This window comes from Campylobacter sp. BCW_6468, assembly GCF_001762865.1.
Lineage (GTDB): Bacteria > Campylobacterota > Campylobacteria > Campylobacterales > Campylobacteraceae > Campylobacter_D > Campylobacter_D jejuni.
The window spans coordinates 1-56,850 of sequence record NZ_MJXQ01000041.1 but is presented as its reverse complement, the minus strand read 5'-3'; the positions used below and the strand labels follow the sequence as shown (position 1 = coordinate 56,850).

Sequence of the window (56,850 nt, the reverse complement as noted above, 5' to 3'; positions counted from 1 at the left end):
TATTTTAGAAATTGTATATGGATTTTTTTCTATAATCTTAGGGCGTACAGGGAGTGGAATTTTTGCTCTTTTACTTCTACTATTTTCTTTGGTTTTATTGTTTCCAAAATTTGCAAAAGAAATTTTAAAAATAGAATTAGATTTTACTTATTTATTAAAAATAGAGCAAGCTTTTAAATCTTTACTTATGCGTGTATTTGGTGGAGAAAACGAGAAAGAAGATGTAGGTAAATCAGAACCTATAGCTCCAAAATTAAATATTTTGCAAGATAGTATTTATGGAAATTTACAAATAAACAAAAAAGGGGAAACCAATAACTTAGAACAGATAATTAAAGATAGCAATATCAATGCAAGTAAAAATTCAATTACCACGGCCAAGGAAAATTTTGAAAAACTAAAAAATCAAATTTTAGATGAAACCATAGAGATTGATAAACAAAGTTTAAAAGAATCAAGAAGTTTTGTTTATGAGCATTCTCAACAAGTGCGAAATTTCGCACAAAAGGCTAGTAAAATGAGCATTAGTCTTGATGAAGATTTTAATTTTATTTCAGAAGAAGAGGTAGATATGATTCCTGAACGTTTTTTAAAACCTAAAAAACTTGAAGATATAAAGCAAATAGATACAAATAAAAATTTAGATGAGCCAAGTTATAAACGTAAAAATATTGAAATTCCAGTTTCTAATCAAGAAGTTAAACCAAAAATTTTTACAAAAGAGCTTGAACTTAGAGAGAATTTGATAAAAAAAGAAAAACTAGAACAAGAATACAAAGCCTATCAAAATGAAATTTTAGAAAATAAAGTAAAACAAGAAATTAAAAAATTAGAAGAATATGATGCGATAAATTCAAGCGATATTATAGAAGGGAATAAATATAGTTTTAATAGCCCAAAAACAATTAAAACAGAAACAGAAGAATCAGACAAAATAAATGAAAATAAAAATCTAGATAAAGCAGACAATATCTTTGAATTTGCTCCCATTGTAGAAGAGTTAAATCATCCTTATATAGAACCTACTCCTATAAAAAATATAAATGAAATAGTTATAGAAGAAAAAAATACACTCGATTTTATCCAAAATACAGAAACTAAAATCGATAATGAAAAAACAAATGATCAAGAAATTAAACTTCAAAAAGCAGTTTTAGCCAAAGAAATTGCTATTAACCAAGCTTTATTGCGTGAAATAGAGCAGGGCGAAGTAGAAAAACCAAAAGATTTCACCTTGCCGCCATTAGATTTTTTAGCTAATCCAAAAGAACACAAACAAGAAATCAATGAAAGTGAAATAGATAAAAAAATTTATAATCTTCTTGAAAAATTGCGTCGTTTTAAAATAGGCGGCGATGTTATAAGCACTTATGTTGGTCCTGTGGTAACTACTTTTGAATTTCGTCCTAGTGCAGATGTGAAAGTAAGTCGTATTTTAAATTTACAAGATGATTTAACTATGGCTTTAATGGCAAAATCAATCCGTATTCAAGCTCCAATACCAGGAAAAGATGTTGTAGGTATAGAAGTTCCAAATGATGAAATTCAAACCATTTATTTAAGAGAAATTTTACAAAGTGAAGTTTTTAAAAACGCTAAAAGTCCTTTAACCATAGCTTTAGGTAAAGATATAGTAGGCAATGCTTTTGTAACCGATCTTAAAAAACTTCCGCATTTACTCATCGCAGGAACGACAGGTAGTGGTAAAAGTGTGGGGATAAATTCTATGCTTTTAAGTCTTTTATATCGCAACTCTCCAAAAACCTTGCGTTTGATGATGATAGATCCTAAGATGCTTGAATTTAGCATTTATAATGACATTCCTCATCTTTTAACTCCTGTTATCACAGATCCAAAAAAAGCAGTCAATGCGCTTTCAAATATGGTAGCTGAAATGGAAAGACGCTATCGCTTAATGGCTGATGCAAAAACCAAAAATATAGAAAATTACAATGAAAAAATGAAAGAATTAGGCGGAGAAGAACTTCCTTTTATTGTAGTAATTATCGATGAACTTGCTGATTTGATGATGACTGCGGGTAAAGATGTAGAATTTTATATAGGAAGACTTGCGCAAATGGCAAGAGCAAGTGGAATCCACTTGATTGTAGCTACACAACGACCTTCTGTTGATGTTGTAACAGGACTAATTAAAGCGAATTTACCAAGTAGAATTTCTTATAAAGTAGGGCAAAAAATTGACTCTAAAGTTATTTTAGATGCTATGGGTGCTGAAAGTTTACTTGGAAGAGGGGATTGTTTATTTACTCCTCCTGGAACAAGCTCTATAGTGCGTTTGCATGCGCCTTTTGCAAGCGAATTTGAAATAGAAAAAATCGTGGATTTTCTAAAGGATCAACAAAGCGTAGAATATGATGAAAGCTTTTTAAAGGATCAACAAAGCGTAGGTGTTACAACAAATGAAAGCTTTGATGGGGAAGTAGATGAGCTTTATGAAGAAGCTAAAAGAGTAATCTTAGAAGATGGAAAAACAAGCATTTCTTATTTACAACGCCGTTTAAAAATCGGCTATAACCGCTCTGCAAATATTATTGAACAACTTACGCAAAACGGGATTTTAAGCGAACCTGATGCCAAAGGACAAAGGGAAATCTTGTAAGATTTTTCTTGTGTTTTTGATATATAAAACTGATTACAAAAGAAGAAATTTAAAAGGTAAAAGCCCCGTAAAAAGGGCTTAAAAATTATTTATCTCTAAGATTTAATTCAGTAATTAACTTACTATAAGAATTATAATCTTTTCTTTTAAGATAAGATAAAAGTCTTTTTCTTTGACCTACAAGTTTTAGAAGTCCTAATCTTGATGAAAAGTCTTTTTTGTAGATTTTTAAATGTTCTGTAAGTTCTGCAATTCTTGCAGTTAAAAGAGCTACTTGAACTTCTGTTGAACCAGTATCACCTGGTTTTTTAGCGAATTTCGCAACTATTTCTGCTTTTTTGGCCGAATCCAAAGCCATGATAGACCTCCTGATTGGTAAAATAATAAAATTAAAGAACTGTAATTTTATCTTAAAAAGCAAAAAATAAACTGAATTTATCTTTTTTAGAAGGTTTTGTCAAAATTTAAGTCTTTTTCTAAGAATTATTTATTATAATTACAGCTATTTCTGTAGTTATAACAAGGAGAATCTGTGCTATTTACCAAAGCTAGCGAATACGCTTTACTTTCTTTAATTTATATTTCTCAAAAAGAAACACCTCAAGATGTAGATTCTTTAGCTTTAGAGCTTGATATTCCTAAAAGTTTTTTAGCTAAAATTTTACAAACTTTAGCTAAAGATGGCTTGTTAAAATCCTTTAAAGGGGCAAAAGGTGGTTTTGTTTTAATCAAAGAACCAAGTCAATATACTATAAAAGAAATTGTTAATAGTGCTGAAAAAAAGGATATCAGTGTATTTGAATGCAGTGGTGGCACTTGTCCAAATAATAAAGAAGAAAATTGCACCTTAATGCCTATGTTAGTAAATTTACAAAATAAAGTAGATGAATTTTTAGATTCTATTACTTTAGAAGATATTATGAAAAATAATGGCAAAAAATAAAATAGTCGATTTAGTTTTTCCTTTCTTGGGGCCTTTAATCGCTCCTGTTTTAAAAGCTAAAAGCTTGACTATTGTTGGTTTTTTAGTTTGTATTTTAGCTATTATTATAGTTCCTTTACCAAGTCCTATTTTGGACTTTTTCTTGGCTTTAAGTATAGCTTTATCGGTATTAATTATTTTAATTTCTATTTATATACCCAAACCGACAGATTTAACAACTTTTCCAACTTTAATCTTGATTATCACTTTATTTAGGCTTTCATTAAATATAGCTACCACAAGGATGATTTTAAGCGAAGGGCAAAACGGCCCTGAAGCTGTGAGTGAGATTATAGCAGCATTTGGAGAATTTGTTGTTGGTGGAAATATGGTCATTGGCGTGATTGTATTTTGTATTTTAGTATTGATTAATTTCATGGTTGTAACAAAAGGTAGTACAAGGGTTTCTGAAGTACAAGCAAGATTTACACTTGATGCGATGCCGGGTAAACAAATGGCTATTGATGCGGATTTAAATGCAGGACTTATTGATGAACAAACCGCTAGAGCAAGACGTCAAGAAGTTATTGCTGAGGCAAACTTCTATGGTGCAATGGATGGTTCTTCTAAATTTATCAAAGGAGATGCTGTTGCAGGGATTATCATAACTATTATAAATATCATAGGTGGTTTTTTAATAGGATCTTTTCAGCACGATATGGCTTTAAGCGATGCTGCATCTACTTATACTATTTTAACCATAGGTGATGGACTTGTATCTCAAATTCCAGGACTTATTACTTCTACTGCAACCGCTATAATTATCACTCGTGCAAGCAAAGATGAGGAAAATTTTGCAGAAGGAACTTTAACTCAACTTTTAAGCGAATATCGCACGCTTTTAATAGTAGGTTTTGTACTTTTTATCTTTGCGTTAGTGCCTGGTTTGCCAACTTTATCCTTGGGCTTTATGGCTTTAGTATTTTTAAGCCTTGGCTATCTTACCAAGCAGGTTAAGGAAGGTAAAATTGATATAACTACAGTTAAAAAAAGCAAACCAAGTGCCGCAGCTGCATCTCAAAGTGGAGCAGGTGGGACAACGGCAGCGCCTGCTAAGAAAAGCGAAGAAGAAATTCTCAAAGAAGAAGAGCACAAGATTAACGATATACTCAAAGTTGAAATTTTAGAACTTGAACTTGGATACGGACTTATTAAGCTTGCTGAAAACGAACTTACAGAAAGAATTCGCTCAATGAGAAGAAGTATTGCTGAAAGTTTAGGATTTTTAATGCCAAAAATAAGAATAAGAGATAATTTAAGACTTAAACCAAATGAGTATAGTTTTAAACTCAAGGGCGTGTCTATAGCAAGTGCTGAAATTTATCCGGATAAATATTTAGCCATGGATAGTGGTTTTATCACAGAAGAGATAGAAGGGATTGCTACAAAAGAACCCGCTTTTAACTCTGATGCACTTTGGATTGATGCGAATTTAAAAGATGAAGCAACATTAAATGGCTATATAGTAATAGATCCTGCAAGTGTTATTTCAACACATATGAGCGAACTTATCAAAGCGCACGCAAGCGAACTTCTCACACGCCAAGAGGTACAAAATCTTCTTGATAAGGTTAAAAATGATTATCCAATCATCGTAGAAGGTGCTTTAGGTGTTGCATCTGTAAGTCTTATTCAAAAAATTCTCAAAGACTTGCTTAAGCATCACATACCAATTAAAGATATGCTTACTATTTTAGAATCTGTAAGCGATATAGCAGAAGTAAGCAAGAGTTTTGATATGATTATTGAACATGTAAGGGCGTCCTTGGCTAGGATGATTACAAATATGTATTTAGATGATAAAGGAAATTTGGATATTTTTATCTTAGACTCTGCTAGTTCTGCGGTTTTAATGGAAAATGTACAATTTAGAGATGGAAGTTATCACTTGCCTTTAAGTGTAGCTCAAACAGGTACTTTAGTAGATACTCTAAGGGCTGAAGTTGCCGCAGTAGCAAATGGTCGTATCAAGCCTTTTATACTTTGCGTTGAACCGCAGCTTAGAAAATTCATTGCTGATATTTGTTATAATTTTAGCATTAATATAGTAGTGTTAAGTTTTGCAGAAATTGCAGAAAATACAAATTTTAATACCGAGGGTATTATTAGGATAGAACTTTAAGGAATATAATGAAAATTTATCATCTTTCACATACAGATCTTGATGGCTATGCTTGTCAATTTATAGTAAATTTTTATTTTAAAAATGTGAAATTTTATAATTCTAATTATGGCAAAGAAATTAATGAAAATTTTAACTCTATTATAGGCGATATAGAAAAAGATGAAAATTTCGGAAAAGCTATTATTCTAATAACAGATTTAAATTTAAATTTAAATCAATGCGAAGAATTTGAAAAAATTTGCAAAGAGAAAAATACTAAAATTTTTCTTCTTGATCATCATCAAAGTGGCGAAGAATGTGCTCAAAAATATTCTTGGTATTTACTTGATTCTAAAAGATGTGCAACTAAAATCGTTTATGATTTTTTCTCTAAAATCTGTACTCCTGTTTTAGAACTTTCAAAATTTGTTGATGTGGTTAATGCTGTTGATATTTGGCTGAGCGAGGATGAAAATTTTGAACTTGGAAAGGTTTTTTTAGGCTTGATTGCCAATGCAAAAGAAATAAATCGTGTAATGTTTAAAGAATCTCAAATTGATTATATGTTTTTCTTGCTTGATAAGGCTTGGAAATTTATAGGAAAAGAAAATGCAAATATTTTACTCGATAATGCTACTCATTTTATAAAAAAGGATTATTTTGCCAGAAAAAATGATGATACTCTTTCTAATTTAATTTCTTATTTTGTAGTTGAAAAACTAAGTGAGCTAAAAGAAAATTTCAGCATAGAATATGAAGGCCATAAAGGCATCTTAACTTCAAATATAGGCAATACTTCTGTTATTGGAAATGATTTTTTAGTAAAAAATCCTGATTATGACTTTTTTATTGATGTTAGTTCTAGAAAAACCTTAAGTTTTCGTGCAAATGGAAAAATAGATGTAAGTTTAATGGCTAAAAATTTAGTAGGTGGTGGCGGACATAAAAATGCTAGTGGTGGACTTTTTGCGACATTTAAAGATGGAGCAAATTATAATTATATTAAGGCTCAAATTATTGATTTAATTAAAAGCAAAGAACTTAAAAAGGAAAACAATGAATCAAAACAATAATAAAACCTTAAAAAATGAATTAGAAGATTTACAATATGAGCTTAGCATAGTTTTAGAAGCTATGCTTTTATACGCTGGAGTTAAAAGAGAAAAATTAGAAAATGCAATAGAAGCTTATATTGATAATATAGATAATGTACTCGAAAATTCCGACAAAGAAGGGGTTGATGAAATTTTAGAAGTGGTGGAATTTCTAAAAAATAAATACAAAGATTTTTTTCAATGAAAAAGTATATTTTAATTTTTTTTAGTTTATATTCTTTAAGTTTTGCTAATATTTATGAAAAATTAAATGATTTTGCTTATGAAAAAAAACCGAATAAAGATTTTAAGATTCAAGAAGTTAAATTAGTGCAATTTTCACAAGAAAATAAAGATTGCCTTGAACTTTTAATAGAAGCCAGTCAAGTTAGAATTTTAAATAGCTATAATTCTTGTCAAAAATTATCTAAAGATGAAAGTTTTCAAAAATTTCTTAATGAAGATTTTTTAAAACTTTATAAAAATAATGGATATTTGATTAATGAAAATTTACAAAATTTGAAAAATACCATGCAGGATATTATGATATATTATAAACTCCGATATTCTTTTAGTAAAGATGTAAAAGATATGAGTAAAAATAAGAATTTGGATATTTTAAATATAGATGAAAAAGATGGTGGCACTTTACTTTACAAAATCAACAATCAAGCTTGTGTTGGAATAGAACTTACAAGACATGACTCAAGAATGGCTATGAAAATATACGGGATAGAAAATTTGGATAAAGAGTGCAAACTATTTATCCAATCACCTTCTTTTAAAGATCTTTCCTACACAAAAAAGGATTTTAAGTGGTATTATTTAGAATAAATAAATGCTTTAATTTTTAAATAAAAATTTTTAAAAACCACACTTAAAGTAAAAGTATCTTGCCTTCCAAGATTTTGAAAAACGCAGTTGTCTAAGTCTTTTTTTTCTTGAATGCTTAAATTTTTCATTAACCTAACCTTTAAAAATATTGCAAGATTTTATTATAGCGAAAAAACTTTATTTTTGCTTTAAATATATAAGTTCTATTTTAAATATAAACGAATATTATTTTAAGGTTTAAAGCTTTTTTCTTAAAATGTAATTAGGTTTTATTGACTTTTTCTAAATAAAGTCTTATACTGAATTTAAATTACGCAAAATAAGGAGGGAAATTGATGAATAAATTTTCTATAGTTTTAACTTTGTTGTTATGTGGAAGTTGTGCTTTAGCCTTAGATCCAAATTTGGAAAAAACTAAGAGTGCAACAGGTATTGATCTGCCTACTGCCAAATGGAATTTACCTAAGGAATTAAATGAAGATGGCACTATAGATGAAACTAAAATGCCAAAAAAATTCAGAATATAGCAAAATGGTTATTTTGGGAAATAAAATTCTTAATGAAACAAGCAAATATGTGGGTCCACAAGCCAAAGATCCTAAAAAAAAGATTTGCGGGAAATAATCTTTCTTGTTCAAGCTGTCATGCTAATGGTGGAAGTGTGCAAAATCAATCGGGTTTTGTAAGAATTTGGGCAAGATTTCCACAATATAATGCAAGAGGAGATAAAGTAATTACCTTAGCAGATAGGATCAATGGCTGTTTTGAACGCTCTATGAATGGCAAAAGAATGCCTAGTGATACACCTGAAATGAAAGCCATGCTAACTTATATGCAATGGTTATCTCAAGGAGTTCCAGTAGGAGCTAAGATAGAAGGATAGGGACTTAAGAAGATAGATTTCATCTTAAGAGCAGCTGATCCTAAAAAAAGGTAAGGCAATTTATATGGATAAATGTGCCGTTTGTCATCAAGAAAATGGCTTAGGGCTTAAAAATGAGGATAGCACAGGGGCGTATTATCTTTATCCACCACTTTGGGGTGATGATAGTTATAATACAGGAACTGGAATGTATCGTCTTATCAAAGCTGCTTCTTATATTAAAGAAAATATGCCTCAAGGTGCGCCTGACTTAAGTCTTGAAGATGCTTATGATGTAGCAGCTTACATGAATTCACAAGCTCGTCCTATTAAAGCAAATAGAAATAAAGACTTTCCAGATAGAAAGGTTAAGCCTTTAGATATGGATGTAGGACCTTATGATGATAGCTTTTCTACAACCCAACATCGCTATGGACCTTATACAAATATGATCAAAAAATAATTTTTAAGGCAATTTTTATTGCCTTAAAAATTTATTATTTCATATTACTTAATTTTTTAACTAGATCTTCTAAATCTTGCATTGAATTGATTGCGCTTGGGTTAATTTGATATTTTCCATTAACAACAAAAGCAGGGGTACCATAGGTTTTAGCTATATCATTAGCTCTTTGAAACTCGCTTAAAATTTCTTTAGCTTTTGGGGTATTTAAAAAATTTAATACTTCATTTTTATTTACATTCATAGCCTTTAAACCTATGTCGTAAAATTCATCTAAATTTGAAAAATTTCTTTGCTTGTTTAAAAAATAAGAAACAAAATAAACATCAGCAAGTTTATAAGATAAACTATCAGAATAACTCGCATCTTTACCATTTTGCTCATCTTTGTATTGAGCAAAGGCAAAAAGCTCATTCATTTCTTTGGAAAATTCCCCATTCGTTAAACTTACAGGATAGAGTTTAAAATGTAAATTTGGAAAAGCTTCTCTCAGTTTTTCAAGGGTTCCAAATTTATGATGATTATAACAATGTATACATTTATAAGAAAATGCTTCTATTACACTATTTTCAGAGCTAGGTAAACTTGGATTAAGAGTAATAAAACTATTATTTGCTAATGCAAAACTTGAACAAAATACAAGCGTTAAAACAAATTTGCAAAAAAATTTACGCATATTATATCCTTTAGTTAAATAAAATTTTCAAAGATAATTTTATTTAAAAAAAATAAATAAGCCGCCAAAATTTATTTTTTGGTAATTTTTATTGATTAACACTAAAAGGCATTGCTTGATAACCCGTGCCTGAACCGCTGAATTGAATTTGAACCGAAGACTCCTTAGCGCCCCAGTTAAATTCATCAATTTTAGGTTTTGGTTCTCCAAGACTTACACCTTTACTAAGATTAAAAGCCATTCCAGCGTTGCACTATAAACCATAATAGAATCTTTATCTGGTTCATATTAAGTTAAAGAAGTTACAGGATAAAACCATTCATTGCCATTTTTATCTACAGGTTGCAATAAATATTTTTGAAATTCTTTATTCCACCCTTTATATGCGCCCAAACCTGCTATATCTCCAAATTTGTCGCTTTCATCCATTTTGGCAAGCTCTTCATCGCTTAAAGTTTTACCCACTTTACTTGCATCTATATTTAAACACACTGCACCTTGATCTAAAGCTTTGATAATGGTACTTCTATAAGGATCTAAAATCTCATACAATCTCCAATCATCAACAACATTACCATCCTCATCTACTTCTATAATAGTATCACACACTGTGCGTACATGCTTACTATCTTGGACGCAAAGATAATGCCCATTTTTTGCATATTGTCCATAGCATGAGAAAAAATCTATATAGGCAGCAGGTAATTTGCGATTGAAAATTTCTCTTCCCAGACATCGTATTTTACATATCTTTGACCAAATCCCCAAGTTAAAGCTCCATCTTTGTTTTGACGAAAACTTATCATAATTCCACGATTGTAAATATTGCCCCAGTTCATTAGTTTATTGTTATCATAATACCATCTGATTTCACCCTTGGTATCTTATAATAAAGACATTTGAATTTCCATCCCATTCCATAGCACCACCTACAAGATTATTCCATACAGATTATGAGTCTTTGCCAGATTATTTTCCAGGAGCATTATTTACTAAATATAGCCTATCTGAAAATTTTGGATCCATTTTTAATACTTTCACATTTTCAAAAAGAGTTCCTCTTTGATCAGTGCCTTCCACTTGGTTCTATACTAACCCCTGGAGTTGCAATTTTATAAATCTCATGAATGATTTTTTGACTTTTACTATTTGTAGATTTAGCATAACTTACCTTTACTATAAGAAGGATAAAGTCCAAAAATAGGAATTCCACCATAAGTCTTAGCCATTTTAGAATTCACATTATAAGAGATAGTTTGGCCATTTGGTTTAGGAACAATGGTTACTTTTATATCACTTAAAACATAGGCATTATTCATGATAATAGCGGTCAAAGGAGATAATCCATAAGGATTCATTTTAATCATACCCATTTGTCCTTGAATTTGCTAATCTATTTTCACTCCACTAGGATCACCCATGGCCATTAAAGCATTAGGCGCAAGCAGGGTAGAACACGCCAAAAGTGCCATGCAAAGAGTTTTGCTAAGTCTCATGATAAATCCTTTAAAATTATTTAAGCCATCCTAAAATAGCTTAATAAAATTTTAATAATACGCAACAAAAATAATTTGTTGCGTATTTTAAGAGCATCTTAAAACGACTTGATTCAAATAAATTAAACTAACTATATTTTGATTTGGATTTTTTGGTTCGCCTATAAATTTAAGCACTAAAACCAAAATAACAATCACCAATGCAAAAATTTTAGCATTAGGTTTATTTTTATCTAAAACATAGGCTATAAACATTGCAAAAAGCACAATAAAACAACATAAAAATGCTATAAGACAGCAAATTGGCATATTCATAAACTTTAAACTAGGAATCAAATACCAACCATTGCTATAAAGCCCATTTTCAAAATCAGGTAGAGTTCCTATAAAAAATTTTTGAAAAGCATTGAGATGATTATAAGCATTTTTTGGAACTACAGGGGTATCCATCCCACATTCTCCTGTTGGCAAAAACCAACTAGGAGCCCACTCATGCAAAGGTAAATTAAATGGATAAATAGGAATTTCACGACATCCATCTACACCTGCAAAAGGATTTTCAGAATGAACCACTTCATGAATATGATTTAAAGTTAGACAATGCTCCAAGCCAAGCCAAATTCCATAAAAAGCTAAGCTATAAGAAAAAATTTTTATAATATTATTTGCAGGGTTGATTAATGCAATCATACCACCTATAGCCATAACAAGCATATCAAATCTTATATATACACATTGTTCGCAAGGTTCCATAAAAAGATATTCTTGAAATAAAAAATGTGCTATACAAGCAAGTCCTATAGTAACTATAATCAAAATTAACCAAGGTTCACGCGTATCTTGCCATTTAGAAAGTGAAAAATTTCTGCATTTATCTTTCATTTTTATACAACTCATTTTTGCTTGCTAAGTTCTTTAGTAATTTCAATCAAAGCTTCAGGATTTTTACCATTTTCCCATCTTTGTTTTTTCTTAAAATATGCATTAAAATAAGCTTCAGCAACTTTATGAGTTAAGCTATTTTTATCCGTAGGATCAATTTTATTTACACCATCCTTAAATGTCGCAAAAGCAAAAATTTCATTAGCTTGCCTTCCATAATCTCCCATAGAACTTACAGGATAAAATTTATAAGTTAAATTAGGTAATTTTTCTTTAACTTTACCCATGGTATTAAATTTGTGATGATCATAACAATGAGTACAGTGATAAGAAAAAATTTCAATCAATGAATTATCAGCGTTAGCAATAGGATTTTTAAGAATTACATATTCTTTACCTTCACTTAATGCGCTAGCACTTATACCTGCTAAAAAAGCACATACAACAATAGATCTTGCTAATTTTACTGGAAATTTCATTACCCTCTCCTTGAAATTTGGTTTTGATAAAACTTTTTATTAAGTTTTTATGTAATAACTATTATAAAACTATTAAAATAAAAATATTCTTAAAAAATGTTATAACTAAGAATATTTACTTTAACTAAAAATCAAGAATAGGGGATTAAAAAATTTAATGCACAAGTTATCATTTTTATGTATATTTTGATAATAATATAAAATAATTTAATTTTTAAATATTCTTTATAGTTTTCAAGAAAAGTAAAATATAATTTTAATTTACGAAATAAAATTATCAATTTTTTACATTATATTTTATGGATAAGTTTATTTCACTCAAAAGGTAAAATCATAAAAGTATGTAAAAATAGTAGCTTAATCTATATCAAAGTAGAATAATCTAGGTGTATATAAAAAAGTTTGAAAATTACAGTTTTCAATACAAAATTATAAATTTTATATATTTTTACCTTTTATCATATCTTTTTATGATTGATATAAGATTTATTTAATAAAAATATTTCAATCTTTTTGCCTTGCATATAAAAACAAACTTTTTCCTAAAAAAGCTTTTTTTTACTAAGTTAATACTAAAATACCTTTTCTAGTTAAAAAGCTAAAATTTTAGATTTAGGAAAAGTTTTTATGAAATACCCTTTAGATTGTGAAGAAAATTTTGAAAAATCATTCTTATTTTGGTTAGCAAAATATGTAAAATTTAAACTCAACTCACTATCTAACAAAGAGTTAAAAAATCCACAAGCTTTAGCAGAAGTTAATTTTGCTCTTACAAAAGGTGTAAAAAATATTGATGAACTTGACGCTCTAGCAAAAAAAGCAAGAAATGCTGGTTTAAGTGGAGTTAATACTTATTTTAATCCTTTAAAAAAAGTATTTGAATATTTAAATTTTTATAAGCTTTACTCTTTAAAACAGATTGATGAAGAACTCATTGTAGAAGTTTTAGCAAGTATAACAGGTGCTTTATCAGATGCAAGCAAAAAAAATTACCGTATTGCTGTGATTAATTTTTTTGATTTTTTAGACAAGCAAAATGAAGAAGATGAAAAAGCACATATTTTCGATATCAATCTTAAAAACTGGGCAGGTATAGCAGGTTCTAAAGGGGTAAAATTACCTGAATTTATGAGTGAAGAAGAGCTTAAAAAATTTCTTGATGCTATTGAAAATGCAGATTTTAAAAACAATACCATACGCAATAAACTTATTATTAAAATCATCATTTTTACAGGCATACGGGTAAGTGAAGCTATCAATATCAAAATGGGTGATATTAGCGAAGAAAACGATCTTTATATCATAAGAATAAGAGCTAAAGGCAATAAATATCGTGTTGTAATGATAAAAAAAGAACTTATTTACGATTTGCTTAAAAATGTAAGTATTAATTATATGAGTAAAGACGCCCTACTTTTTGTCAATAAAAAAGGCACTCCACTGACTCAATCTTATGTCAGTCGCATAGTAGAACAGCTTTTATTTCGTGCAGGAATTCGCAAACAAAAAAATGGTGCTCATATGTTGCGTCATACTTTTGCCACCCTGCTTTATAAAAAACAAAAAGATTTAGTTTTAGTTCAAGAAGCTTTAGGGCATGCAAGTTTAAATACCTCAAGAATTTACACTCATTTTGATAATGATAAATTAAAACTTGCCGCACAGGTTGCAAAGGAATTAAGTGACTCTTGAAAACTATGCTGTTTTTGGTAAATATTTTTACCATGATTTAAAACACACTTTAAAAGCCTTTAACCACAAAGAAAGTAAAAAATGCTTTAAATTTATAGAAAAATATAAAAATGATTTTTATATTTTAATGCTTGCTGATTATGAGCTATATAGATATTTTCAAGATAAAAATTTCACAAGCAAAAAAGCTTATTTGTCTATATTTGCTTTTAAAAAAAGAAAAAAATTTCAAAAAGAAGATATCGATGAAGAAAAATTTATTCCTGAATTTATAAATTTTTTAGATCAAGATAATTACAAAGAAAATTTCATCAAGGTTAAAGAGGCAATCTCTAAAGGAAGAGTTTATCAAATCAACCTTACTCAAAATTTTAAATTTCATAGCAAAATGGATTCTTTTGAACTTTTTAAACTTTTGCTTTCTAGACAAGATACTGAATTTAAAGCTTTTATAAAAGATGAAACAAGAGAAATTTTATCCTTTTCTCCTGAACTTTTCTTCAAAACCAAAAAAAGAAAAATATTTACAAAACCTATGAAAGGCACAATTAAGCGTGATAAAGATCCTATAAAAGATGAAGAAAATAAAATTTTCTTGCAAAATGATACAAAAAATCTGAGTGAAAATGTTATGATTTGTGATCTTTTACGCAACGATCTTTCAAAAATCATCACAAAAAAAAGCTTAAAAACCAAACTTTTTGAAATTCAAAGTCACCCTACTTTACATCAAATGACTTCAAGCGTACAAGGAAAACTTAAAAAAAATATTTCTTTATATCAAATTTTTAAAGCTCTCTTTCCTTGTGGTTCTATTACAGGTGCTCCAAAGCTTGAAAGCATTAAATTTATTGAAGAATTAGAACAAAGAGATCGTGGTATTTACTGCGGAACTATAGGTTTAATACACAAAAATAAAAATAAATTTAGCGTAGCCATACGCACCTTAGAAAAACAAAATGAAATTTATACTTATAGCACGGGTAGCGGCTTAGTTTGGGACTCAAAATTCAAAGATGAATTTGAAGAATTAAAACTTAAAAGTGCAATCTTAAATCCTTGTGATTTTTATCTTTTTGAAACCATGTATTTTAAAAATTCTCAAATTTTATTTTTAAAAGAACATTTATTAAGGCTTATAAATTCAGCTCTTAAATTTAATTTTAATACTCACAAGCTCTTTAAAGATTTTTATAATGTTTTAAATCAAAAAAGTTCTTATAAAGAATATCAAAATTTTACACTTTTTAAACTCGATGAAAAAATTTTCCACAAAAAACACTCTTTATTTTATAATTTTCCCCTACCCTTTAAAAATCCACATAAAGAAGGAATTTTAAAGCTTATTTTATACAGAGACGGAAGATACGAATTTCAACAAAGTGCCTTAAAACAAAATTCAAACGATATTTTGCTTTTAAGTGATGATAAAATTAACTCAAAAAGTGACAATCTCTATCACAAAAGCTCTTTGCGTACTCTTTATAATCAACACTCATACAAATGGCAGCAAAACTTGTGTTATGACATAGCTTTTTTTAACGAAAAAGATGAACTTTGCGAAGGTTCAAGAACCAATCTCATCTTAGAAAAAAACGCTCAATTTTATACTCCACAAATTCAAAGCGGTATGTTAAATGGCGTATATAGAAATTTCTTAATCAATCTTGGCTTGATAAAAGAAAAAGCATTATTTAAACAAGATTTATTTGAAGCAGAAAATATTTATTGCATTAATTCCGTGCGTGGTTTAAAAAAGGTAAAATTACAATGAAGAAAATTTTATTTATAGATAATTATGATTCTTTTAGTTATACCATCATCTATTATCTTAAAGAACTTGGTTTTGAATGTAAAGTGATAAAAAATGATGCCTTTAAAAAAGCTAAAGAATTAGAAAAATTTGATTTTACTCATCTTATCATCTCTCCTGGGCCTCATTCTCCTAAGGAATCTAAATTAAGCTTAAAAGCAATCAAATATTTTAAAAAAAATAAAAAAATTTTAGGTATATGTTTAGGGCATCAGTGTATAGCTGAAGTTTTTGGCGGTAGGGTTTCTAAAATACAAAATCCCATGCATGGTAAAATTTCTCAACTTTATTTTAAAAAAGATCCTATTTTTAAGGGTATTAAAAAAGAAATTGAAATTTGTTTATATCATTCTTTACATATCAGTTTTATGCCTAAAAAATGCAAAATTTTAGCTCATAATTCAGAAAATATCATTATGGCAATTAAACATAAAAAATATCCCATTTATGGATTACAATTTCACCCTGAAGCGGTTTTAACTCAAAAAGGTAAAAAAATACTTAAAAACTTTATGAAACTTTAGTTTTTTTGCGTTTAAAATATAAATATAAAAATCTAAAGCAAAATATCCTTAAAATAACTATCATTAATATAAATTTATAAATAAAAAAACCGATAACAATATAAATTAATTTAAAAAGATTTAAGATGAAAATAGATACTTTGACAAAAAATTTTAGCAATTATCAAACACAAATAAACAAAGACAATGATTTGGTAAGTAATGTTCATAGCGACAATGTGATTAAAATTCAAATTTCAGATGAAGCAAGAAGTTTAAGTCAAACAAATTCAAAAAATGAAAAAGAATATGAAATCAAAGTAAGTCAAGAAAAAATAGAAAACCACAAAGACCAAAATTCCATTCAAAATAGCAAAGGTGGCGTAAATCCCGCATTAGAGGCTTTAATAGCAAAATTAGCTGAAATTTTAGCTAAAATTGCAGAACTTACTCAAAAAATGACAAACGCTAACGAACAAATGAAAACGACATTTCAAAAACAAATTGATGTGCTAAAATCTCAAGCAGATGTAATTCAAGCTCAAATTCAAGAACTCCAAAGCCAACAAGCTTGATTATATTTTTTCAAAAGTTTAAGAATGCTATAATGATGCATTTTTAAACTTTTTCAAGGAAAAATATGACTTATCTAGAAATCGAAGGCACAAATCATCTAAGCGGAAATGTTACAATAAGCGGAGCAAAAAATGCTGCCCTACCCTTGATCGTTTCAAGCATACTTGCTAAAAATGAAGTAAAAATCAACAATGTTCCTAATGTTGCTGATATAAAAACTCTTATATCTTTGCTAGAAAATTTAGGAGCTAAGGTCAATTTTCAAAACAATAGTGCTTTATTAAACACAAACACTCTTAATCAAACCATAGCTAAATATGACATTGTGCGTAAAATGCGTGCTTCCATACTTACTCTAGGACCTTTACTTGCTCGTTTTGGGCATTGTGAAGTATCTTTGCCTGGTGGATGTGCCATAGGACAAAGACCTATTGATTTACATCTTTTAGCCTTGGAAAAAATGGGGGCAAATATACAAATTAAACAAGGCTATGTCGTAGCTAGTGGAAATTTAAAAGGCAATGAAATTCTTTTTGATAAAATCACGGTTACAGGTAGTGAAAACATCATCATGGCAGCAGCTTTAGCCAAAGGTAAAACCAAGCTCTTAAATGTTGCAAAAGAACCCGAAGTAGTTCAACTTTGCGAAGTTTTAAAAGGCGCAGGACTTGAAATCAAAGGCATAGGTACAGATGAACTTGAAATTTATGGTAGTGATGGAGAACTTTTAGAATTTAAAGAATTTAGCGTTATACCTGATAGAATTGAGGCAGGAACTTATCTTTGTGCAGGGGCTATTACAAATTCTAAAATTACTTTAGATAAAGTTAACGCCACTCATCTTAGTGCAGTTTTAGCAAAACTTCATCAAATGGGTTTTGAAGCTTTGATTGCAGAAGATAGTATCACCCTACTTCCTGCTAAAGAAATTAAACCTGTAGAAATCATGACAAGTGAATATCCAGGCTTTCCAACCGATATGCAAGCGCAGTTTATGGCACTAGCTTTAAAAGCTAATGGAACTAGTATTATTGATGAAAGACTATTTGAAAATCGTTTCATGCATGTAAGTGAACTTTTAAGAATGGGTGCGGATATTAAACTCAATGGTCATATTGCTACCATAGTAGGCGGAAAAGAACTTAACGCTGCCGATGTCATGGCTACAGATTTGCGCGCTTCTTCAGCCCTTATCTTAGCAGCTCTTGCAGCTAAAGGTACAAGCAAAGTCCATAGAATTTACCATCTTGATAGGGGTTATGAAAATTTAGAAGAAAAATTTAAAGATTTGGGTGTGAAAATCACAAGGCTTGAAGAATGAAAAATATCTTTGAAACCTTAAAAGACTTAGAAAATCAAATTTCATGTTTAGATGAAAGTGAGCTTATTAGCCTTGAAAAAGCAAAGGATAGAATTTTAGCTAAAGATTTATACGCTAGAAAAAATCTACCTAGTTTTGACAATGCTGCTCTTGATGGCTATGCTTTTAATTATACTGATATCAATGAAGCTTTGGAGATTAAAGGGACTATTTTTGCAGGAGATAAAAATTTTTATACAGTTGCTAAAAATGAATGCTATAAAATCATGACAGGGGCTAAAATGCCCAAAAATGCTGATACTATCTTAATGCTAGAAGATGAGTATATAGAAGAAAATAAACTCATCATTAAAAAAGCTCCTAAACAATACAATGCCTATCGCTATAAAGGTGAAGAATTAAAAAAAAGTGAAATTTTACTTCAAAAAGGTACCAAACTTAATGATAAACATATCGCCCTGCTTGCTTCTCAAGGGCTTTATAAAATAGAAGTCATAAGAAAAATTCGCATAGGTATTTTTTCAAGTGGAAATGAACTTAAAGAACCCTGGCAAGAATGCGATGAAGAAAGTATTTATAATGCCAATGCTTTACCTTTGCTAACCATGTTTCAAAATGCTTCTTATTTAGGTATTATCAAAGATAATTTTAAAAGCACTAAAGAGGCTTTAGAAAATACAAATTTTGATCTTTTAATCACTTCAGGAGGTGCAAGCGTTGGCGAGGCTGATTTTATGGAAAAAGCTTTAGATGAATTAGGCTTTACTCCACTTTTTAAAGGTTTAAAAGCACGCCCTGCAAGACCTACTAAGCTTTATAGAAAAGGTGAAAATTTCGTATTGATTTTACCAGGAAATCCTATGGCAGCTTATCTTTCTTGTTTTATTTTTGCTAAAAAAATCATTAATTTATTAAGTGGAAACCTAAACAATCCTTTAACATTTTATGGCAAAATGGGTATGGATTTAAAGCTTAAAAGCGGAAGAAATAATCTCATCTTAGGAAATTTAGAAAAAGATATTTTTACACCATTTAATGAAAATAAATTTGGCTCTGGTATGATACTTCCACTTATTAAAAGTGAATTTTTACTTATAAGTGAAGAAAATATAAGCGAATTAAAAAAAGGTGATGAAATCACGCTTTTAAAAATATAATGTTTGTGTTTTTCGCAAACATTAGCTTAATTTATCCTCATCATCATGATCATGGATATATTGTTCATCATTTTCCAAGGTATCAACAAAACGCCCTATCCTTTCCCAGCGAACATTTTTATCTTTATCCCAAGAGAAATATACAAACCAAGGTTTGCCTACTATCAACTTATAAGGAACAGAACCCCAAAAACGACTATCATAAGAATAATCACGATTATCACCCATCATGAAATACTCATTTTCAGGCACATCAAAAACATAAGCATTTCCGCCACTAAAACCTATATGATTTCCAAGTTCTTTAATATAAGTTGGAGACATAGCAAAATCACCTATGCTAAGAAAGCGTAAAATATCACTTTCTATATCTTTTTTTGGATCATAATGAATACCTTTTTGTTTATAAGGTTCTTTTACATAAATTTGCCCTCCAAGAGTAACAAGATCATTCGGATAATGTTCTCTCATAAAATCATCACCCTCATGCATTCTTACATAAAGTGTTTTATTTGCATAAACTATCCTATCTCCTCCTGTGCCTACACAACGCTTTACAAAGTGTTCTTTTTCATTTCTAGGATTTCTAAAAACAACTATATCTCCTCTTTGTGACCCTTGTGCTTTTATCAAATGCCCATCTTTATTAAAATCCGGCAAAACAGGAATTTCCAACCAAGGAATATGAGGAGTTGGGATACCATAGCTAAATTTTTTAACAAATAAAAAATCCCCTACCAATAAGGTGTTTTTCATAGAACCAGAAGGAATAACAAAAGCTTGTATAAAGAAAAAAATCACCAAAAGAACAATAACTACAGTTCCAGTCCAAGACTGTGAAAATTTATATAATTTCTTTAAAATTTCCATAGATTTTCCCTAATTAAGTCTATTTTTAGCAGATTTAACTGTGTTTTCTAAAAGCATGGCTATAGTCATAGGACCTACTCCACCTGGAACAGGAGTTATATAACTAGATTTTTTAGATACCTCTTCAAAATCTACATCTCCTACTATCTTTCCACTTTCAAGACGATTGATTCCAACATCAACAACAATCACTCCTTCTTTTACCATATCCGATCGAAGTAAATTCACACAACCTGCTGCTACTATAATCAAATCAGCTTGCCTAGTATAAAGGCTCAAATCTTTGGTTTTAATATGACAAACGCTTACTGTAGCTCCAGCGTTTAAAAGCATAGTAGCCATAGGACGACCTACTATATTTGAAGCACCTATAATAACAGCGTCTTTTCCTTCTAAATCAATTTCATAAGCCTTCAAAAGCTTCATAACTCCAAGTGGAGTACAAGGCAAAAACCCGCTTTCTAAGCCTAAATTTAAATATCCTACATTAATAGGATGAAAACCATCAACATCTTTACTACTTATAATACTTTCAAGTATTAAATCTTTACAAATATGATCAGGTAAGGGAAGCTGAACCAAAATTCCATGAACACTATCATCGTGATTTAAGGTATTAATCAATGCCAAAAGTTCATTTTGTGTAGTATTTTCATTAAGATGATAAACTAAAGATTTAATTCCACATTCTTCACAGGCTTTAGCCTTAGATTTTACATAAGTTTGACTTGCAGGATCATCTCCAACCAAGATAACAGCTAAACAGCTTTCAATCCCTTTGCTTTTCAAAAATTGATTTTTTTCTTTTAATTCTTCTTTGATTTTTGCGCTTAAAGCTTTACCATCAAGCAAAGTCATTATTTTCCTTCTATAAATTTAATCACTTTTTTAAAGTAAAAATTGTATCATATTAAAACTTCATTAACAAGGTGAAACTTTGAAAATTGTCTTAATGTCTTTTTTATTTAGTATCAGTCTTTTTGGTGCTGATTTTATCACTCTTAAAGAATACTCTAAAATGCTTTATGAAAATCCAAGGGGCATTAGTTGTAAAGAATGTCATGGAGCAAATGGAAGCGAACAAATTTTAGGATATTATATGAAAAATGGTATTAAAACAGCTTATAAAGTTCCAAGTATACAAAATCTTAGTTTTGAGAATTTTAAAAATTCTCTTAATCAGAGTAAAGACGCAAAATCAATCATGCCAAATTACTCTTTAACAAATGATGAAATTGTAACTTTATATAATTACATCAAGCAATTTAGCAAGGAAGAAAAATGACAAACAAAAAAGCTTTTAAAGAAGCGTGTAAATTCATCGCAGGTGGTGTAAATTCTCCAGTTCGTGCTTTTGCAAATGTTCAAAGTGAGCCAAAATTTATTTCTCATGGAAAAGGTGCTTATATTTTCGATATAGATGGAAATTCTTATATAGACTATGTTCAAAGCTGGGGGCCTTTACTTTTTGGACATTGCGATAAAGATATACAAAAAGCTTGTCAAAAAGCACTTCATAAAGGTTCAAGTTTTGGAGCTCCAACTTTATTAGAAACTGAACTTGCCAAGCTTGTTTTATCTGATTTTCCTCATTTAGAAAAGATCCGCTTTGTAAGCAGTGGAACAGAAGCAACCATGAGTGCTATTCGTCTTGCCCGTGGTTTTACTAAAAAAGATAAAATTTTAAAATTTGAAGGATGTTATCACGGGCATTCTGATTCATTATTAGTGAGTGCAGGAAGTGGTGCTGCTACTTTTAACTCTCCTAGTTCTTTGGGTGTTTTAGAAGATGTAGCTAAACACACTTTAGTAGCTAAATATAATGATATAAATAGCGTTAAAGAGCTTTTTGAAAAAAATAAAGATATTGCATGTGTTATCATTGAGCCTATTGCTGGAAATATGGGGTTAGTTCCAGCTAAACAAGATTTTTTAGAAGAACTTGCTAAGATCTGTAAAAACAATCAAACTCTGCTGATTTTTGATGAAGTAATGAGTGGATATAGAGCATCTTACCTTGGTTCCTATGGAATCAATCATATCCAAGCAGATATAATTACTTTTGGTAAGGTAATAGGAGGCGGTCTACCTGCAGCAGCATTTGCTTCTAGGGCTGAAATTATGGATATTTTAAGTCCTTTGGGTGGAGTTTATCAAGCAGGAACTTTAAGTGGAAATCCTTTGGCAATGGCTGCAGGTATAGCAAGTCTTACAAAAGCCAAAAAGAAAACCAAGCTTTATGACAAACTTGGAAAATTAGCAAAAAAACTTACCCAAGGAATGAAAAAATTAGCAGATAAAAAAGGACTTCCACTGCAAGTTTGTCATGTAGGTTCTATGTTTGGATACTTTTTCACCAAAGATCCTGTATCAAACTACCAAGATGCATTAAAATCTGATCTAGCATTATTTTCAAAATTTCACAAAAATATGCTTGAAAATGGAATTTATTTAGCACCTTCTCAATTTGAAACAGGCTTTATATGTTCAAAAATGGATGATAAAATTATAGATACAACATTAGAGGCTGTTAGGGAAAGCTTTAAAAGAATATGAGCAATATTTTAAAAGAAGAAAAAAATCACTTAGAAAATTCCAACAGCAAAAGACAAAAAATCATTCGCAAAACTCTTGAAGCTGCGGATGGTTTAAGTCTTGGTATCTCTATGGTTGTTGCTGTATTTATAGGTGTGGGAATAGGATATTTACTTAAAAAATTTACTCCTTATCCTTGGCTTTTTTGGCTTGGAGTTTTTTGGGGGATCAGTGCTGCTATACTTAATGTTTACAAAGCTTATAAAGTTCAAGTAAAAAGCTATGAAGAATTTAAAGAAAGAGATGAGTTGATCAAAGAAAAAATTCAAAAAGAAAAGAACAAATAATGGAACATAAAAAAGCTCTATTTTGTATTTTTGCCATTATTCATTTATTTTTTTGGATCATATTTTCATCGTTAAATCATTTTAAATTAGATACATTTTTAAGCTATGAAATAGCTTTTTTTAGTGTTTTATTGATTATTTTTGCTTCTTATTTAAATTATAAAAAAGTCATTATAAAAAAATCAAAAAATTATGAAAAAGATTTTAATTTCATTTCATCACTTTTTATCAAAAAAAAACAAAATTTATCAAAAATTATTCATTTTAAAGTTCTAAAAGACGATTTAAAGCCAAATGTTAAAGAGAAAATCCATTTTTTTGCTATGTTTTTTACTCTCTTTAAATTGATGGCTTATGTAGTATTGGTTGCTGGATTTTTATTTTTACATCGCCAAGATAAATTAGATATCTTTGCTTATATTTGTGGAATTTCATCCTTGCTAGTTTGTGTGTTTATTTTTATTTTATATATAAAAAAGTATGAGTCCAAAAAAAATTATTAAATCAATGACAGCACTTTTTGCTGGTATGGCATTTTTATTTGCAGGTAATGCCTTGATAGTAAGCTCTATAGGTGTTATATTAAAAGAAAACGGAGAAAGTTCTTTAGCTGTTGGAGTAGTAAGTTCTTGTTTTTTTGTAGGCGCTCTTATTGGAACCATCAGTGCTCATAAAATTATTTCTCGTATAGGTCATATACGCTCTTTTGGGCTATTTGGTGCTATTTTTGGAATTTCAGCTATGCTTCATACAGTAAGCGAAAATCTTATTTTTTGGGCTGTTTTAAGATTTTTCATAGGAATTTGCTACTATGGACTTTTAATGGTCATAGAATCATGGCTTAATGAAAAAAGCAAAAATGCCATTCGATCTAGAATTTTAGGTTTTTATGAAATTGTTTTTTATCTTGCGTTTGGTATTGGAGTTTTAATCATAGCGTTAAATTTAAGCAAACATAGTGTATTTATCCTCAGTGCAACTTTAATTTTACTTTCATCTTTACCTTTAAATCTAATTAAAATCAAAGAACCTGTTTTACCCGCATCAAGTCCTATTTCTATACCTAAAATTTTTGATATAGCTCCTTTAGCTATCGTCACAAGCTTTATAGCCGGAATGCTTATAAATGGCTTTTTTTCTATGGCATCTTTATTTATACTTTTGCAAGGTTTTGATACAAAAGCAGTTTCTTATTTTATATTTTGTGGGGTTTTAGGTGGTTTTATTGCACAAACCATCATAGGAACTATTTCAGACAAACTTGGTCGCAAATTTGCCATTATCACTTGTGCAAGTATAGGATTTATCACTATGCTTATATTTATCTTTTTTAAACTTCATTTATATATGCAATATTTTTTAGGAATTACTCTTGGTATAGGAATATTTTGCTTATATGCTTTAGCACTTGCTAGAGCAAATGATGTTTTAGTAAGCAAAAATAAAGGTGTAGAGTTAGGTCGTGGGGTTCTTTTTTGTTATTCTTTGGGCTCTTTGTTTGGCCCTTTAATTTTAGGTTTTTTAATGCAATATTTTGAAATCAAAGGTTTTATATGGTTTTATATAGTTTCTTTAGCATTTTTAATTCTTTTTGCTATCAATAAACCAAATATTTTAAATAAAAAATTTAAGAAAAAGCCTGGAAATATGGTGATATTTGATGATTAATACTCAACTAGCAAGTCAAATTGCCAATACGCAAAAAAATGATTTAAAAGTAGATAACTCTGCTTCAAAAGATAAAACAAATTTAAAAGACAATCCAAAAGAAGCACTTGCACAAGCTTTAAAGCAAAATTTAGGTTTAAGCAAGGACGCTAGTAGTGAGGAAATACTAGCAAAATTTGTTCAAAATGAAACAGGTACCAAATTAAAAGAACTTGTTAATAAACTTTTAGATCAAATCAATGCTCAAAAAAATCCCGATTCCCCTGTACTTAAACAAGGAAAAAATTTAAATTTAGCTCCTAATTTTGCTAATGAATTAAAAATCTTAAGTACAGAACTTGCAAAAAGTGATACTTTTACACAAGTTTTAGACAGATTAAATCAAATTTTAAAACCTGCCAGTGAAATAAAAAACAATAACTTAGCTCCTTTGTTTAAAAATTCAGGCGTATTTTTAGAAGCTAAATTAAAAGATGCCCTAAACGAAGAATTACTACCCAAAAGTTTTCACTCTCTTTTAAGTACAATCAAAGGTCTTAGTAGCGAAAAACTAAGCGTTCAGATAGCCCAGCTTGCAAATACAAATTTAAGCCCAAAAGACACTTTAAAAGAATTAAAAAATATTATTAATTCTAGCAAAAATGAAAATAAGCAAATTTTAAATCAAAGTTCTTTTAAAGCACTTTTAAATTTAAGTTCTAAATTGGAAAATTTTAAAAATTATATAAGTAAAAATCCCAGTCATGCTCAAGAAAAAATCACCCCTATAGCTAATAAAATTTTAAAAGAATTAAATTCCATCAAAAATGATTTTTTCAAAGCTCTTAATAAGCCAGAAAATTTAATGATAAAAGATCCAAACATCCTTAAGCAAACTGCTACCGCCTTTGAAAAACTTGAAAATACTTTAAAAAATATACTAGGCAATCAAGCTTCTAAAATACAAGATAAAGAAAATATTTTAGAAAATCTTTTAAGTAACAAAGAAAATATCAAAGAAGAAAAACTTAATCATAACACAAAAAACCAAGATGAAGAAAAATATATAAAAGTATCAAAAGAAGAAACTCTCGCAGATGATGCTAAAACCAATATTAAGCAAGATGTAAAAAACGAAGAAAATTTACCTAAAAAAGAAGTTAATGCAAATTTAGATTCTAGCACAAAAACTCACGAAGAAAATATCAAAGAAAATCCAAAATTTTATGAAACAAAAACAGAAAGCAAAACTTCAATCAATACAAATACTAACACAAACAACACGCAAAATTTAAATAATTCTCAAAATATTCAATCTAACAATAACCAAACTATGCAAAATATTTTTAAAAATCAGGAATTTATAAAACAAAATATTGTAAAAAATTTAGCATTTAATGTAGAAAATTTAGATCTAGAACAAGTGCAAGATTTAAGTAAAAATTTAAGCAATCTTTCTCGTAGACTTAATGAAAGCTTAAAAGAACTTGAACCCTATACTCAAAATGCCAAGCTTAATCAAGCAGAACTTAAAAATCTCGAACACAAACTCAATCTTTCTATCAAAGATCTAGTGCAAATTAAACCAAAAACAGAACAAGATATAGCTGAATCTTTACATCATGATGTAAAATCAACACTTTTGCAAATTTCAAATTTGGCTAAAAATGAAGGCAATGAAGCTGTATACAATCAAGCTAATCGTCTTTTAGCGCAAATTGAAATCAATCAGCTTATGTCTTTAGCTAATGATTCTATCAATACTTATCTGCCTTTTTCTTGGGATGATTTAAATGATTCTAAAATTATGTTTAGACGCGGAAAAAAGGACAAATTTTTTGCTCAGATTAAACTCGAATTTGCAAAACTTGGGGATTTAGAAATTCTTATTTCTTTAAATAATGAAAAATATATAGATATTAATATTATGGCAGAAAATATTGAATTTAGAAAAACCATCTATGAAAATGCCCATGAGCTTAAAAGAAATATCAATAAAGCAGGACTTTTAAGTGCAAATTTCTTTGTAGGTGATATCATAAGAAGTAAATTTGATACTAGAAATATGAAAAATTTAGATCTTGAAATGGGTATGGATAAAAAAGTATGAGCAAAATCAAAAGATCGATTAAAAAAGCTGTAGCTCTAGGCTATCAAAAAGAAAAAAACTCTGCACCAAAAGTGCTTGCAAGTGGCAAAGGCGAAAGTGCTGCTAAAATTATTTCTTTAGCCAAGGAACACGGAGTTCCTATTAAAGAAGATGAAGATTTAATAGAAATTTTAAGCAAGCTTGACTTAGGTGATGAAATTCCACCTAATATGTATAAAGCTGTAGCTGAAGTTTTTGCCTTTATCTATCAAATGGCAAATAAAACTCCTAAAAACTAATCCGCTATTTTTTCTCCAAATTTAATACCCTGCCCTACTTTTAAATTAAAAGTTAAAAGTCCTTTTTGAGAGATTAAAACTATAGTAGAACCTAGCTCAAAATTTCCTAGTTCTTCGCCTTTTTTGAAATTTAAATTTTCATATTTTCTAGTAAAATTATGAGAAATTTTAGCATTGGTTTGTATGCTTGCATCAAAATTAAAACGCATTTTTCCTACATTTTGCGCTCCTACAAAAACAAGCCAAAAAATACCTTTTTCATTTTGACATTTCAAGCTCACTCTTTCATTTTTTACATATAAATTACTAATGCGTTCTAAATGTTTTTCATTTACGCTATAAAGCACTCCACTTGTGTAAGTTGCACTTAAAATTTGCATATCACAAGGGCTGTGATAACGATGATAATCTTTTGGAGAAAGATAAATATTGACATAATCAAGCCCATTTTTAAGCTCATCTTTTTCAAAGCTATCTTTTAAAAGCTCCTCAATGCTATAAGTATGTCCTTTTATAGAAAAAGCAAAATGTTCTTCATTTGCCAAAAAAGTACTTCCACACTCTAAAATTTTACCATCACTTGGACTGATAAAACCTTCTTCAAGCTTTCTTGGAATTTGCAAAGTTCTTGTAAAAAGAGCATTTAAACTCTCGTATTCACAAGGGCTTTTAAATTCACTCATATCGATATTAAAATACTTAACATAATTTTCATTAATAACTTTTTGTATCATTTTAGGAAATTTAATCCCCGCTACAAAACCAAAAAGTCTCGAACTTTCTTTTGAAAAACTCATTTTTTTCCTTTTAAATTTAAAATCACTATTTCACTCGGAGCAAAAACTCTAAGACTTGGCCCCCAAAATCCTGCTCCACTACTCACATAAAGCTTAGTTTTTTCTCCTAAATCATAAAGCCCATGAACAAAACCTTGCTGAAGTTTAACTAAAAACATAAAAGGGAAAATTTGCCCTCCATGTGTATGCCCACTTAAAACAAGATCAAAATCACTTAAATCATAAAGCAAAGCTGTTTTAGGTTGATGTGTGAGTAAAATACTAGCTTTACTTGTATTTAAATCCACTTTTATTCTTGCTAAATCAGGAGCATATAAACCCCTATCAAGTCCGGCTAAATCTCCAAGTCCAGCAATATTTATAAAACCCAAATCTAAATTTTGATTGACTAAAATTTTCATATTAGTATGTTTTCTAAGCAAATCCAAAACTTCATTGATACCATGATAATACTCATGATTTCCCAAAGCATAAAAAGTTCCGTAAGTGGAGTTAAAATCATTAAGTTTTGAGATGTAATTTTTTAAATCTTTAGGATTAGTATCAATCAGATCCCCTACTATTACAACCATATCAGGACTTTGCAAATTCACTTTAGTGATGAGCTTGTCTAAAAAATTTTCATGCAAATTTTTACCCAAATGTATATCAGTAAGCATGACAATTTTTAAATCTTTTTTAAGATTTGGTATTTCAACATCAACACTCTTTACTTCAGGTGTTTTTAGAGCATTATTTATACTTACATAAATTAAAAACACACTTAAAACTATAAGAGAAAGTTCAAAAATCAAACGCAAAATAAGATTATATGTTTTATCTCTTTTACCCATAAGAGCTAAAATCAATTTAACAAAATCCCATGCTAAAGTCATAAAAAACAAACAATAAGTCGGCGCATAAAACATGGCTAAAATTTCATACCAAGTATCACTTAAATATTCATCTCTACGAAATATTAAAAACACAGCTTGAGCTAAAAAAAGCACAATAAAAATAAAGGAAAAAATTTTATAAAAATACTTAAAAAGAGTAATTTTCTTGATTAATCTTTTATAAATATAAACATTTGCTAAGCCAAAAATCAATAACACAATGAAAGAAAAAATTAAAAATATCATAAAAGTATTATAACCAAGTAAAATTAAATATCCGTATAAATTTTTCTGTTATAATAAGCCTTTAAATAATTTTAAAGGCTATAAGATGTACCGTTTTGCACCTTCTCCCACAGGTGATATGCACATAGGAAATTTACGCGCAGCAATTTTTAATTATATCTGTGCAAGACAAAAAAATATGGATTTTATCTTACGTATTGAAGATACTGATAAGGCTAGAAATATAGCAGGAAAAGAAGAAGAAATCAAAGAAATTTTAAATCTTTTTAGTATTTCATGGCAGCATTACTATATACAAAGTGAAAATTTAAAATTCCATCGCCAAATGGCTTTAAAACTTGTAAGCGAAAAAAAAGCTTTTGCTTGTTTTTGCACCGAAGAAGAACTTGAAGCAAAAAAAGAGCTGGCTAAAAAACAAGGTAAAGCTTATCGCTACGATGGCACTTGTGAAAAACTAGCCGATATTGATGTTTTAGAATGTGAAAAACCCTTTGTTATCCGTCTTAAAAAACCTACTCATACTATGAAATTTACTGATTTTATCAAAGGCGAGCTTAGTTTTGAGCCTGAAAACATAGACTCTTTTGTGATTATGAGAACGGATAAAACTCCAACTTATAATTTTGCTTGTGCGGTTGATGATATGCTTGAAAATGTCACTTGTATTATACGCGGAGAAGATCATGTTTCAAACACTCCAAAACAAGAACATATCCGCGCAAGCTTAGGTTATAATAAAGCCATGACTTATGCACACTTGCCTATCATTTTAAACGAAGAAGGTGTTAAAATGAGTAAAAGAGAAGCACATTCTTCTGTAAAATGGCTACTTGAAAGTGGAATTTTACCTAGCGCAATCGCGAATTATCTTGTCATACTAGGCAATAAAACTCCTTGTGAAATTTTTACCTTAGAAGAAGCTATAAAATGGTTTGATATTTCTAAAGTTTCAAAAGCTCCAGCAAGATTTGATCTTAAAAAACTCTTACAAATTAATCGCGAACATATCAAAATGATAAAAGATGATGAGCTTAATAAAATTTTAGATTTAAACAAAGATCTTGCACCACTTGCTAAATTTTACACTCAAGAAGCAAGTACTATAAAAGAACTTAAAGAAAAAATGCAAGCTATTTTTAACGCAAAAAATTTTGGCGAGTTTGAAACAGAATGTAAAATTTTAAAAGAACTCTTAAAAGATATTGAACTTTTTGAAAATTATGAAGATTTTAAAAATGAACTTTTAAACAAAAGCAACTTAAAAGGTAAAAAATTTTTCATGCCTTTAAGGATAATTTTAACAGGAAATATCCACGGACCTGAGCTTAGCGATCTTTATCCTTATATTAAAAATTTTATTCACGAATTAGCAAGGATTTAACTATGGTTATAGACTCTTTTATTATTTCTATTTTTCAAGTACTACAAATTGTCATTAACATTTATACTTGGATTATTATCATCACAGCACTTCTAAGCTGGGTAAACCCTGATCCTTATAATCCTATAGTGCAAATTTTATATAAACTAAGCTACCCTGCTTACGCCTTAGTTAGAAAAATTCCAACACGCATTGGTAATATTGATCTTGCGCCTTTGATTATAGTTTTAGCATTGCAGTTTCTTGGCATTTTTCTTGGGAATATCTTAAGGAGTATATTGTGATAAAAAAAATACTCGTTTTTTTATTTATTTTTTCAAGTTTAAATGCTACACAATATAGTATAGAAAAACTCAAAAAGGAAGAAAATTCACTTGCTAAGGATTATTATATTTATAGGCTTTTAGAAAAAAATAAAATCAGTAAAAAAGATGCACAGGATTTAAATTCTCATATTTTTCGCTATATAGGAAAAATTAAATCTGAACTTGAAAAAATCATCCCTTTAAAGCCTTATATCAACCCAAAATATGCTAAATGCTATACCTATACAGCAAATACTATCTTAGATGCAAATTTAACTTGTCAAAGTGTGCGCTTAAATTCATTAGTTTTTATAGCGAGTCTAAATTCCAAAGACCGAACTACTTTAGCTCAAACCTTTAAAAATCAAAGACCTGATTTGACAAATTTATTGCTAGCTTTTAATACTTCTGATCCTATGAGCTATATAGTACAAAAAGAAGATATTAATGGTTTTTTTAAACTTTATAATTATTCTAAAAAATACGACTTAGATTTAAATACAAGTTTAGTCAATAAACTACCAAACCACATTGGTTTTAAAGATTTTGCACAAAATATTATTATTAAAAAAGAAAATCCAAAATTTAGATATTCTATGCTAGAAATAAATCCTGAAAATATAAGTGAAGATTCTGCTTTCTATTTAGGAGTCAATGCCTTAACTTATGATAAAACAGAACTTGCTTATGACTTTTTTAAAAAGGCGGCACAAAGTTTTAAATCGCAAAGTAATAAAGACAATGCTATATTTTGGATGTGGTTGATTAAAAACAATGAAGAAGATTTAAAAACTTTATCGCAAAGTTCTTCTTTAAATATTTATAGTCTTTACGCAAAAGAACTTACTAACACACCTTTTCCAAAGATAGAAAGCCTTAATCCAAGCAAGAAAAAAAATAATTTTAATATGCAAGATCCTTTTGCTTGGCAAAAAATAAACAAACAAATTCGCGATGCTAACGCAAGTCAACTAGATGTCTTGGCAAAAGAATTTGACACACAAGAAACCTTGCCTATTTATGCTTACATATTAGAACGCAAAAATAATTTTAAAAAACATTATTTTATAATGCCTTATTATGACAATATAAAAGACTATAACAAAACAAGACAAGCTTTAATTTTGGCTATTGCCAGACAAGAAAGTCGTTTTATTCCAACTGCTATTTCAGTTTCTTATGCTTTAGGCATGATGCAATTTATGCCATTTTTGGCCAATCACATAGGGGAAAAAGAATTAAAAATTCCAAATTTCGATCAAGATTTTATGTTTAAACCTGAAATAGCATATTACTTTGGAAACTATCATCTAAATTACCTTGAATCACGTTTAAAATCTCCACTTTTTGTCGCTTATGCTTATAATGGCGGTATAGGATTTACTAACCGTATGCTTGCAAGAAATGATATGTTTAAGACAGGCAAATTTGAACCTTTCTTGTCTATGGAGCTAGTTCCTTATCAAGAAAGCCGAATTTACGGAAAAAAAGTTCTAGCTAATTATATTGTGTATCGACATCTTCTGAACGATAGTATAAAGATTTCGGATATTTTTGAAAATTTAATTCAAAACAAGGCAAATGATCTAAACAAATCTTAGCTACAAGCCTAGTCTCTTCCTTGACACTAGGAAGAGATGCTTTAAAATAATCAGTATAGTTGTTTTGTATTATATATTTTAAATACTCATCATCCAATTTTTCAATATTGGCTTTTTTATTATTGATAAAAACTTCTAAATTTTGAATTTTTAATGTATTTGGAGTAAAAGACAAGGCCAATACATCATCTTTACTTGTCTTGTCTAGAATTGGGTTTAAATAAGACATAGTTATAATGGCATTAATCTTATCTTGTGTGATTTTGTATTTTTGAGTAAACATTAAAGTTTGAGATTTTAAATTTGTATCCACAATCGCCTGATCTTTTAAAGAACAAGCTCCAAGCAAAAAAGCACCTAAAATTACACTATAAATTTTCATTCTTTTTCCATATTTTTTAGTATTATTGTAGCCTTTTAACCCTATTTTTTGGTTTAAAAAGATATAATTTTACAAAAAAATTAAGAGTATATTTTATGAAACAACTTATCATGGCTTTTAGCGGCCCGTCAAATTCAGGTAAAACTACACTTATTACCAAAATAGCTAATAATTTTTTGCAACAAAATTTAAAAGTTTTAATCATTAAACATGATCCTGCCGATAAAGCTCAATTTGATTTTAACGGTAAAGATAGTTTTAAATTTTTTCAAAGTGGAGCTGAAGTCATGGTTTTAAGCCCTACAAGAACAACTTTTTTTTCTCATGAAAATAGAGATATTTTAAAAGCTTTAAAATTAAGCCCTGATTTTGACATTTGTTTGGTTGAAGGATTAAAAACTCTTGATTTACCACGCATTAGCGTATTTTGCAAAGAAATTGATGAAAGTTATTTTATTTTTTCAAACGCCATTGCAAGCTATGAAAAAATTTCTCACCCTTATCTTACTTGGCTTGATTTAAACGATATACAAGCTATTTGCCAATACATACTTAAAAATGCTAAAAATTTACAAGGAGAATTATAAAATGCAAGAAGTGATTTCTTATATACAAAAAGCGGTTTTAGAAATTTCTAACGCTTTAAAATTTCCCGATACAAGCTACAGTCAAAATCAAAATTTTACAGGCGATACCCAACTCAAATTTGATGTTTTAAGCGATGAAATCATCACAAAAACTCTAAGTCAATGTTCAAGTATTAAAGCCATCATAAGTGAAGAAAAAGACGAAATTTTAACGCTTAACGAGAGGGCAAATTTTATCGTAGCTTATGATCCTTTAGATGGTTCTAGCTTAATGGATGTTAATTTTGCCATAGGTTCTATTTTTGCTATCTATGAAGAAAAAGCAAGTGCTAAAAATTTAAGAACTGCGCTTTATAGTATGTATGGAGCGCGATTAGAACTTGTGATTTGCAAAGATCAGCCAAAACTTTATCGCTTAAATGCAAATAATGAATTTATTTTTATAAAAGATCTTAAAATGAATGAAAAAGGCAAGATTAATGCTACAGGCGGAACGCAAAAATTTTGGGAAGAAAAACACGCTAAATTTATCAAAAGTCTTTTTGATGAAGGCTATCGCTTAAGATATTCTGGAGCCATGGTAAGCGATATCAATCAAATTTTATTAAAAGGGGGTGGCATTTTTAGCTATCCTGCAACACAAGATGCGCCTAATGGCAAACTTCGTGCCTTTTTTGAAGTCTTTCCTCTAGCCTTTATCATAGAAAAAGCAGGCGGAAAAACTACAAATGGAAAAAACCGCTCTTTACTTGAACTTGAATTTGATAAAATCCATGCGACAACTCCTTGTTTTTTTGGCTCAGAATATGAAATTTCAAAACTTTTAAAGGCTTACAATGAATGAAGTTAGAGATGAATTTGAGCAAGATATGGATAAAAAAAAAGAAATTTTACTTTCATGTCAAAACTCAAAAAACCTAAACTCTTGTTATAATTGCGATGAAATTTTTAACTGCCAAACTAGAAAAAATTATGTTGATGCAGTCTATAACAGTATGTCTAAGGGTAAAACCGAAGGCGGATTTGACTTTTAAAGGAAAAAAATGCGTTATATTACAACACCAATTTATTATGTAAATGATGTACCTCATTTAGGTCATGCTTATACTACCATCATAGCCGATACTTTAGCAAGATTTTATCGTTTGCAAGGACATGAAACAAGATTTCTAACAGGAACAGATGAGCATGGACAAAAAATCGAAGAAGCTGCCAAACTAAGAAATTCCACTCCTCAAGAATACGCTGATAAAATCAGTTTTGAATTTAAAAAATTATGGGATGAATTTGAAATCACCTATGATATTTACGCAAGAACAACTGATACAAGGCATATTGAATTTGTTAAAACTATGTTTTTAAAAATGTGGCAAAAAGGTGATATTTATAAAGATGAATACGAAGGACACTATTGTATTTCTTGTGAAAGCTTTTTTACTCAAAGTCAGCTTATTAACGATTGTTCTTGCCCAGATTGTGGCAAACAAACTAGAATTTTAAAAGAAGAAAGCTATTTTTTCAAACTTTCAAAATATCAAGATAAAATTTTACAATGGTATGAAGAAAAAGATCCCATCTTGCCAAAAAACAAAAAAAACGAACTTATAAATTTTGTCCAAAACGGCCTTAAAGATCTTTCCATTACAAGAACAAGTTTTGATTGGGGGATTAAACTGCCTCAAGAAATTAATGATGATAAACATATTATTTATGTATGGCTTGATGCACTTTTTATCTATGTAAGCTCACTTGACTTTCAAAACAAGGGGGAAAATGCTAAATTTTGGCCTGCGCATGTGCATTTAGTAGGAAAAGATATCTTGCGTTTTCATGCCATTTATTGGCCAGCTTTTTTAATGAGCGTGGATTTGCCTTTGCCAAAATTTATAGGTGCACATGGCTGGTGGACTAAAGAAGGTGAAAAAATGAGCAAATCTAAAGGCAATGTTGTAAAACCTAAAGAAGTGGTTGATATCTATGGAAGCGAAGCTTTTAGATATTTTTTACTTAGAGAAGTGCCTTTTGGTAACGATGGGGATTTTAGCGAAAATATGCTGATAAATCGTATCAATGCAGAGCTTAGCAATGAATTTGGAAATTTACTTAATCGCATTATAGGTATGAGTACAAAATATTCTCAAGGAAATATTTCAAAAGAAGGTGTTTTAAAATTTCACAATGTTGAATTAAATCAAGCAAAAGAACACTTAAATTTAGCGGTAGAATTTTTAGAAAACTTACAGTGTAATCGTTATTTAGAAGAACTTTTTAAAGCCTTAAGTGTAGCAAATTTAGCTATTAGTAAATACGAACCTTGGAATTTAATCAAAGAAAACAAACACGAACAAGCTAACGCTTTAGTTGCACTTTGTGCAAATATTTTAGCCAAAACAAGCCTTTTATTAAGCCCTACTCTACCAAAGTCTTGTCAAAAGGTGGCCTTAGCTTTAAATTTTGAAATTTCATCTACAAATTATGCAAAAATGATACTTGATAATAAACTTTTAGATTTTAAAGCAAATCCTTGCGAAGCTTTATTTCCAAAAGTAGAAAAAGCTCTTTTAAAACAAGAAATTAAAGAAGAACCTAAAAAAGAAGAAAGTCCTAAAATAAAAATCGATGATTTTGCAAAAATTAAAATCAAAGTCGCTAAAGTGCTTGATTGTCAAAATATAGAAGGGAGTGAAAAACTTTTGAAATTTCAACTCGAACTTGACGATAAAGAAATCCGTCAAGTACTCTCAGGCATAGCAAAATACTATAAAGCCAGTGATTTAATCGGTAAACAAGTTTGCATTATAAGCAATCTTAAAAAAGCTAAAATTTTTGGACATGAAAGCGATGGTATGATACTTTCTGCAAAAAGCGGAGATAAACTTGTTTTAATCACCCCTGAACAACTTGTACAAAACGGTTCTTTAGTGGGTTAAAATATGCAAATTAGCAATTTAGGCGAACTTTTAAACGCGACACTCATTCATGAAGGTAGCGTTTTAAGCGTGGAAGGTTTTGCCATAAATTTAAATGAACTTAAAGCAGGCTTTGCCTTCTTTAATAACGATAAAAAAGAAATTACCCAAGCTGTAAAAAAAGGCGCTTATGCTATAATTACAGAAAATGACATTACTATTGAAGATAAAGACATTTTTTACTTTAGAGTAGAAAATCTAGAACAAGCTCTTGTAAGATTTTTACGCTTTTTTTGCGAAGATAAAGAATGTGAATTTTTGCTTTTTAAATCTTACGAACTAAGTCTTTGTAAGGCTTTTTATTTTAACATTTTAAAAGGAAATATTTTTGCTGATTTTGAAAAACTAATCAAAGCAAAAAAGGGTGAAATTTTTTGCTACTGTGAAGAAAATTACTTAAATAAACTTTGTGCCTATTCTCATAGTCTAAAAGATGCTAATTTTACCTTATTATCGCGATCTAGCTTCTTTTTTACAACTTTGATTTGTGAAAATTTATATTTTAAAAATCTTAATTTGCCTTTTTTTTACGCAAATAGTTTTGCAAAAATTATTTCTTTTTTAAAAGAAAAAAATCAAAAAATAATATTTGACTTTAATAAGATTGATGATTTTAAAATTTATTTTATTGATGATAAATTTGAAATCACTCCTTTTGGTTCAAGCTCTCAAGCGTTTATTGTAAGCAACAACCAAAATACCTTTGAATTCTGGAAAGAAAAATTTAAAAACATAAAAGACTTTAAAATTGCTTCTAAAAATTCTTTATTTTGCGATTTTTCCTATAATCAGCTTTCAGATTTAAGAAAATTAAAAAATTTTAAATATTGTTTAATTCTTGAAAATTATGATATTTTTGAACAAGAATTTGAAAACAAAGAAAATCAAACCCCAAGCTTATTTTAAATTCACTCCTTCATTTTCAAGCAAAAATCTTTTTATTTCAAGCCCTCCATTATATCCTCCTATGCCATTGTTTGCAATAACTCTATGACAAGGTATAAAAATAGGAATTTGATTTTTAGAATTTGCATTTCCAACAGCTCTAAAAGCTTTTGGATGATTAATTTTTTCTGCTATATCTTTATAAGTAGCTATTTTGCCATAAGGAATTTCCATTAAAGCCTTATAAACCTTTGATTCAAAATCCGTACCTTGTATCAAAACAGGAATGCTAAATTTTCTAAGCTTATGAGTAAAATATAAATCAAGTTCATATTTTGCTAAGTCAAGCAAACTACAATTTTTTTCTGATCTTTTATTATCACAAAAATCGACTCTAGTTAAAAATTTTCCATCACTATGTAAAGATAGGTAACATAAAGGCATTTTATAATAAACTTTAAACATTTTTTATCCTTCAAAGAGCTACAATTATAATAAAAAATATTTAAGGAGTAGAAAATGTCTTTTATACAAGAATACAATAAACTTGTTGAAGAAAGAGCCGCTTTGGGTATACCACCCCTTCCTTTAAATGCAAATCAAACTAGAGAACTTTGTAAATTACTTGAAAATGAAAATAATGAAGAGCTTGCAAATCTTTTAGAAAATAGAGTAAATCCTGGTGTTGATGATGCAGCTTTAGTAAAATGTGAATTTTTAGATTCCATACTTAAAGGCAAAATCAGTGCTCCAAATATAGACAAAAAAAGAGCCTTAAGAATGCTTGGAACTATGCTAGGCGGATATAATGTTAAAGTTTTAATCGATGCCTTAAAAGATGAAAACATAGCCAAAGATGCTGCAGAAGTGTTGAAAAATATTATTTTTGTACATGATAATTTCCATACCATAGCTGAACTTAGCAAAAACAATCCACACGCTAAGGAAGTTTTACAAAGCTGGGCAAATGCGGACTGGTTTAATAAAAAAGAAAAACTACCACAAGTGATTAAATGTATAGTTTTTAAAGTAGCAGGGGAAACAAATACCGATGATCTAAGCCCTGCAGGAGATGCTTTTACAAGAAGCGATATTCCTTTACATGCAAATGCCATGCTAAAGGTAAGACAAACAGGATCCTTAGAAAAAATCAAAGAGCTTAAAAAAAGCGGTCGCGAAGTGGTTTATGTAGGTGATGTTGTAGGAACAGGTTCAAGTAGAAAATCGGCAATAAATTCCATACAATGGCACTTAGGAAAAGAAATAGAAGGTGTGCCAAACAAGCACAGCGGTGGTATAGTAATGGGTTCAACCATAGCACCGATTTTCTTTAACACTGCTCAAGATAGCGGGGCTTTACCTATCATCTGTGATGTAACAAACTTAGAAATGGGCGATGAGTTTGAAATTCATCCTTATGATGGAAAAATCATAAAAAATGGCTCTGCAATCGCAGAATTTACACTCAGTCCAAACACTCTCTTAGATGAAGTTAGAGCAGGAGGAAGAATCCCACTTATCATAGGTCGTGGGCTTTGTACTAAGGCTAGAGAATTTTTAGGAATGGAAAGCGAAAATATCTTTACCAAACCTGAACAACCTAAATCTTCAAGCGGTGGTTATACCTTGGCTCAAAAAATGCTAGGTCGTGCCTGTGGAGTTGAAGGTGTGCGTCCAGGTATGTATATAGAACCTATAACTTTAACCGTAGGCTCTCAAGATACCACAGGTCCTATGACTAGAGATGAAATTAAAGAACTTGCAAGCCTAGGTTTTAATGCAGACTTTGTTATGCAAAGCTTTTGCCATACAGCTGCGTATCCAAAAGTAAGCGATTCAAATTTACATAAAACCTTGCCCAATTTCATGACAAGTCGTGGTGGGGTAAGTTTAAAACCAGGTGATGGAGTTATCCACTCTTGGCTTAATCGTTTTGTATTGCCAGATACCGTAGGAACGGGTGGGGATTCTCACACACGCTTTCCTATAGGAATTTCTTTCCCTGCAGGAAGCGGACTTGTAGCTTTTGCTGCAGTTACTGGTTCTATGCCTTTAAATGTCCCTGAAAGTGTTTTAGTACGTTTTAGTGGAGAATTGCAAGCCGGAGTTACCTTAAGAGATTTGGTTAATGCTATACCTTATTATGCAATCAAACAAGGACAACTTACCGTTGAAAAGAAAAATAAAAAGAACATTTTTGCAGGAAAAATTTTAGAAATAGAAGGCTTGCCAAACTTAAAAGTAGAACAAGCTTTTGAACTCAGTGATGCAAGTGCTGAAAGATCTGCAGCTGCTTGTAGTGTAGATTTAAGCATAGAAAGTGTAAGCGAATATATCAAATCAAATATTTCACTTATAGAAGCAATGATAGAAGCAGGATATGAAGATAAAGCCACTCTTGCTAGAAGAGCGGATAAAATGAGAGAATGGCTTAAAAACCCTACTCTTTTAAGAGCAGACAAAGATGCAAAATATGCGTACATTATCGATATTAATCTTAACAATATCAAGGAGCCAATTCTAGCTTGTCCAAATGACCCTGATGATGTGGCAACCTTAAGCGAAATTTTAGCCGATGACAAGCGTCCAAAAAATATAGATGAAGTTTTTGTAGGTTCTTGTATGACAAACATAGGACATTATAGAGCTTTGGGAGAAATTTTAAAAGATAAAGGCATACTTAAAACCAGACTTTGGGTAGTGCCTCCAACAAAAATGGATAAAGCACAACTTACTAATGAAGGTTATTACAGCATCTTTGGCGCAGCAGGTGCTAGAATAGAAGTTCCAGGTTGTTCGCTATGTATGGGAAATCAAGCAAGAGTAAATGATGGTGCTGTTGTCTTCTCAACCTCTACAAGAAACTTTGACAATCGTATGGGTATGGGTGCTAAAGTATATCTAGGAAGTGCTGAACTTGCAGCAGTTTGTGCGATTTTGGGTAAAATTCCAAGCAAGGAAGAATACTTACAAATTGTCAGCGAAAAACTAAGTAATGAGCATAAGGCAAATATCTATAGATATTTAAATTTTAATGAGATTGAAAATTTCAAACTTGAAAATTAATTCAAATTTAATACTAAATAACAAAATTAAAATTTTCAAAGGAAAAATATTGAAGTTATTATTCACTTCCTTTTGTTGTTTTGCAAGTTTAATGGCTAGCGATGCCATTAACTGCGACAACATTAAAAATAATAAAACATTGCTAAATGAAAGTTCAAATTTAGATTATTTAAATATAGCTTCAAGCTGTAAAGAATCTTTAAAAAATCAAGATTTTACAAAAAAACTCTATGCAATTTCCAATGAAATTCGCGGAAGCAATAGCTCTTGTAATGGTGTGGCTTATTTGCCAAAATTACAACAATTTGATTTTTTATTATTAAAAATAGCTATCGATCCCATCGCTTATCAAAAAACTTTAGATACACCCGAAAATTTAGAAAAAAAATATGATATTTTAAAATCTTATTTTAGATATTGGGCATATCAAAGCATAGGAAATTTTAGACTTTACAAAGCTTTTTGGCAAGAATACAATAATGCTATAGAACCTTTAGAAAAGTATTTTGAAAGTAATTTTAATTTTGACAAAGGTAGTAATATTTACTATACTAGCAATGCCTTAAACGAATTTTTAAATTGGGCTGTTGGTGAAACAAAAATTTACAAAGACATTAGTCCTTTAGCAAAAATCATGTCAAATAAAAATTATTCAGTATCTTATATACAAGATTTTATTTTTTCAAATAATCCAAGCCAAGATGACCTTACTATAGCCTTGCAAGCAGCGCTTCTAAATCAAAGAGAAAAAGAAATTTTAGAACTTTTGATTCGTTTTGGCGCTAGGATTGACGAAGGTTATGAAAGTGCTATTTTTTATGCATTGGAAAATTATGAAAATACAAACTTTTTAATCCAAAATGGAGCAAATGTTAATCAAGCCAATGCCTTTGGTAAAACCCCACTTTTTTATGCCATAGAGTTTAATCGTCTTGATATCATAAAACTACTTCTTGATAATGGAGCAAATGTTAATCAAAAATATATTAATAACAATGAAAAATTAGCATTAAGCGCGAACATAGGTTCAAATACGCCTTATTTTATTACATTTTGTGCTCTAGAGCACACTTCAAAAAATGTTTTAATGCATGCTGCAGCCTATGGAAATGTTGAAATTTTAAAACTTCTTATTTCAAAAGGAGCAAATTTTAATGCTGTTGATGATCTTGGTTTTAATGCACTCGACTTTGCGCTATCAGCAGGTAAAAAAGAAAATGCTGATTATCTAAAAAGCTTGGGTTTAAAAGCAAACGAAAATCTATTTTACGGAGGTAGTTTAGAATGAAAACCGCATTTATTACAGGAGCTAGTTCAGGTTTTGGTAGAGCTTGCGTTGAAGCTTTTATACAAGAAGGCTACAAAGCAATCGCCCTTGCTAGACGCAAAGAGCGTCTAGAAGAGTTAAAAAATGCTTACAAAGATAAGATTTACACGCTTTGCATAGATGTAAGAAATCAAAAAGAAATCTTTGAGGCTATTGAAAATTTACCCAAAGAATTTCAAGAAATTGATGTGCTTTTTAATAATGCAGGTTTAGCTTTAGGGGTAGATGAATTTGATAAATTAAACCTTGAAGATATTAACACTATGGTAGATACAAACATCAAAGGATTTTTATATGTTGCAAAAGCTATTATTCCTATACTTCGCAAACAAAAAAATGCTTATATTTTTAACTTAGGTTCGGTTGCGGGACGCAATCCTTATTTTGGAGGCAATGTGTATTGTGGAACCAAAGCCTTTGTAGGACAATTTTCATTGGCCTTAAGAAATGATCTTAGAGGAAGCAATATCAAAGTAACAAACATTGCTCCAGGACTTTGCAAAACTGAATTTAGTGAAGTGCGTTTTAAAGGAGATATCCAAAAAGCTGATGCAGTGTATGAAAATACGCAATTTATCAGTGCTAATGATATTGCCAAAGTGGTAATGTCTATCATTAACCTACCAAGCCATATTAATGTTAATGAAATCGAGCTTATGCCGGTAACACAAACTTGGAATGGATTTTATATAGAAAGAGATGAATGAATAAATTTTTAGTTTTATTGTTTTTACCTTTAGTTGCATTTGCAAACTCCTCAGAAGCAGCTGCAAATGCTAATTTATTTGGAGCTTTTACGCTTATACCGCCTTTAGTTGCTATTGCTTTAGCCTTTATCACAAAAGATGTTATTTTGTCGCTCTTTGCTGGAGTTTTAAGCGGAACTTTTCTGCTCAGTCTTTCTGCAAATATTTTCAAAGCACAACATTTAGCTTTTGTAAATTATTACAATACTACAGTAGAATCTTTTTCAAAAATTATTTCCTATATCTTAGGTTCAACTTCAGATCCAGTAAATGCAGGAATCATTTTACAAATTCTTTGTATAGGTGGTCTTGTGGCACTCATCACAAAAATGGGTGGTGCAAAAGCTGTAGCATTAAAATTTGCCAAAAGAGCCAAATCAGCTGTATCAGCTCAAGTTAACACTTGGTTTTTAGGGCTTTTAATATTTTTTGATGATTATGCTAATTTACTGATCGTAGGTCCAATTATGCGTCCTTTGGCAGATAAATTTAAAATTTCTCGTGAAAAATTTGCCTTTATTATCGACTCTACCGCAGCTCCTGTAGCAGGAATAGCTGTAATTTCTACTTGGATAGGCTTAGAAGTTTCTTTAATTAAAACCGCTTATGAACACATAGGCATTAGCGATATTAGTGCTTTTGGAATTTTTGTCGAAACCATACCTTATCGTTTTTATAATATCTTCATGCTTTTTTTTGTAGTCATGACTGCAATCATGGGACGTGAGTTTGGTTCTATGTACAAGGCTGAAGTGCGTGCAAGAACCACAGGACAAATTGCACCTCTACCTAAATCAGGCACACTAAATACTGCTGAATTAGAAGATCAGTTTTTAGCGCCAAAAGAAGGTATTAAAATTCGTGCTTTTGATGCTATTGTTCCTATTTTTACTTTAATCATTTTAGCTATATTAGGATTTTATTTTAATGGACTTAGCACTTTAGAAGGCGAAGAACTTGCAAAAGCAAGTGTCAATCCTTTGTCTTTTGAAACTTTTAGAGCTGCTTTTGGAAATGCTGATTCTTCTGTGGTGTTATTCCAAGCTGCTTTGTTTGCTGCTATTGTAGCGATTTTTATCGGGGTGCGTCGTAAAATTTTCAATCTTAAAGAAGCGGTAGAAACTTGGATATATGGCTGGAAAACCATGATTTTTACCATAGTATTGCTTTTATTTGCTTGGTCACTTTCAAGCATAGTAAAAGATCTAGGAACTTCTTTATTTATCACTAGTTTGCTTGCAGACAAATTGCCTGAGTTTATTTTGCCTGCTACTATTTTTGCTTTTGCTTCAGCCATTTCTTTTGCCATAGGAACAAGCTATGGAACTATGGGGATTTTAATGCCTTTGGCTGTGCCTTTAGCTCATGAAATCGCCAAAATCAATGGTATGGATGCAAACGCTATGCATCATTATATGGTTATTAATATAAGCTGCGTTTTAACAGGTGCGATTTTTGGAAACCATTGCTCACCAATTTCAGATAATGTAATCCTTTCATCTATGAGTGCAAAATGCGATCATATGGAGCATGTAAGAACACAAATTCCTTATGCTTTATTTATCTGTGGCATTTCTTTAATCGCTGGATATATTCCTGTATCTTTAGGACTTAGCGTTTGGTTTGTCTTGCCTTTAAATTTCATACTTATTGCACTTTTACTAAGACTCATCGGAAAGAAAGTTCCATGAGTCTTGAAAATTTTGGAAATTTTCTCACTTTAGATGAAAAACATTCTTTCATAAAAAAATATTTTAAAGAATTTTATACAAAGGATTTTAAACTTTTTGCTTCAAAAGATAAACATTATCGTACAAGAGCTGAACTTTCATTTTATCATGAAAACAATACGCTTTTTTATGCGATGTTTGATCCAAAAAACAAAAAAAAGTACATTATAGAATATTTAGATTTTGTCGATGAAAAAATTTGTGCTTTTATGCCAAAACTTCTAGAATACTTGCGTCAAGATAATAAACTAAAAGAAAAACTTTTTGGTGTAGAATTTTTAACCACAAAGCAAGAACTTAGCGTAACTTTACTCTATCATAAAAATATAGAAGATATAAAGTCAAATTTAGAAAATTTAAGCAATAATCTTCATATCAACCTCATAGCAAGAAGTAAAGGCAAAAAGCTTATTTTTAAAACAGAAAATCTAAGACAAACTTTAAATATTCAAGGTAGAAAAATATTTTATGAATTTAACAACGATTGTTTTATTCAACCTAACACTACTATAAATGAAAAAATGATTACTTGGGTGTGTGAAATTTTAAACACTCAAAAAAGAATGGATTTGCTTGAGCTTTACTGTGGATATGGAAATTTTACTTTAGCTTTAGCGCCATTCTTTTTTAAAATTTTAGCCACTGAAATTTCAAAAAGCAATATTAATTTTGCTTTAAAAAATTGCGAGCTTAACAATACAATAAATATCCACTTTGCAAGACTTTCAAGCGAAGAATTAAGTCTTGCTATCAAAAAAGAAAGAGAATTTTTTCGTTTAAAAGACATTCGATTAGATGATTTTAATTTCTCTCATGTTTTAGTTGATCCACCCCGTGCAGGACTTGATAAAAGCGTAATTGACTTAATAAAAAAATATGAAAATATTATTTATATTTCTTGCAATCCTATCACTTTAAAAGAAAATTTAAAAGAATTAAGCCTAACACATAGAGCGGAAGAGTTTGCTCTGTTTGATCAATTTGTCAATACTCCACATCTTGAATGTGGAGTATTTCTTAGCAAGGTATAAAAAAATAATTCATTAATTTAGCCAGTATTACTATTGCAATACAAAGCACAAATACAAAAGGGTGGATAAAAACACCGAGTGGATTTTTCTTCTTTAATATAAAATGACAAAATAAAGAAAAAACAACTAAAGATAAAATTCCAAAAGCCAAAATAATTTTTACAGCAAAAAGTAAATTTAAAGGTTTAAAATGAAAACCTGCCAAAGCACCTCCGCTTAAAAAAAGCAAAAGAACCACAAAAGGCATTATTTTAACCCCAGTAGCGCTAAAAAGACTTTTGTCAAAATTAGGATTTTTCTTTTTAACTACACCCAAAACAAATACATCAACAAACAAATAACCTATAAACAAAATAGCACAAAGAAGATGGATTGTTAAAGTATATGGATAAAATTCTTCCATTTTTCCCTCCTTATTAAACTTCGGAATTTGCTATATTATAACACTTTTTTCATTTTTTAAATTCACTTTAGTTAATTTTTTAATCATTTAAGATAAAATACCAAAACAAAGGTTAACAATGAATGAAAAAGAAACTATCTCTTATATTATAAATACAAGTAAAAATATTGCCATATTTGCTTTAAGTCCAGATAAGACAAAAGCTTCTTATAGGGTAGCAGAATTTTTACAAAGAAAAAATTATAAAATTTTTCCTATTTATCCTAAAGAAGAGTTTATTTTAAATGAAAAAGTTTATAGAAATTTAGATCAAATAGAAGAAAAAATCGATACACTTATACTTTTTAGAAAAGGCGAAGTGGTACTAGAAATTCTTCCTAAGCTTGTTGAAAAAAATATTAAAAACCTATGGCTTCAACTTGGTATTAGTAATGAAACAGCCAAAGAAGAATGTAAAAAATTAGATATAAATTTTATACAAAATCGTTGCATTATGCTAGAATATCCGTATTTTAAAACAAAGGAAAAATAGTGTTAGAGCTTAATAAAATTTACAAAGCAAAACAACAAATTTCAGGGTTTGTAAACAAAACTCCTTTCATATACTCTTCTTTTTTAAGTGATATTTGTCAAAGTGAGATTTATCTTAAAAATGAAAATTTACAAATTACAGGTGCTTATAAAATTCGTGGAGCTTATAATAAAATAGCCAATCTTAGCGCTGAACAAAAACAACACGGAGTCATTGCGGCAAGTGCAGGAAACCATGCTCAAGGCGTGGCCATTAGTGCAAAAAAATTTGGCATTAAAGCAGTTATTGTAATGCCAGAATCCACTCCGCTCTTAAAAGTTTCTGCTACAAAAGCCTTAGGAGCAGAGGTGATACTCAAAGGGGACAATTTTGATGAAGCTTATGTCTTTGCAACCTCTTATGCTAAAGAAAATAATCTTAGTTTTATCCATCCTTTTGAAGATGAATTTGTAATGGCGGGACAAGGAACTTTGATGCTTGAAATGCTTGATGAAATAAGCGATCTTGATATGATTATCGCACCTGTTGGAGGTGGAGGACTTATAAGTGGTATCGCAAGTGCAGCTAAACAAATCAATCCAAACATTAAAATCATCGGAGTTGGAGCCAAAGGAGCTCCTGCAATGTATGAAAGTTTTCATGCCAAAAAAATCAAAAATGCAAAAAGCGTACGCACTATAGCCGATGGTATTGCTGTGCGTGATGCAAATCCTATTAATTTTAATATTATTTTAGAATGCGTAGATGATTTTATCCAAGTTGATGATGAAGAAATCGCTAATGCGGTATTGTTTTTACTTGAAAAACATAAAATCATAGTTGAAGGCGCAGGAGCTGCGAGTGTAGCCACCCTACTTCATCAAAAAATAAATACACAAAATCATAAAAAAATTGGCGTAGTTTTAAGCGGAGGCAATATCGATGCACAAATGCTAAATATCATCATAGAAAAAGGTTTATTTAAATCTTACAGAAAAATGCAAATTCATGTTACTTTAGTAGATAAACCTGGGGCATTATTACACCTTACAGACAGCTTAAAAATAGCCAATGCAAATATAGTAAAAATCGACTATGATAGATTTTCTACCAAGCTTGATTATGGCGATGCGATGATTTCAATTACCCTAGAAACCAAAGGTAAAGAACATCAAGAAGAAATAAGAAAAATTTTAACCCAAAAGGCTTTTAATTTCTATGAAAGTTTTTAATAACATATACGGCTTAAATAAAGCCCATTTGGCGGTGCTAAAAAGTGATTGTATTGCTTTTTAGCCTCAATCTGTTCTTTGAGTTCTTTTTCACTCATTTTTCCTTCTAAAACTTTTAAAACGCTTGCTACGCTTAATCTAATTTGCCCTCTTAAAAAACCATTAGCTTTAAAATGAAAAATGCTAAAATCTTTATAAGCATAAGCTCTAGCAATAAAAATTTCTCTTAAAGTCGTTTTATTATCCCCTCCACTTTTGCAAAAAAACTTTAAATCCTTTTTTCCTACAAAAAAACCCAAAAGCTCATTAGCTTTACCTAGGTCAAATTTAGGATAAAAATGTACATAAGAAGCCATAAAAGGACTATAAGAAGCGTGAGAAAATATATAGCGGTATTCTCTACTTTTTACATCAAATCTTACTTCAAAATCATCTTTTACTTTTTCAATTTTTTTGATATGGATAAAAGGATGGGAAAATTTATTAAGTTGTTTTTGAAGATATTCTAAATTTGTAAAATAATCTCCACACTCCACACTAGCTACAGCATAGCTTGCATGTACTCCTTTATCTGTACGAGAAGCCATCAAAAGAGGTGAAAAAATACCCAAATGCGATAAGGCCCCACTTAAAGCATCTTGAACACCTTTTTTATGAGGCTGAGTAGCAGAACCTAAAAAAGCAGAGCCATCATAAGAAAATATAATTTTTATTTTCATCAATATCGACTCAAAATCATTTTCTTAAAACAATAAGCCGAAACAAATAAACTTAAAGAAAAAATTCCAAGACAAGCCAAAATTGGAGGTTGAGAAAAAGAACTTAAAAGTCCAAAATATATAGCAATCACTCCAAACATACCTAAATACACATAGCCTTTTTCATAACGATAAGTAACCAAACCAAAACAAAGCGCAAAAAGCGTACTAGCAAGTGGAAACAAGGCTATAGTTGTATAAATCACAAATTCTCTTGCTCTTTGTGGATTTTCGTTTAAATCATTCCAGTATTCATAAAATTTCTTTGTTTGAAGATTGTCTGTATTAAACTGAGTATTTACTACTAAAGTGTCAAATTCTCCACTAAAAATACTTTGACCTTGCTCAAAATTATACATTTTGCCTTGATTTAAGCTAAAAGCAAAGCTATCATCTTTTCTTTGCACATGCGCTTCTTTGGCTATGATAAGTTGTTCTTTATCATCTGCTTTATGTTTAGGGCGATACATAATTATGTTTTCATACTTATCACTATCTTGTTTTTCTATAAAAATCATCCAGTCTAAAAATTTTTGTCCAAATTCTCCTGTTTTGTAGTTAAATTTCACTTGAGTGCTTTTATAGTTTACAAAGTTATCCTGAAGTTCAAATACTATAGGTATCATTACCAAAGCCACAACAAGCATAAAAGCACTAATCAAGCTTGCAATTTTAAGGAAAAATTTTGCCAAAATCATTGGTGAAAATCCCAAAGTAAAAAGCACTATGCTTTCATTTTCCTTAGAAAGCCTAAACAAAGCCAAAGTTAAAGAAATAAAAAAAGATATAGGCAAGGTAAAAATTAAAATTCTAGGCAACATAAACCCATAAAGCTTTAAAAGATCCAAAAAACTAATCTCTATACTTGAAGTAAGTTTTGCAAGTTGAATAAAAAACACCATAGATACAATAGCAAAAAGTACGAAAAATATAGACAAATTCGTACTTAAAAATTGATTTAAAACATATCTTAAACTAAGCTTCATTAGAATAATCCTAAGTTTTTATAAAATAAAACTGCCACAAAAGCGATATTTAAAAAGGGTATCATAGCAAGTTCTTGCTCTTTTATTGCTTTAATTTTAAAAAAAATAAAAAAAGGCAAAGTCAAAATAGAAGCTATAAATAATACTAAAAATCCATACTCAAAACCTAAAATTCCACCTATACAAGACATAATAATAATATCAGCATCACCCAAATTTTCTAAAATTTCATCTTTTTTTCGGAAATTCATTAGAAAAAAAACCAAACTTTTTAATAAAAAAACAAATCCTCCAAAACTAAAAGCATTTAGTAAAAAACCTCCGCTAAACTCTTTAAAAATCAAAAAATGTAAAATTTCACTTTCCCTAAAGGCGTAAAAAAAAGCAAATAAAAAAGCGCTCCAAAGTAAAATTTGTGGTACGGCTTTGAGTTTAATATCAATTAAAGAAAGTAAGAAAAGATTAAATAAAAATAGAGATAAAAATAAAAAATCATAAAAATTTTGACTTAAAGAATAAACCAAAATAAGCAAAATTATGCCTAAAATTTCATTGATTAACAAAGAAATAGGCAAATGACATTTGCAAGTTTGACATTTTGCCTTTAAAAAAACATAAGAAAAAATAGGAATAATTTCATAGTATTTTAATTTTGTATCACAAGAAAAACAAAAAGATCGCGAGATAAAAAAGGGCTTTTTTTCAATTATCCTACTTGCCAAACTTGTGCAAAAAGAACCCAAACAAGCCCCTAGAATTATTATGAAAAATATCATTTTCCAAAAGTTCTTTCTCTATTTCTAAATTCTTTAATAATCCTTTTAAATTCTCTCTTGGTAAGAGATGGAAATAAAGTTTCACTAAAATAAATTTCAGCATATGAACACTGCCAAAGTAAGAAATTTGAAAGCCTTTTGGCATTTCCAACGCGAAGCATCAAATCCACATCTAAAGGTAAATCTAAATTTTGCGTTAAATTTTCTTCATTTAGCTCAAGTTTTTTTTCAATCACACGCTTAACAGCTCTTATAATTTCATCTCTTGCACCATAACTTATAGCCAAATTAACACAAAGTGCGTCACAATGCTTTGTTTTTTCTTCAACTAAGGTAATTTTTTCTCTTACTTTATCTTCCAAACGCGATAAATCACCTATAGCTCTTAAACGCACATTATTTTTTTCAAATTTTTCTAAAGCTTCATCTAAACAACGATCTAAAAGTTCAAAAATAAAATCAATTTCATCTTTAGGACGCTTCCAATTTTCCGTACTAAAAGCAAAAAGGCTTAAATTTGAAATATTTTCTTCCATGCAAACTTCCATCAATTTTTGCATAGTTTTAACTCCTTGGGAATATCCAAGTTTTGCCAAAAAACCCTTAGCCCTAGCCCAGCGCCTATTGCCATCCATAACAACAGCAAGGTGTTTTAATTCATTCATTTTTCATCCTTTAAAATCAAAAAGCCTTTTGAAAACAAACAAAGGTTCAATCTTGTTTTCTTGCGATACATTAAAATCTAAATGTTCGTTTAAAAATTTTTGCACCTTAGCAAAAGGTGTAAAAACACTAATGCCTTGCGAGTCTATTAAAATTTTTAAAGCTCCAAAAACACTAAAATATAAGTAAATTTCTAAATATTTTGCTCTTTTACGCATTTGAAACAAGCAAGATTTATTTTCAAAGATAAAAGGAATATGATAAATATTTTCAAAACTTGCAAAAAGCATTTCTTTTAATATCTGATAACGCTCTATATCTTTACAATCTAAAAGATTTTGTATGATGAATTTTTTATAAGAAATTTTATCCTCTAAAATAGCGATTATCAAAGCCAATCCCTCTTCAAAAGGTTTGAAATTAGGACGCTTTGAAAGATGTTTAAATTGTATAACTCCACCATTTTGCATATAAAGTTCAGCTAAATATTCAGCACCAATTTCAAGCTCTATCATGCTTTTGGTTTGAATCTTTTTATGATTTAATAAAAGCGTATAATGTCCATAACCTGATTTAGCTAAAACTTTCATTTGTATAGGTAAGGTAGAATTAATCATACTCATAATTTTTCACACCATTTTACTAATTCAAATGCCAATTTTTCTTTGCTTTGCAAAGTGCTTTTATTTTCATTGTTTAAAGTGATAAAATAAAGCTCATTTTGATCGCTTCCAAAATAATTTTTTTGATCAATGATATTAAGACAAACCATATCAAGTTGCTTATCTTTTAAAGATTTTTTCGCATTTTCTAAGGCATTTTGAGAATCAAATTCCATCTTAAAACCTATCTTTTTGCCTTGAAATTTGCAAGTTTTAAGCAAATCTTCATTTAAAGATAGATGCAAATTTAAACCCTGTAAATGCTCATTTTTTTTAATTTTCCCTTTTACACTTTGAGGGATAAAATCACTCACCGCAGCCGTCATAATCAAAAAGTCATGATTTAAATTTTTATCCAAAAGCTCCTTTAGATCCTTAGAACTTTCAAATTTGCAAAGCTCATAAGGCGTATCAAATTCCACAGAGCTTAAAAGTTTTACCCTAGCTCCTAAAAAATAAAAAGCATCAGCTATGGCCTTTGCCATTTTTCCACTTGAAAAATTACTCACACAACGCACATCATCGATCTTTTCTTTTGTGCCGCCACCTGTGATAACTACACTTTTATCGCACCAAAACTTTTCTTTTAAAAGTTCTCTTTTGGTGATATTAAAAATATTCTTAACTTCAGCTAAGGCTCCTACGCCTTCATCTTTACAAGCTAAAACTTTACAAATAGGCTCTATAATCAAAGCTTTATTTTCTTTAAGCATCTTTAAAGAATTTTGCGTGCTAAAATGATGAAACATATTTGTATTTGCCGCAGGAGCTATGATAAGAGATTTATTTGCTGCGATTAAGGTTTGGATAAAAAGATTATCCGCTATACCAAAAGCAAGTTTATTGATAGAATTAACACTTGCAGGGGCAAACAAAACAAGGTCTACATCCTTGCTAAAAGCTATGTGATTGTTTGAATTTTTCCAACTTTCATTTTCCTCACATAAAACTTCATCAACCAAGGCTTCAAAACTCATTTTGCTAGCAAATTTTAACAAACCATTAGAAAGCAAAACTTTTACCCTAAAGCCTTCTTTTTTAAACAAAGAAATAAGCTCATAAGATTTATAAAAAGCTATACTACCGCTAATGGCTAAAAGTATGGTTTTCATTTTTGAAATTTCTTATAATAATAATCTTTTATCATTTTATGTCCTGCTCTATTGATAAACAAAGCACCCTTTTCTACATTGACACTTACTGTGCTTCCTGCTGCTATGATCACTTCATCTTCGATTTTTACAGGTGCGATAAATTGCGTATCAGAACCTACAAAAACATTTTTTCCTATGATGGTTTTATGCTTTTTTACCCCATCATAATTACAAGTGATAGTCCCACAGCCTATATTGGTTCCACTATCTATCTCACAATCTCCTAAATAGCTCAAATGCCCTGCTTTTACGGTATTTAACTTTGCATTTTTGCATTCTACAAAATTTCCTATATGAGTGTTTTTTAACTCACAATTTGGACGCAAATGTGCCAAAGGCCCTACATCGCTATTTTCTACGATGGAATTTTCTATCACGCTTGAACTTTTAATGATAGAGTTTATAATCTTACTTTTGCCCTCTATCCTTACATTTTCATATACTTCACATTCACCTACAAATTCAACATCTGCACCTATAAAAGTGCTTTGCGGTAAATGAAAAATCACACCCTGTTGCATCCAGTATTTTTTAATTTTTTTTTGCATGAAATTTTCAGCTATACTGAGTTCAAATTTATCATTAATCCCCATAAATTCATCTTCATCTACAAAAACTGCTTTAATCATCACATCTTTTTCTTTTGCTAGTTTTACAATGTCGGTTAAATAATACTCTTTTGCCGCATTATTGTTATCAATCAAAGGTAAAAGCTCTTTTAAAAGCCTCGAGTCAATCACATAAACCCCAGCATTGCAAGTATTTATCTCTTTTTCTTGCGTATTTGCATCTTTAAATTCAACAATTTTTTCAACGCTATCGTTTTTTATCACCACCCTACCATAACTTTTAGGATCTCTTGCTTTAAAAACTGCTAGATTTAATTTTGCATTATTACCCAACAAAGCTTCCAAACTTGTTTGCTCAACCAAAGGCATATCACCACAAAGAATCAACACTCTTTCATTTTTAGGCTCAAACCCACTTAAAGCTCCCGCAGTTCCTGGATAATTTTGCAAATCTTGCTCTAAAATTTGTGTTTTTGGAAAATATTCTAAAATTTCTTTTTCAACGCGTTCTTTTTGATGCGATAAAACTACACTTACATCATCACTTAAAGCAAAAGCCTTTTTTAAAATGTGTAAAATCATACTTTTTTGACAAAGCTCTTGCAAAACCTTTGGCTTTTGTGATTTTATTCTAGTGCCTAATCCTGCCGCTAAAATCAAAATAGAAGTTTTCATTTTTTACCTTTGTTATCAAGAAGTCTAAAAGACTATTTTAGCAGTTTAAAGTTAAAATCCTAATACCCTTAAACTAGTTTTTAGTCATCAAAAGATAAAATTTAAATTTCTTTAATAAAAAACAAAAAAAGGTTTTTAAATTTTGAAAAAAATATTATTATTTTTACTTTTAAGCATGAGCTTATTTGCTGCTGAAGCAACTATCCCTACAGTAAATTTAAGCTTAAGTGCACCCAATACACCTAATCAGCTTGTTACTACTTTAAATATAGTGATTGTTTTAACCATACTTGCGCTCGCTCCAAGTATAGTTTTTGTTATGACTTCTTTCTTGCGTCTTATTGTAGTATTTTCATTTTTACGACAAGCTATGGGGACGCAAAGTATGCCACCTAACACTATTTTGGTAACCTTGGCTTTAATTTTAACTTTTTTTATCATGGAACCTGTAGCTACAAAATCCTATAATGAAGGTATAAAACCTTATTTAGCAGAAAAAATAGGCTATGAAGAGGCTTTTATAAAAGGAGCAAAGCCTTTTAAAGATTTTATGCTTAAAAATACTCGCGAAAAAGATTTAGCCCTTTTTTATCGCATACGCAATCTACCTAATCCCAAAACCATAGATGATATTCCCCTTACGGTTTTAGTTCCTGCTTTTATGATTTCAGAGCTTAAAACCGCTTTTGAAATAGGGTTTTTAATCTACCTGCCCTTTTTAGTCATAGATATGGTTGTAAGCTCAGTTTTAATGGCTATGGGTATGATGATGCTACCTCCTACTATGATCTCTTTACCTTTTAAACTCTTAATTTTTGTATTAGTGGATGGATGGAATTTGCTAGTGCAAAGGCTTGTGGAAAGCTTTGTAACCTAAGAAGGAAAATCCTTCTTAGAAAAAGAATTCTAAATTATTCTTTTTAAAAGTATCTTTAACATCTTTAAGATATTTCTCTCCTAAAGAATCAAAAAGCCCATCTTTTTTGCTTTCTGCAATAAATTCATCAAGCTCTTTTTTAAGTTCTGCATTGCCTTTTTGTACTGCTATACCCCAAAACTCAGGATTTTCTTGAAAAGGCGCTAAAATGGCTCTGGTTGTATCTTGATGCTTTTGCCAAGTCCGATAAATCGTAAGTTGATCATAAAAAAATCCATCAGCCTTGCCTTGAATCACTTCCAAAATAGCAGCATTTTCTTTATCAAATAAATTAATAGTTGCATTTTTTAAATTTTTAACCGCATATAAATGCCCTGTAGAACCACGCTTTAAAGCCAAAACTTTGCCCTTTTTATCTAAATCTTTGATATTTGTAATATCAGAGTTCAAAGGAGTTAAAATAGCCAAATTTGCCTTAGCATAAGGAATGCTAAAATCCACCACTTTCTTTCTCTCATCGGTAATTGTCATAGAGGACATAATAAGATCTATCTTGGCTGTTTTTAAAGCAGGTATTAAACCATCCCAAGCGATATTTTTTACTACAAGTTTATAGCCGTTTTTCTTTGCAAAAGCTTCTAAAAAATCCACGCTAATTCCACTTGCTTTGCCTGTTTTATCGCTCATTTCAAAAGGCGGATATCCAAGCTCCATTCCTACAACCAAATCTTTTGCACTCAAATTTAAAGCAAAAAAAGAGATAAAAATCAAAATAATTTTTTTCATAATTTCCTTTCAAATTTTTTTGTAAAAAAATTATACTAATTTTATCTTATTTTGTTATTAGCAATTTGTTTCAAACTTAAAAAATTAAAACTTCTAAACCCTAGTTTGTCCTATAAGATTATTAAGTCTATCCATTATAGAATTAACATAAGAGTCTATACTTTGGTTACTTGCTTTCCAACCATTAGCTTTTACTTGATTAAATTCTCTATCAAACCAAGCTCCACCATAACCTATGCTTGTATTTTGCCAAGCAACTCCTTTTTCCATTGCATATATATCTGCATCAAGCCAGCCATCTTGTGCATAACCTTTTAACAAACTTGCAAAATCAACTTTGCCTGTCATAATGTCATTTAAAGCAATGCTATCACCATTAAAACTTTCTTTAGCCATAGCCCTATTGTAAGCTTCTACTTTTGGATTAAGTGTGGTTTTTGGACTCTCAACAGGTTGTCCGCTACCATATGATTTTAAAAAACTCATAAATAAAGCTTCTTTAGAATAGCTTCCATCTTCATTTTGTGGATAAACTGACATATTAGGATTAAAAGTATCTATTGCAGTGTCTTTATCTAAATTTTGAGTTTGCATACTTTGCGGAGTGAAATTTAATGGTTGTAAGCCTATATTAATATGTCCAAACATTCCTAATTGTTCTGCTTCATTATATTGCTCTTGTGTATTATAATAGTTTGTTATTGTTAGCTTGTCATAATTTTTCGGCATAATACCTATAGTTTTATCAGATGATAATTCACTAATTCCCTTAGGCATAGAATTTATATCTGCTTCAGTGAAACTTGTTCTATTGGTATCATTAAAAACATAATTAATAATTTGATTAAATTGATTATAATATTGTTTTATGGTTTCAGCCATATCTATGTTTGTATAATATTTATCTATACCTAAATATTTTTTTATATCTGAAGTATAAGAGTTATTTTCAGCTTTCCTCTCTATCTCATCCAAAGTAGATTTATGTATCTTAAAATCTTCAGGAAGTCCCGCAGCTTTGTTAAAATCACTTCCCATATAACCATCTTTATCTACACTATAACCATAGGCTGTATTGGTAGAAGTGCTTATATCTGCTTGTTTATATTTTAGAGTATAAATAGAGTTTTTAAATTCACTAGATATATTATAATTAGGGGAAGCTGTTTGAGTGGTATTATTAATGCTAAGATTAGTGCTATTGCTAGTATTTGTTGTATTAGTAGAATTTGAATTATTGCTTAATGCATTGTTGTTACTTAATATTTCACTTCTTGCTAGAGTTTGTGAATTTTTACTTTCTATATCACTTAACTTGCTGGCATTTTGTTTTAAAAAAGCATTAGCAAAACTTATTTTAGAATTTTCTTTACTTTCTTTATTAGCTTTACTTTGTGAAAGTATAGAATTATAATTTGAGTTATCATTGATGCTAAAGATACTCATATTAATTCCTTGATTTAGATTTTTTTGCCTTCAATCTAAATATATTAAAATAATATAAGCAAGATCTGTTCCGTTTTGGGGTG

General features: G+C 29.8%; 61 protein-coding genes and 1 pseudogene (1 of these 62 only partly in view). 38 read left to right on the top strand and 24 right to left on the bottom strand.

The features are described 5' to 3' along the window. On the top strand, positions 1-2,620 hold the 3' portion of the coding sequence (locus tag AJ889_RS07480) for a DNA translocase FtsK (RefSeq protein WP_032580953.1). The gene continues 221 nt to the left of window position 1, outside the view; 2,620 of the gene's 2,841 nt are visible here — the last part of the coding sequence; the start codon falls outside the window, past its left edge; it ends in the stop codon at positions 2,618-2,620. Positions 2,621-2,705: 85 nt separating this feature from the next. Here the strand turns inward: AJ889_RS07480 and rpsO are convergent, their stop codons facing one another. Next, on the bottom strand, positions 2,706-2,978 hold the full coding sequence (gene rpsO / locus AJ889_RS07475) for a 30S ribosomal protein S15 (RefSeq protein ID WP_002852579.1): 273 nt from the start codon (positions 2,976-2,978) through the stop codon (positions 2,706-2,708). A 174-nt stretch (positions 2,979-3,152) separates the two neighbouring features. Between rpsO and AJ889_RS07470 the strand changes: the two genes are divergently transcribed. The 5 genes from AJ889_RS07470 to AJ889_RS07450 are packed head-to-tail and all read left to right on the top strand — an operon-like array spanning position 3,153 to position 7,634. Then, positions 3,153-3,563, top strand: coding sequence for an RrF2 family transcriptional regulator (locus AJ889_RS07470; RefSeq protein ID WP_002852609.1), 411 nt, complete (start codon positions 3,153-3,155; stop codon positions 3,561-3,563). Continuing rightward, complete coding sequence (gene flhA / locus AJ889_RS07465) at positions 3,550-5,724, top strand: flagellar biosynthesis protein FlhA (protein ID WP_002859544.1); 2,175 nt, start codon at positions 3,550-3,552, stop codon at positions 5,722-5,724. Before AJ889_RS07470 ends, flhA begins: the two co-directional genes overlap by 14 nt. A gap of 8 nt (positions 5,725-5,732) precedes the next feature. After that, complete coding sequence (locus AJ889_RS07460) at positions 5,733-6,779, top strand: DHH family phosphoesterase (RefSeq protein ID WP_002859543.1); 1,047 nt, start codon at positions 5,733-5,735, stop codon at positions 6,777-6,779. Next, the gene (locus AJ889_RS07455) at positions 6,763-7,005 is read left to right on the top strand and encodes a hypothetical protein (RefSeq protein WP_002859542.1); all 243 of its coding nucleotides are present in this window, start codon (positions 6,763-6,765) and stop codon (positions 7,003-7,005) included. The genes AJ889_RS07460 and AJ889_RS07455 overlap by 17 nt, the downstream gene beginning before the upstream one ends. Then, positions 7,002-7,634 carry a hypothetical protein gene (locus AJ889_RS07450; RefSeq protein ID WP_002860525.1) on the top strand — a complete coding sequence of 211 codons (633 nt, stop codon included), beginning with the start codon at positions 7,002-7,004 and terminating at the stop codon, positions 7,632-7,634. The genes AJ889_RS07455 and AJ889_RS07450 overlap by 4 nt, the downstream gene beginning before the upstream one ends. On the opposite strand, the gene AJ889_RS09470 is transcribed toward AJ889_RS07450, so the two are convergent. After that, positions 7,622-7,762, bottom strand: a complete 141-nt coding sequence (locus AJ889_RS09470; RefSeq protein WP_002852524.1) for a hypothetical protein — start codon at positions 7,760-7,762, stop codon at positions 7,622-7,624. The genes AJ889_RS07450 and AJ889_RS09470 overlap by 13 nt on opposite strands. Positions 7,763-7,969: 207 nt before the next feature. On the opposite strand from AJ889_RS09470, the gene AJ889_RS09800 reads away from it, so the two are divergent. Genes AJ889_RS09800 through AJ889_RS09790 form a run of 3 tightly spaced genes read left to right on the top strand, consistent with a single transcriptional unit; the run spans position 7,970 to position 8,959 of the window. After that, positions 7,970-8,161 (top strand): hypothetical protein, encoded by a 192-nt coding sequence (locus AJ889_RS09800; RefSeq protein WP_224362584.1) that lies wholly within the window; start codon positions 7,970-7,972, stop codon positions 8,159-8,161. Between the two features lie 32 nt (positions 8,162-8,193). Continuing rightward, entirely contained in the window at positions 8,194-8,517 is a 324-nt protein-coding gene (locus AJ889_RS09795; RefSeq protein WP_224326963.1) for a c-type cytochrome, read from the top strand. A 34-nt stretch (positions 8,518-8,551) separates the two neighbouring features. Beyond that, positions 8,552-8,959 carry a c-type cytochrome gene (locus tag AJ889_RS09790; RefSeq protein ID WP_002860523.1) on the top strand — a complete coding sequence of 136 codons (408 nt, stop codon included), beginning with the start codon at positions 8,552-8,554 and terminating at the stop codon, positions 8,957-8,959. A 34-nt stretch (positions 8,960-8,993) separates the two neighbouring features. Here AJ889_RS09790 and AJ889_RS07420 read toward each other — a convergent pair whose 3' ends face one another. The 6 genes and pseudogenes from AJ889_RS07420 to AJ889_RS07395 form a co-directional block, all read right to left on the bottom strand. Beyond that, entirely contained in the window at positions 8,994-9,635 is a 642-nt protein-coding gene (locus AJ889_RS07420; RefSeq protein WP_002934577.1) for a thiol:disulfide interchange protein DsbA/DsbL, read from the bottom strand. 88 nt (positions 9,636-9,723) lie between these two features. Next, positions 9,724-9,876 (bottom strand): hypothetical protein, encoded by a 153-nt coding sequence (locus tag AJ889_RS09785; protein ID WP_224326965.1) that lies wholly within the window; start codon positions 9,874-9,876, stop codon positions 9,724-9,726. A gap of 47 nt (positions 9,877-9,923) precedes the next feature. Next, positions 9,924-10,474 (bottom strand): annotated as a pseudogene (locus AJ889_RS09780) (aryl-sulfate sulfotransferase). A 318-nt stretch (positions 10,475-10,792) separates the two neighbouring features. Then, positions 10,793-11,008, bottom strand: coding sequence for an aryl-sulfate sulfotransferase N-terminal domain-containing protein (locus tag AJ889_RS09770; RefSeq protein ID WP_052797049.1), 216 nt, complete (start codon positions 11,006-11,008; stop codon positions 10,793-10,795). Positions 11,009-11,218: 210 nt separating this feature from the next. Continuing rightward, positions 11,219-12,028 (bottom strand): protein-disulfide oxidoreductase DsbI, encoded by an 810-nt coding sequence (gene dsbI, locus AJ889_RS07400; RefSeq protein ID WP_002934579.1) that lies wholly within the window; start codon positions 12,026-12,028, stop codon positions 11,219-11,221. Further along, positions 12,025-12,492: a hypothetical protein gene (locus AJ889_RS07395; protein WP_002908624.1), complete on the bottom strand. Its 468-nt coding sequence runs from the start codon at positions 12,490-12,492 to the stop codon at positions 12,025-12,027. The genes dsbI and AJ889_RS07395 overlap by 4 nt, the downstream gene beginning before the upstream one ends. Positions 12,493-13,119: 627 nt before the next feature. On the opposite strand from AJ889_RS07395, the gene AJ889_RS07390 reads away from it, so the two are divergent. The 6 genes from AJ889_RS07390 to AJ889_RS07365 all read left to right on the top strand — a co-directional run bounded on the left by AJ889_RS07390 (position 13,120) and on the right by AJ889_RS07365 (position 19,554). Continuing rightward, complete coding sequence (locus AJ889_RS07390) at positions 13,120-14,184, top strand: tyrosine-type recombinase/integrase (RefSeq protein ID WP_002860519.1); 1,065 nt, start codon at positions 13,120-13,122, stop codon at positions 14,182-14,184. Beyond that, positions 14,174-15,958 (top strand): bifunctional chorismate-binding protein/class IV aminotransferase, encoded by a 1,785-nt coding sequence (locus tag AJ889_RS07385; protein ID WP_032584949.1) that lies wholly within the window; start codon positions 14,174-14,176, stop codon positions 15,956-15,958. The genes AJ889_RS07390 and AJ889_RS07385 overlap by 11 nt, the downstream gene beginning before the upstream one ends. Then, entirely contained in the window at positions 15,955-16,521 is a 567-nt protein-coding gene (locus AJ889_RS07380; protein WP_032584952.1) for an aminodeoxychorismate/anthranilate synthase component II, read from the top strand. Before AJ889_RS07385 ends, AJ889_RS07380 begins: the two co-directional genes overlap by 4 nt. 125 nt (positions 16,522-16,646) lie before the next feature. Next, a complete protein-coding gene (gene fspA2 / locus AJ889_RS07375; RefSeq protein ID WP_070293350.1) occupies positions 16,647-17,075 on the top strand; it encodes a flagellum-secreted nonflagellar protein FspA2 in 429 nt (142 codons plus the stop codon). A gap of 65 nt (positions 17,076-17,140) precedes the next feature. After that, on the top strand, positions 17,141-18,397 hold the full coding sequence (gene murA, locus AJ889_RS07370; RefSeq protein WP_032584955.1) for a UDP-N-acetylglucosamine 1-carboxyvinyltransferase: 1,257 nt from the start codon (positions 17,141-17,143) through the stop codon (positions 18,395-18,397). After that, on the top strand, positions 18,394-19,554 hold the full coding sequence (locus AJ889_RS07365) for a molybdopterin molybdotransferase MoeA (protein WP_032584956.1): 1,161 nt from the start codon (positions 18,394-18,396) through the stop codon (positions 19,552-19,554). The genes murA and AJ889_RS07365 overlap by 4 nt, the downstream gene beginning before the upstream one ends. A gap of 21 nt (positions 19,555-19,575) precedes the next feature. Here AJ889_RS07365 and lepB read toward each other — a convergent pair whose 3' ends face one another. Then, positions 19,576-20,424: a signal peptidase I gene (gene lepB, locus AJ889_RS07360; protein ID WP_032584958.1), complete on the bottom strand. Its 849-nt coding sequence runs from the start codon at positions 20,422-20,424 to the stop codon at positions 19,576-19,578. Between the two features lie 9 nt (positions 20,425-20,433). After that, the gene (folD, locus tag AJ889_RS07355) at positions 20,434-21,282 is read right to left on the bottom strand and encodes a bifunctional methylenetetrahydrofolate dehydrogenase/methenyltetrahydrofolate cyclohydrolase FolD (RefSeq protein ID WP_021137677.1); all 849 of its coding nucleotides are present in this window, start codon (positions 21,280-21,282) and stop codon (positions 20,434-20,436) included. Positions 21,283-21,361: 79 nt separating this feature from the next. Between folD and AJ889_RS07350 the strand changes: the two genes are divergently transcribed. From AJ889_RS07350 to AJ889_RS07320, 7 genes are read left to right on the top strand one after another with little or no spacing between them, the layout of a single operon-like run. After that, the gene (locus AJ889_RS07350; protein WP_032581876.1) at positions 21,362-21,709 is read left to right on the top strand and encodes a c-type cytochrome; all 348 of its coding nucleotides are present in this window, start codon (positions 21,362-21,364) and stop codon (positions 21,707-21,709) included. Continuing rightward, on the top strand, positions 21,706-22,980 hold the full coding sequence (gene hemL / locus AJ889_RS07345) for a glutamate-1-semialdehyde 2,1-aminomutase (protein ID WP_032591195.1): 1,275 nt from the start codon (positions 21,706-21,708) through the stop codon (positions 22,978-22,980). The genes AJ889_RS07350 and hemL overlap by 4 nt, the downstream gene beginning before the upstream one ends. Next, positions 22,977-23,306: an AtpZ/AtpI family protein gene (locus AJ889_RS07340; protein ID WP_002852414.1), complete on the top strand. Its 330-nt coding sequence runs from the start codon at positions 22,977-22,979 to the stop codon at positions 23,304-23,306. The genes hemL and AJ889_RS07340 overlap by 4 nt, the downstream gene beginning before the upstream one ends. Next, entirely contained in the window at positions 23,306-23,809 is a 504-nt protein-coding gene (locus AJ889_RS07335) for a membrane protein (protein WP_002868148.1), read from the top strand. The genes AJ889_RS07340 and AJ889_RS07335 overlap by 1 nt, the downstream gene beginning before the upstream one ends. Beyond that, positions 23,787-24,974 carry an MFS transporter gene (locus AJ889_RS07330; RefSeq protein WP_002859526.1) on the top strand — a complete coding sequence of 396 codons (1,188 nt, stop codon included), beginning with the start codon at positions 23,787-23,789 and terminating at the stop codon, positions 24,972-24,974. Before AJ889_RS07335 ends, AJ889_RS07330 begins: the two co-directional genes overlap by 23 nt. Continuing rightward, positions 24,967-27,063: a flagellar hook-length control protein FliK gene (locus AJ889_RS07325; RefSeq protein ID WP_002868149.1), complete on the top strand. Its 2,097-nt coding sequence runs from the start codon at positions 24,967-24,969 to the stop codon at positions 27,061-27,063. Before AJ889_RS07330 ends, AJ889_RS07325 begins: the two co-directional genes overlap by 8 nt. Beyond that, a complete protein-coding gene (locus AJ889_RS07320) occupies positions 27,060-27,341 on the top strand; it encodes a FlhB-like flagellar biosynthesis protein (protein ID WP_002852641.1) in 282 nt (93 codons plus the stop codon). Before AJ889_RS07325 ends, AJ889_RS07320 begins: the two co-directional genes overlap by 4 nt. Here AJ889_RS07320 and AJ889_RS07315 read toward each other — a convergent pair. Both AJ889_RS07315 and AJ889_RS07310 read right to left on the bottom strand, forming a co-directional pair. Continuing rightward, complete coding sequence (locus tag AJ889_RS07315) at positions 27,338-28,138, bottom strand: phosphatidylserine decarboxylase (RefSeq protein ID WP_002859524.1); 801 nt, start codon at positions 28,136-28,138, stop codon at positions 27,338-27,340. The two genes, AJ889_RS07320 and AJ889_RS07315, sit on opposite strands and share 4 nt — an antisense overlap. Further along, a complete protein-coding gene (locus AJ889_RS07310) occupies positions 28,135-29,259 on the bottom strand; it encodes a metallophosphoesterase (RefSeq protein ID WP_002859523.1) in 1,125 nt (374 codons plus the stop codon). The genes AJ889_RS07315 and AJ889_RS07310 overlap by 4 nt, the downstream gene beginning before the upstream one ends. Positions 29,260-29,344: 85 nt before the next feature. Between AJ889_RS07310 and gltX the strand changes: the two genes are divergently transcribed. From gltX to AJ889_RS07295, 3 genes are read left to right on the top strand one after another with little or no spacing between them, the layout of a single operon-like run. Then, positions 29,345-30,640, top strand: coding sequence for a glutamate--tRNA ligase (gene gltX, locus AJ889_RS07305; RefSeq protein ID WP_002859522.1), 1,296 nt, complete (start codon positions 29,345-29,347; stop codon positions 30,638-30,640). 2 nt (positions 30,641-30,642) lie between these two features. Beyond that, positions 30,643-30,924 carry a YggT family protein gene (locus AJ889_RS07300; RefSeq protein ID WP_002852501.1) on the top strand — a complete coding sequence of 94 codons (282 nt, stop codon included), beginning with the start codon at positions 30,643-30,645 and terminating at the stop codon, positions 30,922-30,924. Beyond that, positions 30,921-32,546, top strand: a complete 1,626-nt coding sequence (locus AJ889_RS07295) for a lytic transglycosylase domain-containing protein (protein WP_002896132.1) — start codon at positions 30,921-30,923, stop codon at positions 32,544-32,546. The genes AJ889_RS07300 and AJ889_RS07295 overlap by 4 nt, the downstream gene beginning before the upstream one ends. On the opposite strand, the gene AJ889_RS07290 is transcribed toward AJ889_RS07295, so the two are convergent. After that, positions 32,443-32,928: a lipoprotein gene (locus AJ889_RS07290; RefSeq protein ID WP_002859520.1), complete on the bottom strand. Its 486-nt coding sequence runs from the start codon at positions 32,926-32,928 to the stop codon at positions 32,443-32,445. The genes AJ889_RS07295 and AJ889_RS07290 overlap by 104 nt on opposite strands. A gap of 95 nt (positions 32,929-33,023) precedes the next feature. On the opposite strand from AJ889_RS07290, the gene mobB reads away from it, so the two are divergent. Genes mobB through AJ889_RS07265 form a run of 5 tightly spaced genes read left to right on the top strand, consistent with a single transcriptional unit; the run spans position 33,024 to position 37,390 of the window. Further along, on the top strand, positions 33,024-33,515 hold the full coding sequence (mobB, locus tag AJ889_RS07285) for a molybdopterin-guanine dinucleotide biosynthesis protein B (protein ID WP_032584960.1): 492 nt from the start codon (positions 33,024-33,026) through the stop codon (positions 33,513-33,515). 1 nt (position 33,516) lies between these two features. Continuing rightward, positions 33,517-34,359, top strand: a complete 843-nt coding sequence (locus AJ889_RS07280; protein WP_032584961.1) for a class 1 fructose-bisphosphatase — start codon at positions 33,517-33,519, stop codon at positions 34,357-34,359. Then, on the top strand, positions 34,352-34,549 hold the full coding sequence (locus AJ889_RS07275) for a hypothetical protein (protein WP_002797008.1): 198 nt from the start codon (positions 34,352-34,354) through the stop codon (positions 34,547-34,549). Before AJ889_RS07280 ends, AJ889_RS07275 begins: the two co-directional genes overlap by 8 nt. A gap of 9 nt (positions 34,550-34,558) precedes the next feature. Next, positions 34,559-36,445, top strand: a complete 1,887-nt coding sequence (gene metG / locus AJ889_RS07270; RefSeq protein WP_032584962.1) for a methionine--tRNA ligase — start codon at positions 34,559-34,561, stop codon at positions 36,443-36,445. 3 nt (positions 36,446-36,448) lie between these two features. Beyond that, entirely contained in the window at positions 36,449-37,390 is a 942-nt protein-coding gene (locus AJ889_RS07265; protein WP_002867484.1) for a hypothetical protein, read from the top strand. Here AJ889_RS07265 and AJ889_RS07260 read toward each other — a convergent pair. Continuing rightward, positions 37,382-37,834 carry a methylated-DNA--[protein]-cysteine S-methyltransferase gene (locus AJ889_RS07260; RefSeq protein ID WP_002859517.1) on the bottom strand — a complete coding sequence of 151 codons (453 nt, stop codon included), beginning with the start codon at positions 37,832-37,834 and terminating at the stop codon, positions 37,382-37,384. The two genes, AJ889_RS07265 and AJ889_RS07260, sit on opposite strands and share 9 nt — an antisense overlap. A gap of 54 nt (positions 37,835-37,888) precedes the next feature. Between AJ889_RS07260 and AJ889_RS07255 the strand changes: the two genes are divergently transcribed. Genes AJ889_RS07255 through trmA form a run of 5 tightly spaced genes read left to right on the top strand, consistent with a single transcriptional unit; the run spans position 37,889 to position 45,269 of the window. After that, the gene (locus AJ889_RS07255; protein WP_032584964.1) at positions 37,889-40,435 is read left to right on the top strand and encodes a bifunctional aconitate hydratase 2/2-methylisocitrate dehydratase; all 2,547 of its coding nucleotides are present in this window, start codon (positions 37,889-37,891) and stop codon (positions 40,433-40,435) included. A gap of 49 nt (positions 40,436-40,484) precedes the next feature. Then, positions 40,485-41,723 (top strand): ankyrin repeat domain-containing protein, encoded by a 1,239-nt coding sequence (locus tag AJ889_RS07250; protein WP_032584979.1) that lies wholly within the window; start codon positions 40,485-40,487, stop codon positions 41,721-41,723. After that, a complete protein-coding gene (locus AJ889_RS07245) occupies positions 41,720-42,469 on the top strand; it encodes an SDR family NAD(P)-dependent oxidoreductase (protein ID WP_002852646.1) in 750 nt (249 codons plus the stop codon). The genes AJ889_RS07250 and AJ889_RS07245 overlap by 4 nt, the downstream gene beginning before the upstream one ends. Then, on the top strand, positions 42,466-44,199 hold the full coding sequence (locus AJ889_RS07240) for a Na+/H+ antiporter NhaC family protein (protein ID WP_002896124.1): 1,734 nt from the start codon (positions 42,466-42,468) through the stop codon (positions 44,197-44,199). The genes AJ889_RS07245 and AJ889_RS07240 overlap by 4 nt, the downstream gene beginning before the upstream one ends. Continuing rightward, positions 44,196-45,269 (top strand): tRNA (uridine(54)-C5)-methyltransferase TrmA, encoded by a 1,074-nt coding sequence (gene trmA / locus AJ889_RS07235; RefSeq protein WP_070293345.1) that lies wholly within the window; start codon positions 44,196-44,198, stop codon positions 45,267-45,269. Before AJ889_RS07240 ends, trmA begins: the two co-directional genes overlap by 4 nt. Here the strand turns inward: trmA and AJ889_RS07230 are convergent. Further along, on the bottom strand, positions 45,256-45,672 hold the full coding sequence (locus AJ889_RS07230) for a membrane protein (protein ID WP_002852650.1): 417 nt from the start codon (positions 45,670-45,672) through the stop codon (positions 45,256-45,258). The two genes, trmA and AJ889_RS07230, sit on opposite strands and share 14 nt — an antisense overlap. Positions 45,673-45,790: 118 nt before the next feature. On the opposite strand from AJ889_RS07230, the gene AJ889_RS07225 reads away from it, so the two are divergent. Beyond that, a complete protein-coding gene (locus AJ889_RS07225; protein WP_070293342.1) occupies positions 45,791-46,204 on the top strand; it encodes a CoA-binding protein in 414 nt (137 codons plus the stop codon). After that, positions 46,204-47,415, top strand: a complete 1,212-nt coding sequence (ilvA, locus tag AJ889_RS07220; protein ID WP_002866959.1) for a threonine ammonia-lyase — start codon at positions 46,204-46,206, stop codon at positions 47,413-47,415. The genes AJ889_RS07225 and ilvA overlap by 1 nt, the downstream gene beginning before the upstream one ends. On the opposite strand, the gene truA is transcribed toward ilvA, so the two are convergent. Genes truA through glmU form a run of 7 tightly spaced genes read right to left on the bottom strand, consistent with a single transcriptional unit; the run spans position 47,412 to position 53,658 of the window. Next, on the bottom strand, positions 47,412-48,137 hold the full coding sequence (gene truA / locus AJ889_RS07215) for a tRNA pseudouridine(38-40) synthase TruA (RefSeq protein ID WP_002852636.1): 726 nt from the start codon (positions 48,135-48,137) through the stop codon (positions 47,412-47,414). The genes ilvA and truA overlap by 4 nt on opposite strands. Further along, the gene (locus AJ889_RS07210) at positions 48,134-49,159 is read right to left on the bottom strand and encodes an LptF/LptG family permease (protein ID WP_002856798.1); all 1,026 of its coding nucleotides are present in this window, start codon (positions 49,157-49,159) and stop codon (positions 48,134-48,136) included. The genes truA and AJ889_RS07210 overlap by 4 nt, the downstream gene beginning before the upstream one ends. After that, the gene (locus AJ889_RS07205; RefSeq protein ID WP_070293336.1) at positions 49,159-49,935 is read right to left on the bottom strand and encodes an A24 family peptidase; all 777 of its coding nucleotides are present in this window, start codon (positions 49,933-49,935) and stop codon (positions 49,159-49,161) included. The genes AJ889_RS07210 and AJ889_RS07205 overlap by 1 nt, the downstream gene beginning before the upstream one ends. Then, entirely contained in the window at positions 49,932-50,600 is a 669-nt protein-coding gene (gene uppS, locus AJ889_RS07200) for a polyprenyl diphosphate synthase (RefSeq protein WP_032584971.1), read from the bottom strand. The genes AJ889_RS07205 and uppS overlap by 4 nt, the downstream gene beginning before the upstream one ends. Positions 50,601-50,603: 3 nt before the next feature. Next, a complete protein-coding gene (locus AJ889_RS07195) occupies positions 50,604-51,221 on the bottom strand; it encodes a hypothetical protein (RefSeq protein ID WP_002877171.1) in 618 nt (205 codons plus the stop codon). Further along, entirely contained in the window at positions 51,218-52,372 is a 1,155-nt protein-coding gene (gene coaBC, locus AJ889_RS07190) for a bifunctional phosphopantothenoylcysteine decarboxylase/phosphopantothenate--cysteine ligase CoaBC (RefSeq protein ID WP_070293334.1), read from the bottom strand. The genes AJ889_RS07195 and coaBC overlap by 4 nt, the downstream gene beginning before the upstream one ends. Beyond that, positions 52,369-53,658 carry a bifunctional UDP-N-acetylglucosamine diphosphorylase/glucosamine-1-phosphate N-acetyltransferase GlmU gene (gene glmU, locus AJ889_RS07185; RefSeq protein WP_002856902.1) on the bottom strand — a complete coding sequence of 430 codons (1,290 nt, stop codon included), beginning with the start codon at positions 53,656-53,658 and terminating at the stop codon, positions 52,369-52,371. Before glmU ends, coaBC begins: the two co-directional genes overlap by 4 nt. 142 nt (positions 53,659-53,800) lie before the next feature. On the opposite strand from glmU, the gene fliP reads away from it, so the two are divergent. Then, positions 53,801-54,535 (top strand): flagellar type III secretion system pore protein FliP, encoded by a 735-nt coding sequence (gene fliP, locus AJ889_RS07180; protein WP_002934596.1) that lies wholly within the window; start codon positions 53,801-53,803, stop codon positions 54,533-54,535. A gap of 15 nt (positions 54,536-54,550) precedes the next feature. Here the strand turns inward: fliP and AJ889_RS07175 are convergent, their stop codons facing one another. Continuing rightward, positions 54,551-55,321 (bottom strand): transporter substrate-binding domain-containing protein, encoded by a 771-nt coding sequence (locus tag AJ889_RS07175; protein WP_002859503.1) that lies wholly within the window; start codon positions 55,319-55,321, stop codon positions 54,551-54,553. A gap of 93 nt (positions 55,322-55,414) precedes the next feature. Further along, positions 55,415-56,767, bottom strand: a complete 1,353-nt coding sequence (locus tag AJ889_RS07170; protein WP_070293201.1) for a Cj0814 family flagellar-dependent secreted protein — start codon at positions 56,765-56,767, stop codon at positions 55,415-55,417. Between the last annotated feature and the right edge of the window lie 83 nt (positions 56,768-56,850).

Excerpts from the sequence above, each read along its gene's own strand:
- rpsO (WP_002852579.1), bottom strand. The coding sequence starts at position 2,978 with ATGGCTTTGGATTCGGCCAAAAAAGCAGAAATAGTTGCGAAATTCGCT.
- flhA (WP_002859544.1), top strand. The coding sequence starts at position 3,550 with ATGGCAAAAAATAAAATAGTCGATTTAGTTTTTCCTTTCTTGGGGCCT.
- AJ889_RS07460 (WP_002859543.1), top strand. The coding sequence starts at position 5,733 with ATGAAAATTTATCATCTTTCACATACAGATCTTGATGGCTATGCTTGT.
- AJ889_RS07455 (WP_002859542.1), top strand. The coding sequence starts at position 6,763 with ATGAATCAAAACAATAATAAAACCTTAAAAAATGAATTAGAAGATTTA.
- AJ889_RS07450 (WP_002860525.1), top strand. The coding sequence starts at position 7,002 with ATGAAAAAGTATATTTTAATTTTTTTTAGTTTATATTCTTTAAGTTTT.
- AJ889_RS09470 (WP_002852524.1), bottom strand. The coding sequence starts at position 7,762 with ATGAAAAATTTAAGCATTCAAGAAAAAAAAGACTTAGACAACTGCGTT.
- AJ889_RS09800 (WP_224362584.1), top strand. The coding sequence starts at position 7,970 with ATGAATAAATTTTCTATAGTTTTAACTTTGTTGTTATGTGGAAGTTGT.
- AJ889_RS09795 (WP_224326963.1), top strand. The coding sequence starts at position 8,194 with ATGAAACAAGCAAATATGTGGGTCCACAAGCCAAAGATCCTAAAAAAA.
- AJ889_RS07420 (WP_002934577.1), bottom strand. The coding sequence starts at position 9,635 with ATGCGTAAATTTTTTTGCAAATTTGTTTTAACGCTTGTATTTTGTTCA.
- AJ889_RS09785 (WP_224326965.1), bottom strand. The coding sequence starts at position 9,876 with ATGGCTTTTAATCTTAGTAAAGGTGTAAGTCTTGGAGAACCAAAACCT.
- AJ889_RS09770 (WP_052797049.1), bottom strand. The coding sequence starts at position 11,008 with ATGGGTATGATTAAAATGAATCCTTATGGATTATCTCCTTTGACCGCT.
- dsbI (WP_002934579.1), bottom strand. The coding sequence starts at position 12,028 with ATGAGTTGTATAAAAATGAAAGATAAATGCAGAAATTTTTCACTTTCT.
- AJ889_RS07395 (WP_002908624.1), bottom strand. The coding sequence starts at position 12,492 with ATGAAATTTCCAGTAAAATTAGCAAGATCTATTGTTGTATGTGCTTTT.
- AJ889_RS07390 (WP_002860519.1), top strand. The coding sequence starts at position 13,120 with ATGAAATACCCTTTAGATTGTGAAGAAAATTTTGAAAAATCATTCTTA.
- AJ889_RS07380 (WP_032584952.1), top strand. The coding sequence starts at position 15,955 with ATGAAGAAAATTTTATTTATAGATAATTATGATTCTTTTAGTTATACC.
- fspA2 (WP_070293350.1), top strand. The coding sequence starts at position 16,647 with ATGAAAATAGATACTTTGACAAAAAATTTTAGCAATTATCAAACACAA.
- murA (WP_032584955.1), top strand. The coding sequence starts at position 17,141 with ATGACTTATCTAGAAATCGAAGGCACAAATCATCTAAGCGGAAATGTT.
- AJ889_RS07365 (WP_032584956.1), top strand. The coding sequence starts at position 18,394 with ATGAAAAATATCTTTGAAACCTTAAAAGACTTAGAAAATCAAATTTCA.
- lepB (WP_032584958.1), bottom strand. The coding sequence starts at position 20,424 with ATGGAAATTTTAAAGAAATTATATAAATTTTCACAGTCTTGGACTGGA.
- folD (WP_021137677.1), bottom strand. The coding sequence starts at position 21,282 with ATGACTTTGCTTGATGGTAAAGCTTTAAGCGCAAAAATCAAAGAAGAA.
- hemL (WP_032591195.1), top strand. The coding sequence starts at position 21,706 with ATGACAAACAAAAAAGCTTTTAAAGAAGCGTGTAAATTCATCGCAGGT.
- AJ889_RS07340 (WP_002852414.1), top strand. The coding sequence starts at position 22,977 with ATGAGCAATATTTTAAAAGAAGAAAAAAATCACTTAGAAAATTCCAAC.
- AJ889_RS07335 (WP_002868148.1), top strand. The coding sequence starts at position 23,306 with ATGGAACATAAAAAAGCTCTATTTTGTATTTTTGCCATTATTCATTTA.
- AJ889_RS07330 (WP_002859526.1), top strand. The coding sequence starts at position 23,787 with ATGAGTCCAAAAAAAATTATTAAATCAATGACAGCACTTTTTGCTGGT.
- AJ889_RS07325 (WP_002868149.1), top strand. The coding sequence starts at position 24,967 with ATGATTAATACTCAACTAGCAAGTCAAATTGCCAATACGCAAAAAAAT.
- AJ889_RS07320 (WP_002852641.1), top strand. The coding sequence starts at position 27,060 with ATGAGCAAAATCAAAAGATCGATTAAAAAAGCTGTAGCTCTAGGCTAT.
- AJ889_RS07315 (WP_002859524.1), bottom strand. The coding sequence starts at position 28,138 with ATGAGTTTTTCAAAAGAAAGTTCGAGACTTTTTGGTTTTGTAGCGGGG.
- AJ889_RS07310 (WP_002859523.1), bottom strand. The coding sequence starts at position 29,259 with ATGATATTTTTAATTTTTTCTTTCATTGTGTTATTGATTTTTGGCTTA.
- gltX (WP_002859522.1), top strand. The coding sequence starts at position 29,345 with ATGTACCGTTTTGCACCTTCTCCCACAGGTGATATGCACATAGGAAAT.
- AJ889_RS07300 (WP_002852501.1), top strand. The coding sequence starts at position 30,643 with ATGGTTATAGACTCTTTTATTATTTCTATTTTTCAAGTACTACAAATT.
- AJ889_RS07290 (WP_002859520.1), bottom strand. The coding sequence starts at position 32,928 with ATGAAAATTTATAGTGTAATTTTAGGTGCTTTTTTGCTTGGAGCTTGT.
- mobB (WP_032584960.1), top strand. The coding sequence starts at position 33,024 with ATGAAACAACTTATCATGGCTTTTAGCGGCCCGTCAAATTCAGGTAAA.
- AJ889_RS07280 (WP_032584961.1), top strand. The coding sequence starts at position 33,517 with ATGCAAGAAGTGATTTCTTATATACAAAAAGCGGTTTTAGAAATTTCT.
- AJ889_RS07275 (WP_002797008.1), top strand. The coding sequence starts at position 34,352 with ATGAATGAAGTTAGAGATGAATTTGAGCAAGATATGGATAAAAAAAAA.
- metG (WP_032584962.1), top strand. The coding sequence starts at position 34,559 with ATGCGTTATATTACAACACCAATTTATTATGTAAATGATGTACCTCAT.
- AJ889_RS07265 (WP_002867484.1), top strand. The coding sequence starts at position 36,449 with ATGCAAATTAGCAATTTAGGCGAACTTTTAAACGCGACACTCATTCAT.
- AJ889_RS07260 (WP_002859517.1), bottom strand. The coding sequence starts at position 37,834 with ATGTTTAAAGTTTATTATAAAATGCCTTTATGTTACCTATCTTTACAT.
- AJ889_RS07255 (WP_032584964.1), top strand. The coding sequence starts at position 37,889 with ATGTCTTTTATACAAGAATACAATAAACTTGTTGAAGAAAGAGCCGCT.
- AJ889_RS07245 (WP_002852646.1), top strand. The coding sequence starts at position 41,720 with ATGAAAACCGCATTTATTACAGGAGCTAGTTCAGGTTTTGGTAGAGCT.
- AJ889_RS07240 (WP_002896124.1), top strand. The coding sequence starts at position 42,466 with ATGAATAAATTTTTAGTTTTATTGTTTTTACCTTTAGTTGCATTTGCA.
- trmA (WP_070293345.1), top strand. The coding sequence starts at position 44,196 with ATGAGTCTTGAAAATTTTGGAAATTTTCTCACTTTAGATGAAAAACAT.
- AJ889_RS07230 (WP_002852650.1), bottom strand. The coding sequence starts at position 45,672 with ATGGAAGAATTTTATCCATATACTTTAACAATCCATCTTCTTTGTGCT.
- AJ889_RS07225 (WP_070293342.1), top strand. The coding sequence starts at position 45,791 with ATGAATGAAAAAGAAACTATCTCTTATATTATAAATACAAGTAAAAAT.
- AJ889_RS07210 (WP_002856798.1), bottom strand. The coding sequence starts at position 49,159 with ATGAAGCTTAGTTTAAGATATGTTTTAAATCAATTTTTAAGTACGAAT.
- AJ889_RS07205 (WP_070293336.1), bottom strand. The coding sequence starts at position 49,935 with ATGATATTTTTCATAATAATTCTAGGGGCTTGTTTGGGTTCTTTTTGC.
- uppS (WP_032584971.1), bottom strand. The coding sequence starts at position 50,600 with ATGAATGAATTAAAACACCTTGCTGTTGTTATGGATGGCAATAGGCGC.
- AJ889_RS07195 (WP_002877171.1), bottom strand. The coding sequence starts at position 51,221 with ATGAGTATGATTAATTCTACCTTACCTATACAAATGAAAGTTTTAGCT.
- coaBC (WP_070293334.1), bottom strand. The coding sequence starts at position 52,372 with ATGAAAACCATACTTTTAGCCATTAGCGGTAGTATAGCTTTTTATAAA.
- glmU (WP_002856902.1), bottom strand. The coding sequence starts at position 53,658 with ATGAAAACTTCTATTTTGATTTTAGCGGCAGGATTAGGCACTAGAATA.
- AJ889_RS07175 (WP_002859503.1), bottom strand. The coding sequence starts at position 55,321 with ATGAAAAAAATTATTTTGATTTTTATCTCTTTTTTTGCTTTAAATTTG.
- AJ889_RS07170 (WP_070293201.1), bottom strand. The coding sequence starts at position 56,767 with ATGAGTATCTTTAGCATCAATGATAACTCAAATTATAATTCTATACTT.